This window comes from Actinoplanes cyaneus (genome assembly GCF_016862095.1).
Lineage (GTDB): Bacteria > Actinomycetota > Actinomycetes > Mycobacteriales > Micromonosporaceae > Actinoplanes > Actinoplanes cyaneus.
This window is the reverse complement of record NZ_BOMH01000019.1, coordinates 1-57,188: the sequence shown is the minus strand read 5'-3', so window position 1 is coordinate 57,188 and position 57,188 is coordinate 1. Positions and strand designations below refer to the sequence as shown.

At 71.4% G+C, this 57,188-nt stretch carries 52 protein-coding genes (1 of these 52 running past the window's edge); 36 read left to right on the top strand and 16 right to left on the bottom strand.

The window, feature by feature from the left end; translation table 11 throughout:
- On the top strand, positions 1-179 hold the 3' end of the coding sequence (locus tag Acy02nite_RS13970; RefSeq protein WP_203740766.1) for a response regulator. The gene continues 472 nt to the left of window position 1, outside the view; only the last 179 of its 651 coding nucleotides appear in the window; the start codon falls outside the window, past its left edge; it ends in the stop codon at positions 177-179.
- A gap of 30 nt (positions 180-209) precedes the next feature.
- Here Acy02nite_RS13970 and Acy02nite_RS13965 read toward each other — a convergent pair whose 3' ends face one another.
- Positions 210-479 (bottom strand): hypothetical protein, encoded by a 270-nt coding sequence (locus Acy02nite_RS13965; protein WP_203740643.1) that lies wholly within the window; start codon positions 477-479, stop codon positions 210-212.
- 168 nt (positions 480-647) lie between these two features.
- Between Acy02nite_RS13965 and Acy02nite_RS13960 the strand changes: the two genes are divergently transcribed.
- Positions 648-2,216, top strand: a complete 1,569-nt coding sequence (locus Acy02nite_RS13960; RefSeq protein ID WP_239174762.1) for an APC family permease — start codon at positions 648-650, stop codon at positions 2,214-2,216.
- A gap of 26 nt (positions 2,217-2,242) precedes the next feature.
- Here the strand turns inward: Acy02nite_RS13960 and Acy02nite_RS13955 are convergent, their stop codons facing one another.
- Positions 2,243-3,460 (bottom strand): dipeptidase, encoded by a 1,218-nt coding sequence (locus Acy02nite_RS13955; RefSeq protein ID WP_203740641.1) that lies wholly within the window; start codon positions 3,458-3,460, stop codon positions 2,243-2,245.
- Positions 3,461-3,645: 185 nt separating this feature from the next.
- Between Acy02nite_RS13955 and Acy02nite_RS13950 the strand changes: the two genes are divergently transcribed.
- Positions 3,646-4,692: a glycoside hydrolase family 26 protein gene (locus Acy02nite_RS13950; protein WP_203740639.1), complete on the top strand. Its 1,047-nt coding sequence runs from the start codon at positions 3,646-3,648 to the stop codon at positions 4,690-4,692.
- A 348-nt stretch (positions 4,693-5,040) separates the two neighbouring features.
- Here the strand turns inward: Acy02nite_RS13950 and Acy02nite_RS13945 are convergent, their stop codons facing one another.
- The 3 genes from Acy02nite_RS13945 to Acy02nite_RS13935 all read right to left on the bottom strand — a co-directional run bounded on the left by Acy02nite_RS13945 (position 5,041) and on the right by Acy02nite_RS13935 (position 11,115).
- Entirely contained in the window at positions 5,041-7,746 is a 2,706-nt protein-coding gene (locus Acy02nite_RS13945) for a DUF7824 domain-containing protein (RefSeq protein WP_203740637.1), read from the bottom strand.
- Complete coding sequence (locus Acy02nite_RS13940) at positions 7,743-9,083, bottom strand: SWIM zinc finger family protein (protein WP_203740635.1); 1,341 nt, start codon at positions 9,081-9,083, stop codon at positions 7,743-7,745. The genes Acy02nite_RS13945 and Acy02nite_RS13940 overlap by 4 nt, the downstream gene beginning before the upstream one ends.
- Positions 9,084-9,189: 106 nt before the next feature.
- Positions 9,190-11,115, bottom strand: coding sequence for a glycosyltransferase family 39 protein (locus tag Acy02nite_RS13935; RefSeq protein ID WP_203740633.1), 1,926 nt, complete (start codon positions 11,113-11,115; stop codon positions 9,190-9,192).
- Between the two features lie 138 nt (positions 11,116-11,253).
- Between Acy02nite_RS13935 and pgi the strand changes: the two genes are divergently transcribed.
- On the top strand, positions 11,254-12,882 hold the full coding sequence (gene pgi, locus Acy02nite_RS13930; RefSeq protein WP_203740631.1) for a glucose-6-phosphate isomerase: 1,629 nt from the start codon (positions 11,254-11,256) through the stop codon (positions 12,880-12,882).
- A 65-nt stretch (positions 12,883-12,947) separates the two neighbouring features.
- Positions 12,948-13,700, top strand: coding sequence for a class I SAM-dependent methyltransferase (locus Acy02nite_RS13925; RefSeq protein WP_239174775.1), 753 nt, complete (start codon positions 12,948-12,950; stop codon positions 13,698-13,700).
- Position 13,701: 1 nt separating this feature from the next.
- On the opposite strand, the gene Acy02nite_RS13920 is transcribed toward Acy02nite_RS13925, so the two are convergent.
- A complete protein-coding gene (locus Acy02nite_RS13920) occupies positions 13,702-17,160 on the bottom strand; it encodes an aminoglycoside phosphotransferase family protein (RefSeq protein ID WP_203740627.1) in 3,459 nt (1,152 codons plus the stop codon).
- A gap of 159 nt (positions 17,161-17,319) precedes the next feature.
- On the opposite strand from Acy02nite_RS13920, the gene Acy02nite_RS13915 reads away from it, so the two are divergent.
- From Acy02nite_RS13915 to Acy02nite_RS13900, 4 genes are all read left to right on the top strand, one after another.
- Positions 17,320-18,366, top strand: a complete 1,047-nt coding sequence (locus Acy02nite_RS13915; protein ID WP_203740764.1) for a winged helix DNA-binding domain-containing protein — start codon at positions 17,320-17,322, stop codon at positions 18,364-18,366.
- An 87-nt stretch (positions 18,367-18,453) separates the two neighbouring features.
- Positions 18,454-19,749, top strand: coding sequence for a carbohydrate-binding protein (locus Acy02nite_RS13910; RefSeq protein ID WP_203740625.1), 1,296 nt, complete (start codon positions 18,454-18,456; stop codon positions 19,747-19,749).
- Between the two features lie 109 nt (positions 19,750-19,858).
- A complete protein-coding gene (locus Acy02nite_RS13905) occupies positions 19,859-20,860 on the top strand; it encodes a hypothetical protein (RefSeq protein ID WP_203740623.1) in 1,002 nt (333 codons plus the stop codon).
- A gap of 176 nt (positions 20,861-21,036) precedes the next feature.
- Entirely contained in the window at positions 21,037-22,278 is a 1,242-nt protein-coding gene (locus Acy02nite_RS13900; protein WP_203740621.1) for a dienelactone hydrolase family protein, read from the top strand.
- Here Acy02nite_RS13900 and Acy02nite_RS13895 read toward each other — a convergent pair.
- Both Acy02nite_RS13895 and Acy02nite_RS13890 read right to left on the bottom strand, forming a co-directional pair.
- Positions 22,266-22,823 (bottom strand): dihydrofolate reductase family protein, encoded by a 558-nt coding sequence (locus tag Acy02nite_RS13895; RefSeq protein ID WP_203740619.1) that lies wholly within the window; start codon positions 22,821-22,823, stop codon positions 22,266-22,268. The two genes, Acy02nite_RS13900 and Acy02nite_RS13895, sit on opposite strands and share 13 nt — an antisense overlap.
- Before the next feature lie 112 nt (positions 22,824-22,935).
- The gene (locus Acy02nite_RS13890) at positions 22,936-23,481 is read right to left on the bottom strand and encodes a TetR/AcrR family transcriptional regulator (RefSeq protein ID WP_203740617.1); all 546 of its coding nucleotides are present in this window, start codon (positions 23,479-23,481) and stop codon (positions 22,936-22,938) included.
- Positions 23,482-23,571: 90 nt separating this feature from the next.
- Here Acy02nite_RS13890 and Acy02nite_RS13885 point away from each other — a divergent pair, with 90 nt between their 5' ends.
- The 6 genes from Acy02nite_RS13885 (at position 23,572) to Acy02nite_RS13860 (ending at position 29,850) form a co-directional block, all read left to right on the top strand.
- Positions 23,572-24,585: an aldo/keto reductase gene (locus tag Acy02nite_RS13885; RefSeq protein ID WP_203740615.1), complete on the top strand. Its 1,014-nt coding sequence runs from the start codon at positions 23,572-23,574 to the stop codon at positions 24,583-24,585.
- A gap of 127 nt (positions 24,586-24,712) precedes the next feature.
- A complete protein-coding gene (locus Acy02nite_RS13880; protein WP_203740613.1) occupies positions 24,713-26,599 on the top strand; it encodes a serine/threonine-protein kinase in 1,887 nt (628 codons plus the stop codon).
- A gap of 143 nt (positions 26,600-26,742) precedes the next feature.
- On the top strand, positions 26,743-27,867 hold the full coding sequence (locus tag Acy02nite_RS13875) for an LLM class flavin-dependent oxidoreductase (RefSeq protein WP_203740611.1): 1,125 nt from the start codon (positions 26,743-26,745) through the stop codon (positions 27,865-27,867).
- Positions 27,864-28,478: an FMN reductase gene (locus Acy02nite_RS13870; RefSeq protein WP_203740609.1), complete on the top strand. Its 615-nt coding sequence runs from the start codon at positions 27,864-27,866 to the stop codon at positions 28,476-28,478. Before Acy02nite_RS13875 ends, Acy02nite_RS13870 begins: the two co-directional genes overlap by 4 nt.
- Positions 28,479-28,798: 320 nt before the next feature.
- Entirely contained in the window at positions 28,799-28,987 is a 189-nt protein-coding gene (locus Acy02nite_RS13865; RefSeq protein WP_203740607.1) for a hypothetical protein, read from the top strand.
- 233 nt (positions 28,988-29,220) lie between these two features.
- The gene (locus Acy02nite_RS13860) at positions 29,221-29,850 is read left to right on the top strand and encodes a putative glycolipid-binding domain-containing protein (protein WP_203740605.1); all 630 of its coding nucleotides are present in this window, start codon (positions 29,221-29,223) and stop codon (positions 29,848-29,850) included.
- A 45-nt stretch (positions 29,851-29,895) separates the two neighbouring features.
- Here the strand turns inward: Acy02nite_RS13860 and Acy02nite_RS13855 are convergent, their stop codons facing one another.
- From Acy02nite_RS13855 to Acy02nite_RS13845, 3 genes are read right to left on the bottom strand one after another with little or no spacing between them, the layout of a single operon-like run.
- A complete protein-coding gene (locus Acy02nite_RS13855) occupies positions 29,896-30,327 on the bottom strand; it encodes a cupin domain-containing protein (protein WP_203740603.1) in 432 nt (143 codons plus the stop codon).
- 32 nt (positions 30,328-30,359) lie between these two features.
- Entirely contained in the window at positions 30,360-30,944 is a 585-nt protein-coding gene (locus tag Acy02nite_RS13850; protein WP_239174758.1) for a TetR/AcrR family transcriptional regulator, read from the bottom strand.
- Positions 30,941-31,270, bottom strand: a complete 330-nt coding sequence (locus Acy02nite_RS13845) for a DMT family transporter (protein WP_203740601.1) — start codon at positions 31,268-31,270, stop codon at positions 30,941-30,943. Before Acy02nite_RS13845 ends, Acy02nite_RS13850 begins: the two co-directional genes overlap by 4 nt.
- 133 nt (positions 31,271-31,403) lie before the next feature.
- On the opposite strand from Acy02nite_RS13845, the gene Acy02nite_RS13840 reads away from it, so the two are divergent.
- The gene (locus Acy02nite_RS13840) at positions 31,404-32,465 is read left to right on the top strand and encodes a threonine aldolase family protein (protein ID WP_239174755.1); all 1,062 of its coding nucleotides are present in this window, start codon (positions 31,404-31,406) and stop codon (positions 32,463-32,465) included.
- 52 nt (positions 32,466-32,517) lie between these two features.
- Positions 32,518-32,919: an HPF/RaiA family ribosome-associated protein gene (locus tag Acy02nite_RS13835; RefSeq protein WP_203740599.1), complete on the top strand. Its 402-nt coding sequence runs from the start codon at positions 32,518-32,520 to the stop codon at positions 32,917-32,919.
- Here the strand turns inward: Acy02nite_RS13835 and Acy02nite_RS46500 are convergent.
- The gene (locus tag Acy02nite_RS46500) at positions 32,916-33,194 is read right to left on the bottom strand and encodes a GNAT family N-acetyltransferase (RefSeq protein WP_239174753.1); all 279 of its coding nucleotides are present in this window, start codon (positions 33,192-33,194) and stop codon (positions 32,916-32,918) included. The two genes, Acy02nite_RS13835 and Acy02nite_RS46500, sit on opposite strands and share 4 nt — an antisense overlap.
- A 75-nt stretch (positions 33,195-33,269) precedes the next feature.
- On the bottom strand, positions 33,270-33,512 hold the full coding sequence (locus Acy02nite_RS46495; RefSeq protein WP_239174751.1) for a hypothetical protein: 243 nt from the start codon (positions 33,510-33,512) through the stop codon (positions 33,270-33,272).
- A 200-nt stretch (positions 33,513-33,712) separates the two neighbouring features.
- Here Acy02nite_RS46495 and Acy02nite_RS13825 point away from each other — a divergent pair, with 200 nt between their 5' ends.
- Positions 33,713-34,267, top strand: a complete 555-nt coding sequence (locus Acy02nite_RS13825; RefSeq protein ID WP_203740597.1) for a cysteine hydrolase family protein — start codon at positions 33,713-33,715, stop codon at positions 34,265-34,267.
- A gap of 192 nt (positions 34,268-34,459) precedes the next feature.
- Positions 34,460-34,972, top strand: coding sequence for a class I SAM-dependent methyltransferase (locus Acy02nite_RS13820; protein WP_203740758.1), 513 nt, complete (start codon positions 34,460-34,462; stop codon positions 34,970-34,972).
- A gap of 467 nt (positions 34,973-35,439) precedes the next feature.
- On the opposite strand, the gene Acy02nite_RS13815 is transcribed toward Acy02nite_RS13820, so the two are convergent.
- Positions 35,440-36,291 carry a hypothetical protein gene (locus Acy02nite_RS13815; protein WP_203740596.1) on the bottom strand — a complete coding sequence of 284 codons (852 nt, stop codon included), beginning with the start codon at positions 36,289-36,291 and terminating at the stop codon, positions 35,440-35,442.
- 906 nt (positions 36,292-37,197) lie between these two features.
- On the opposite strand from Acy02nite_RS13815, the gene Acy02nite_RS13810 reads away from it, so the two are divergent.
- From Acy02nite_RS13810 to Acy02nite_RS13770, 9 genes are all read left to right on the top strand, one after another.
- On the top strand, positions 37,198-38,880 hold the full coding sequence (locus tag Acy02nite_RS13810) for an ABC transporter substrate-binding protein (RefSeq protein ID WP_203740594.1): 1,683 nt from the start codon (positions 37,198-37,200) through the stop codon (positions 38,878-38,880).
- Between the two features lie 13 nt (positions 38,881-38,893).
- Positions 38,894-39,883, top strand: coding sequence for an ABC transporter permease (locus Acy02nite_RS13805; RefSeq protein WP_203740592.1), 990 nt, complete (start codon positions 38,894-38,896; stop codon positions 39,881-39,883).
- Between the two features lie 85 nt (positions 39,884-39,968).
- Positions 39,969-40,853, top strand: a complete 885-nt coding sequence (locus Acy02nite_RS13800; RefSeq protein ID WP_239174749.1) for an ABC transporter permease — start codon at positions 39,969-39,971, stop codon at positions 40,851-40,853.
- Positions 40,850-41,719, top strand: coding sequence for an ABC transporter ATP-binding protein (locus Acy02nite_RS13795; RefSeq protein WP_203740588.1), 870 nt, complete (start codon positions 40,850-40,852; stop codon positions 41,717-41,719). The genes Acy02nite_RS13800 and Acy02nite_RS13795 overlap by 4 nt, the downstream gene beginning before the upstream one ends.
- A gap of 88 nt (positions 41,720-41,807) precedes the next feature.
- Positions 41,808-42,623, top strand: coding sequence for an ABC transporter ATP-binding protein (locus Acy02nite_RS13790; protein ID WP_203740586.1), 816 nt, complete (start codon positions 41,808-41,810; stop codon positions 42,621-42,623).
- 331 nt (positions 42,624-42,954) lie between these two features.
- Entirely contained in the window at positions 42,955-43,230 is a 276-nt protein-coding gene (locus Acy02nite_RS13785; RefSeq protein ID WP_203740584.1) for a hypothetical protein, read from the top strand.
- A gap of 28 nt (positions 43,231-43,258) precedes the next feature.
- Complete coding sequence (locus Acy02nite_RS13780) at positions 43,259-44,506, top strand: alpha/beta fold hydrolase (RefSeq protein WP_203740582.1); 1,248 nt, start codon at positions 43,259-43,261, stop codon at positions 44,504-44,506.
- A gap of 357 nt (positions 44,507-44,863) precedes the next feature.
- Positions 44,864-45,079 carry a DUF3072 domain-containing protein gene (locus Acy02nite_RS13775; RefSeq protein ID WP_203740580.1) on the top strand — a complete coding sequence of 72 codons (216 nt, stop codon included), beginning with the start codon at positions 44,864-44,866 and terminating at the stop codon, positions 45,077-45,079.
- A 131-nt stretch (positions 45,080-45,210) separates the two neighbouring features.
- A complete protein-coding gene (locus Acy02nite_RS13770) occupies positions 45,211-46,047 on the top strand; it encodes an FAD binding domain-containing protein (RefSeq protein WP_203740578.1) in 837 nt (278 codons plus the stop codon).
- On the opposite strand, the gene Acy02nite_RS13765 is transcribed toward Acy02nite_RS13770, so the two are convergent.
- Complete coding sequence (locus tag Acy02nite_RS13765) at positions 45,997-47,226, bottom strand: ROK family transcriptional regulator (RefSeq protein ID WP_203740576.1); 1,230 nt, start codon at positions 47,224-47,226, stop codon at positions 45,997-45,999. The two genes, Acy02nite_RS13770 and Acy02nite_RS13765, sit on opposite strands and share 51 nt — an antisense overlap.
- Positions 47,223-49,382: an alpha-galactosidase gene (locus tag Acy02nite_RS13760; protein WP_203740574.1), complete on the bottom strand. Its 2,160-nt coding sequence runs from the start codon at positions 49,380-49,382 to the stop codon at positions 47,223-47,225. Before Acy02nite_RS13760 ends, Acy02nite_RS13765 begins: the two co-directional genes overlap by 4 nt.
- Before the next feature lie 94 nt (positions 49,383-49,476).
- Between Acy02nite_RS13760 and Acy02nite_RS13755 the strand changes: the two genes are divergently transcribed.
- The 8 genes from Acy02nite_RS13755 to Acy02nite_RS13720 all read left to right on the top strand — a co-directional run bounded on the left by Acy02nite_RS13755 (position 49,477) and on the right by Acy02nite_RS13720 (position 57,131).
- Positions 49,477-51,927 carry a glycoside hydrolase family 2 protein gene (locus Acy02nite_RS13755; RefSeq protein WP_203740572.1) on the top strand — a complete coding sequence of 817 codons (2,451 nt, stop codon included), beginning with the start codon at positions 49,477-49,479 and terminating at the stop codon, positions 51,925-51,927.
- A 5-nt stretch (positions 51,928-51,932) separates the two neighbouring features.
- Positions 51,933-52,766 (top strand): LacI family DNA-binding transcriptional regulator, encoded by an 834-nt coding sequence (locus tag Acy02nite_RS13750; RefSeq protein ID WP_203740570.1) that lies wholly within the window; start codon positions 51,933-51,935, stop codon positions 52,764-52,766.
- A 111-nt stretch (positions 52,767-52,877) separates the two neighbouring features.
- Positions 52,878-53,201, top strand: a complete 324-nt coding sequence (locus Acy02nite_RS13745; protein WP_203740568.1) for a hypothetical protein — start codon at positions 52,878-52,880, stop codon at positions 53,199-53,201.
- A 23-nt stretch (positions 53,202-53,224) separates the two neighbouring features.
- A complete protein-coding gene (locus Acy02nite_RS13740; RefSeq protein ID WP_203740566.1) occupies positions 53,225-53,899 on the top strand; it encodes a hypothetical protein in 675 nt (224 codons plus the stop codon).
- Between the two features lie 122 nt (positions 53,900-54,021).
- Positions 54,022-54,540, top strand: a complete 519-nt coding sequence (locus tag Acy02nite_RS13735) for a hypothetical protein (RefSeq protein ID WP_203740564.1) — start codon at positions 54,022-54,024, stop codon at positions 54,538-54,540.
- A gap of 76 nt (positions 54,541-54,616) precedes the next feature.
- Entirely contained in the window at positions 54,617-55,183 is a 567-nt protein-coding gene (locus tag Acy02nite_RS13730) for a histidine phosphatase family protein (RefSeq protein WP_203740562.1), read from the top strand.
- 288 nt (positions 55,184-55,471) lie between these two features.
- Entirely contained in the window at positions 55,472-56,449 is a 978-nt protein-coding gene (locus tag Acy02nite_RS13725; protein WP_203740560.1) for a LacI family DNA-binding transcriptional regulator, read from the top strand.
- A gap of 220 nt (positions 56,450-56,669) precedes the next feature.
- Positions 56,670-57,131 carry a hypothetical protein gene (locus Acy02nite_RS13720; RefSeq protein WP_239174747.1) on the top strand — a complete coding sequence of 154 codons (462 nt, stop codon included), beginning with the start codon at positions 56,670-56,672 and terminating at the stop codon, positions 57,129-57,131.
- Positions 57,132-57,188: the final 57 nt, after the last annotated feature.

The following is a 57,188-nucleotide window of genomic DNA, read 5'->3' as shown; positions in this document are numbered from 1 at the left end:
CCCGGGAGCTGGACGTGGCGCTCGCCGTCGCGCAGGGCAAGTCGAACGCGGAGATCGCCACCGACCTGTTCATGTCGATCGCCACGGTGAAAGCGCACGTCTCCCGGCTGCTCACCAAGCTCGGGCTGAACAACCGCGTGCAGATCGCCCTGCTCGTCCACGACGCGGGGATGGCCTGACGCGGGCCGGCCGGTTGTCGGCCGGCCGGGTCATTCGAAGAGGCCGTGGTCCTTCCGGCCGCCCTCGGCACGGGCGCGTGCCCGCCGGCGGAACTGGATCACCACGAGATCGCCCAGCGCGACGACGGCCCACACCGCCAGCAGCCAGGCCGGCACGGTCCAGCCGGCGCGGAACAGCACTGCCGACAGGACGGCGCACACCACCATGCCGAACGCGGCGAGGACCAGGCGGAGGTTGAGCGGACTGTAGGGCTCCTCCACGGTGCCGCGGCGGCCGTGTGGTTGCGGGCCGATGGGCATGACCGCAAACCTACCCGTGCGGGCCGGGACGGAAACAAGCCGCCCCAAGATCAGTTAACTTCGATATCTTCGGCGTCTGGCACTGATCCGCTGTGGACAGGAGGCGCCGTGTCGCAAGCGGGGCTTACCGAGCAGAATTCGCACAAACTCGGCACATGGTCCGTGTTCGTGATCGCGGTCTCCGCGATGACACCGCTCACCGTGGTCGCCGGGGCTCTCCCGCTGGGCTACGGGGAGGTGAGAGAGAAGGGCATCCCGGTCGCGTACGTGCTGGTCGCCATAGTCTTGGCGATCTTCACGGTCGGCCTCACCGCGATGGCCCGGCACGTGCCGAACAGCGGGGCCTTCTATGCATACGCCGCGAAGGGCCTGTCCCGGCCGGCCGGGGTCGGCACCGCCTTCGTCGCGCTGCTGGCCTACAACGCGATGCAGATCGGCCTCTACGGCGCGTTCGGCGTGGCCGCCCACAACGCCGCGGCGATCTTCGGGCTGAAGATGTCCTGGATCGTGTGGGCGCTGCTCGGCTGGGCCCTGGTCAGCTTCCTGGGCCTGCGGCAGATCGATTTCAACGCCCGTATCCTGACCGTCCTGGTCTGCGCTGAAGTGCTGATCGTGCTGATTTTCGACGCTGTCATGCTCGGTCACCCGGCCGGCGGGTCGGTCACCGCCGACACGCTCAACCCCGGGCTGATCGCCAGCGCGGGCGGCGTGTCCCTGCTGGTCGGCGCGGTCGCCGGCATGGTCGGCTTCGAGTCCCCGCTGGTCTACGCGGCCGAGGCGCGCGACCCCCGGCGCACGGTGGCCCGGGCGATCTTCATGACGCTCGGCGTCGCCGCGATCGTCTACGGCGGCTCCGCCTGGGCGATGTCCGTCGTCGCCGGGCCGGACCGGATCATCGACGTCGCCGCGCAGTACCTCAACGACCTGTTCTTCGTCCTGCCCGATCCGTACCTGCCGGGCGCGCTCGTCGACCTCGGCCGGATCTTCTTCGCGACCAGTCTGTTCGCCGCGATGCTCGCCTTCCACCACACCGTCGCGCGGTACGCGCTGACCGTCGCCCGTGAGGGCGTGCTCCCGCCGGCGCTGGCCCGCACCCGCGACGACGTGCCGGTCGCCGCCTCGAGCGCCCAGTCCGCGCTGGCCCTGGTCGTGCTGCTGATCTTCGCGGCGCTGGTGCTGAACCCGACGACGGATCTCTTCTTCTTCGGCACGGTCTCCGGCGGCCTCGGCGTCCTCGTGCTGATGGCGATCGCGTCGCTCGCGGTGGTCCGCTTCTTCCGCCGGGACGCGCACGGCGAGACGACGTGGCGCCGCACGGTCGCCCCGTGGATCGCCGCGGTCTTCCTGATCCTGATGCTGCTGCTCTCGGTGGTCTTCTTCGGCGACCTGCTCGACTCGGACAACCTGGTCAAGGTCTACCTGCCGCCGGTCGCGTTCCTTGCCGTCTACCTGCTCGGCGTCCGGTGGGGCCGCCGTCTGCGCCGCGACCGGCCGCCGGTCTACGCCGCGATCGGCACCGGCCTCCCGCCGGAGAACCCGACAACCACCCCGGAAGACCCCGATACGGTACGTCGTGAGCCGCGCGCCACCGCACCGCATCCGCGCGACGCCGAGCACCCCTCCGGCCCCGCCACGCCCGTGGCCCCGGAAACCGAAACCGCGGCTCCTGCCGACGGCGCGACCCCCACGCCGGAGGCGGCCGGGCCGGAGACCGGGAAGCCGCCGACCGGTACCTGATGATTCGTCACTTATGCGAATTCTGATCAGGCGGTGAGTGACGTCTCGTCGGCCGGCACCGGCGAGTCACCAGCGGTCGCGCGACGGGCCGACGGCCACAGCGGCTCCGTCGCGTGCTGCTCGGTCTCGCGCATCACCCGCAGCACGTTGCGGTGCGCGAGTTTCCGGAGGTCATCGTCCGACCAGCCGCGCCCCGACAGCTCGGCCAGCAGGTTCGGGTAACCCGCCACGTCGCCGAGCCCGACCGGCAGCTCCGACGCCCCGTCGAAGTCCGCCCCCAGCCCGACGTGGTCCACCCCGGCCACCGCGCGGACGTGCTCGACGTGGTCGGCGACGTCCGCCACTGTCGCGTCCGGGCGCGGGTTCGCCGCCAGCCACGGCCGGAACGCCGGCTCGGACGCCTGGTCGGCGAGCCGGGCCGCCGGCGGCGAGCTCTCCCCGGCACGCGGCGCGCGCGGCCAGTCGTACCCGATCGGCGGCAGCCCGAGCCGCTCCCACTCGGCCTCGGCGGCGTGGTACCAGTCCAGCGCGGCCGCCGACACGAAGTAGGCGACGAACGGGATCTGCACCACCCCGCCGTTCGCCGGGACCCGCTCCAGCACGTCGTCGGGCACGTTGCGCTGGTGATCGGTGACCGCTCGCGCCCCGGAATGGCTGAAGACGACCGGCGCGGCGGCCTCGTCGAGCGCGGCGTGCATCGTCCCGGTCGCCACGTGCGACAGGTCGACGAGCACGCCGATGCGCTGCATCTCCCGTACCATCGCAAGCCCTTCGGCCGTCAGGCCACCGGCCGCCGGCGGCGCGGCGGCCGAGTCGGCCCAGGCCGTGTGATGGTTGTGGGTGAGCGTCACATAGCGGACCCCCAGCCGCGCGAACGCCCGCAGCACCCCGGGGGAGCGCGCCAGGCAGTGGCCGCCCTCGATGCCGATCAGCGAGGCGATCCGGCCGGCGGCGACGATCCGCTCGACGTCGTCAGCGGTGAAAGCGGCCTCCAGCGCCTGCGGGTACTCGGCGAGCAGCCGGTACACGACGTCGATCTGCTCCATGGTGTGCGTGACCGCCTCCGGCTCGGCGAGCGAGGACGGCACGTAGACGGACCAGAACTGGGCGCCGACGTTGCCGGCGCGCAGCCGCGGCAGGTCGGTGTGCAGCCCCGGCTGCTCCCGGTCGAATCCGGCGACGCTCGACCCGTGCGACTCGCGCAGCCGCATGGCCACGTCGTTGTGCCCGTCAAAGATCCACATCCGTCCTGGCTACTCCCGGTGCGGCGCGGAAGCAAGCGAGACACCCCGGCCGGTGTGCCCGGCGCCCCAATTCGGCCGCAACCGGCCCGCACCGGCACGGGCACTCGGCGCGCACCCGTCGCCCTGGAATCTCTTTCACATGCCCGGCGGACAACGCCGCCGGACAGACCGGGGGGTATTTGATTTTGAAGTCGACGCTGCGCAAGACCGTACTGACGCTCACCGCCCTCGCTGCCGGTTTCGCCGGCGCGGTGACGGGGACGCCGGCACAGGCCGCTACGCAGGCTGCCGACACGGGGTGCAAGACCGGCGCCAAGCTGGTCCCGACCTGTGGCGTTCTCTGGGGCGGTGCGGCTGGTGGTTTCACCAGCGCGCCTCGTGACCAGGCGCTGAAGACGTGGGAGAACGCGAGCGGCCGGACCGCCGCCATCTTCCACCAGTACCACAAGGGCAACGAGCCGTTTCCGACCAAGGCCGAGATCGCGATGACCCAGGACTCGGCGCGCCCGCGGGTGCTGCTGGAGAACTGGAAGATCGCGTACGGCACGACCTGGGCGGCCGTCGCCAAGGGCCAGCAGGACAAGCGGATCGACGCCTTCGCGGCGCGGGCCAAGGCGTACGGCAAGCAGTTCTTCCTGGCCCTGAACCACGAGCCGGAGAACGACGTCGTCGCGCGCGCCGGCTCGGGCATGGAGGCCAAGGACTTCGCGGCGATGTACCGCCACACGATCCTGCGCCTGCGCGCCCAGGGCGTGTCGAACGTGATCAACGTCGTCGCGTACATGGGCAACGAGAAGTGGATGGCGCAGTCCTGGTGGAAGGACCTGTACCCCGGTGACGACGTCGTCGACTGGGTCGGCCTGGACTCCTACGTCTCCGTGGAGAAGGGCTACTACCACTACGGCAACTTCGCCTCGCTGCTGGACCGCAAGGCCAAGGGCGGCACGCTCGGCTGGTACGACTGGGCGACCACCAAGCACGCCGGCAAGCCCGTCATGGTCGCCGAGTGGGGCGCCTACCACCGCGTCGGCCGCACCACCGACAAGTCGGCCGCCTACAACAGCGTCCTCAACGAGCTGAAGAAGCGCCCGGCGATCAAGGCGATCGTGCACTTCGACACCAAGCACGACGACGAGGGCGACCGCGACATCAGCATCGACAGCTCCAAGTCCTCGCTCGCCGCGTTCCGCAAGCTGGCCGCCAACCCGATCTTCGACGTGAAGCTCGGCTGATCTTCCACCCTCCCCCTGAGGAAACGCCGTCCGGGTCCCCCACCCGGGCGGCGTTTCCGCATTTCCGCCCATTCCCGCGTACGTACGCCGCCCGCTCCACCCGCCGTAAGCACCGCCCGACAACAGCCGTGAGTACCAGCCGGACCGTGTGAGCTGGTGCTCACGGCTGTATCGGCGGCCGACAACAGCCGTGAGCACCAGCCGAGCCGTGCGTGCTCCTCGGTCTGCCGCCCAGCCTGAGGTGGGGCCGGGCCGGTCGGCAGACCCCGCCGGTCGGCGACGCGTGCCGGCGTGCATCCCGGAACCGGCGCGCATCCCGGAACGAGCGCGCCCCAGCGACGGTGAGGGTCAGTGCCCCAGGACGGTCTGCAGCCGCCTCGCCTCCTTGACCAGCCTGCTCGAACCGTCGCGTGCGGCGATCTCGGCCAGCCCCGCGATCCGGGAGTCCGCCCGGACCGCCCGCGCCACCTGCGTGGACAGCTCCAGCAGATCGGGCAGGCCACGCGGCGCCGCCGGCAGCAGACCCGGCAGGGCCGCGGCCAGCACCTCCCACAGCGCGACCGAAGCCCCGGCGCGGTGCACGTCGGTCAGGGCCGGGACGACCCGGGACAGTTTGAGGACACCGTCCGCCCCGAGGTCGGTCAGCGCCGCGCCGACCGCCGCCGCGAACGGCTCCGGACGCCCGGCCAGCGTGAGGAACGCGTCGCCGGCGGCGATCCGGTTCTCCTGGTGGCGGGCGCCGAGCCCGTACGCGACACCGTAGGCGAGCGCCGGCCCGACCGGCCCTGAGCACTCGGCGAGCAGCGGCAGCACCTCGGCGCCGGCCCGCTGCTCCTGGTCGGCCATCGCGGCCAGCTCGGGCAGAACCCAGGCGGCCGCCGCCTCCCGATGGTGCGGCAGGACCATGGTGAGCACGTCACCGGACTCGTGGAAGGTGTCCGGATAAGCCTCCGGGTGCGCGGCCGGGGCGAGCGTGAGCAGCTGGCGCTCCAGGCGCAGGCCACCGTCGCGGGCCGGGCTCATGGCCGCCACCACCCGGCGCACGTCCCGCGCCCAGTGGTCCCGGCGCCCGGTGTCCGGGGTCTGCTCGAAGCGCCGGGTCACCGGGTCCGGCAGGCCGCCGCGGGTCAGCCAGGCGGCGAACTGCCGCCCGGCCGGGGAGGTCAGCGCGGTGGCCCCGGCTACGACCCCGGGATCGGTCCGGCGGGGCAGCCGCAGCAGCGCCTGCTCGAAGTCGACCGGCCACGGCTGCCAGCCTTCCGCCTCGGCCCGGCGCAGCCGCTCCAGCAGCACGGACGGGTCCACGCTGCCGGTCACGTGCGTCGGCGTCGCCATGATCAGCGGCACCATCGTGCGGGTCAGCTGGGTCGCCAGCTCGGCGACACGCAGCCCGAGCACACCGTCCGGCGTGGCGGAGAGCGCCGAGTCGTGACCGCCGCGCCGGCCGTCCTGCCAGGCGGTGCGCACCGAGGTGACCAGCCGCCCCCACAACCCGCCGGATCTGCCGGGGTCGATCACGGAGTGGATCGCGACGCCCAGGTGCAGCAGCGGCTCGGTCCGGTTCCAGGAGCTTTCCGCGAAGTGGCCCGGGTAACGGTCGAGCACCGGCTGCAACGCCGCCCGCAGCGTCGCCGAGCCCTCGGTGGCGTAGAGCGTGACCAGCCCGGCCAGCACCCGCTCCCAGTGGATCGCCGACCTCTCGTGGACGAGGACGACCAGCTCTTCCGCCAGCTCCGCGGCGGTGGTGATCGGCGGCGGCATCGCGGCCGGCGGGGCGGCCGGCGGCAGCTCCGGCACCTCGTCGCCGGTCACCGGCGCGGCCACGCCGAACAGCCCGGCGGCTCGGGCCGGCAGGTCACCGGCGAGCACCGCGGACGCGTCGGCGAGCCGGGCGACGGTGCCCGGGTCCAGCGCGGCGATCTGCTTGCCGATCAGGACGAGCGCGCGCTCCTGCACGTCCAGCGCGGGGTGGCCGAACGCGGCGGCGACCGTCTCCAGCACCTCGCCGGCCCGGGCGGGCTCCCGGCGGGCCACCCGCTCCAGCCAGGTGAGCTGAGCCTTGACCAGCGTCTTCTCCTTACGGACCAGGGTCGGCCCGCTGGTGTCGAGCAGCGTCTCCAGCTCCAGGCGGCCGGCGTCGTCGACGGTGCGCAACGCTTTCTGCGCGAGGGTCGCGACCGCGCCGGGCGCCTCGGGCAGCAACCGCGCGTAGTCCAGCGCATGGCTGGACAACTCGTCGACGGTCGGCTCCAGCGCGTCGTGCAGCAGCGCGAACGGACGCAGCTCGTTCGGCTTACCGCCCCGCAACAGCCGGTCGACTGTCAGGTCGACATAGGTCTTGCGTTCGAGAATGCCCTCGCCGATCAGGTACGCGATGATCCCCGGAAGTCGCGGCTCGTTGCTCCAGGAGCCGGTCGTCTCGTTCCAGGAGCCGCCGGACATGTCCGCGCCGAGGCCGGCGAACTCGAAGAGACCGGGTAACAGCACGTCGCGGTGCGGATCGTCGCGCAGCCGCATGCTCAGCGGCGGCGGGGCGCTGCGGTCCCGGCGGTGAGTCCGGACCGACACGAGGTGGGCGTGCCAGGCACGGACCACGTTCTCGGTGATCGGGGGCTCGGCGTCACCGGCCTGCAGCAGCGCGGAGATCACCGGCCACAGATTCCCGTCGGCGTCCCGCGCCGGGAGCCGCTCGGCGATCCGCCGGCCCAGCTCCCCCTGCCACGGGATCTGACGGAACCGGGCGACCTCGGTCAGCCGCGGCGCGCCGATCGTGGCCCAGGTCCGCATGTTGCCGCGGGTCAGCAGGGCCGCGGCCCGGGCCGCGGTCGGCATGCACCCGATCACGGCCAGTGCGTATCCCGGGTTCGGATTGGCGTAGCCGGGGGCGCTCTCGGAACGCCACCAGGCGTCACGATCGGACTTCCTGATGCCGGCCTCGACGTCCCCGGCGATCGCGAGGCGTTCCTGCTCCGGCGCGCGGATCAGCAGCGTGAGGAGGCCGGCCGGGTCACCGCGCAGGGCCCGATCCTGCAGCATCTCCCAGGTGAGAGTCATGCCGTGGCCTCGGCCTTCGCGATCGTCTCGGCGGTCTCGCCGGCGCGGGCCATCCGGACCGCGAGGACGTGCTTGCACGGGCCGCGGCCACCGCGGTGTTTCGCCCACCACGGGCAGGTGCAGGACTGCGACTCGTTGCGCACGTGGTACGTCTCGTCGGCGCTGACCACCACCGACACCTCGCCGCCGACGGTCACGCCGCCGGCCAGGACCAGCGCGCGCGCCCCGGCCAGGCGGGGGTTCATCTTCTCGACGGCGTCCGCGGCGTAGGGCAGGGTCCGGTGGAAGTAGCCCGCCTCGGCCACGTCGTAACCCACCCGCCCGGCCGTGCCGAGCTGGGTCAGCGCGTCACGGACCCGGGCGGAATCCAGCCCGGAGGCGGTGGCCAGCGAGTCCACATCGATCGTCGGATCCCACGAGAGCAGGGCGCTGACCAGGTCGGCGTCGTCGGCCACCTCGTCGCTCGCCAGCGACTCCAGGACCGCGCCCTCGCCGGAGAAGCCACGATGGGGCTCCGGCGACAGGGTCAGCGACAACCGCAGGGCCGGCATCGCCAGCTCCCAGGTGCTCGCCACCGGCTGACTGCCGGCGGCCACGGCGGGGCCGTAGACGCGCAGGCCCGTCGCGTACCGCAAGAAGGGTTTGAGGGCCGCCAGCCGCCCGGCGCCGGGAAGGCAGACCGCGCCCGGCGCCGGCCTGGACGTGAAGCGCAGCGAACGACCGGCCGGGACCGCCCAGAGCACCGACTTGTCGGTGGCCGGCAATCGATTGAACAGCGCCCGAGCCTCGGCGACGCCGATCTCGGCGCGCGGGTCGAAGCGGGCGGTCAGCACCTGCGCCTCGGCGAAACCGCGCAGCCAGCGGGACGGCAGCGGCACCTTCCTCTCCACCAGCGGCCCGTCGAACGTCGTGACGGTCAGGTCGTCGGGGCCGACCGCCACGTGCATCGGATCGGAGCGGCCGACTCTGGTCAGCGCGCGCTGCAGGGGCAGGTTGACGTCCACGTTCGTGGTGCCGTGGGCGACGATCTCACCGTCCAGCCCGCCGGGGAGCACGTCGAGCCGCGCATAGACCCCGCAGCAGCCGGAGAACGACTCGAACCGCAGCCGGTCGGAGCCGGCAGTGACCACCGGGTCCAGGCTGGCCGGCGGGAGGGGACGGAAATACCGCGTGCGGGCGACCTCGGCCACGGCCAGCAGGCCGGTCGCCGCGGCGCCGGGCGAGGTCAGGAAACCGCTGAAGAAACGGGGATGAGCGGCCGGGCCGCCGGAGGTCTGCAAGGTCAGGCCGTCGTCCAGAGTCGACGAACCGAGGTACGAGTAAGCCGCGGTAACCATGCGCGGAAACCTAGAACAGGGGTACGACAGTTTCCCGCGCCGCCGCCGCACGGGCCCCGCGACCAGCGAGTCGCGGGGCCCGTGCGGCGCGGGGAACGGCTGCTGTCTACTTCGCCGTCAGGTCGTAGACCGTCGTGCCGCCGACCGTGGTGGCCGTGTAGTTCTGCGAGACCCACGTGGCGATCTGCGACGATTCGGTCGTGCCGCCGCCCGCGCCGCCACCGCCGCCCATGCCCCCGCCGGAGATGTAGTAGTGGATCCGGCCCGCCGCCACGTACGCCTGGAACTGCGCGAGCGTGGGGGAGGGGTCGCTGCCGTTCCAGCCGCCCAGGGCGATCACCGAGGTGCCGGAGGCGAGTTCCAGATCGGCCGCCGAGGTGGCCCCGCTGACCGCCGCGGACCACGTGGTCGTGCTGGCCTCGAGCAGCGCGTTCAGCTCGCTGTTGCTGCTGCCTGCCCCACGACCCATCGCGCCTCCGTTGCCGGCGCGCCCGCCATCGGTGGAGGACGACGATGGGGTGTTCGCCGGTGGTGCGTCGCCCGTCGGGGCGCTCCCACGATCGCCGCCGCCGTCCGTACGGGAGAAGCCTCCCGGACCTCCACCCATGCCGGACGTGCCGGACGGCCCTGAGCTGGGAATGGAGCCCGTGTGGGCGACCGTGACCGTCGCGGTCGCGTAGGCCGCGGTGCCCAGGCCGGCCGAGAGCAGGCCGGCGGCGATCCCGACGACCGCGATTCTGCGCAGCTGTGCGGCCGGAGCGACCAGGGCGAGCGCCGCGATGATGCCGGCGGCGAGCGCGGCCCACCGCAGTGCCGGCATCCAGTCGGTGCGGCCCAGCAGCACCCAGCCCCAGCCGGCAGTGGCCAGGATCATGCCGGCGAGCACGATCCGTGCCCACGCCTGCGCCCGGTAGAGCCAGAGCACGCGGGTCCCGATGCCGACGAGCGCGGCGATCGACGGCGCCAGGGCGATCGTGTAGTACGGGTGGATGGTGCCGCTCATGTAGGAGAACGTCACGCCGGTGACCAGCAGCCAGCCGCCCCACAGCAGCATCCCGGCGCGGGCCCGGTCGGTCCGTGGCGCGGTCCAGGTCACCGCGAGCACCGCCACCAGGGCGATCAGCGCGGCCGGCAGCAGCCAGGAGATCTCGGTGCCCATCGACTCGCCGAAGAGCCGTCCGATGCCCGTCGCCCCGCCGAAGCCGGTGTTGCCGCCGCCCCCGCCGCCCCCTCCGCCGCCGTTGCCGGAGCCGCCCAGGATCCGGCCCAGGCCGTTGTAGCCCAGCGCCAGCTCCCACAGCGTGTTGTTCGTCGAGCCGGCGATGTAGGGACGGGACGACGCCGGCCAGAGTGACACCAGCGCGATGAACCAGCCGGCCGAGACGACCAGCGCCAGCCCGGCGAGCAGCAGATGCCTGATCCGCCCGCCGAGCGTCGTGGGCGCCGCGACCAGGTAGACCAGCGCCATCGCCGGCAGCACCAGGAACGCCTGCATCATCTTGGTCAGGAAGCCGAAGCCGAGCAGCACCCCCGTCCAGACGAGCCAGGTGGCGCTCGCCCGCTCGGTGGCGCGGACCGTCGTGTACGCCGCCGCGGTCATCAGCAGCACCAGCAGCGCGTCCGGGTTGTCGTAGCGGAACATCAGCACCGCCACCGGGGTCAGCGCCAGCGAGGCGCCGGCGATCAGCCCGGCGACGTGCCCGAACCAGCGGGTGACGGCCAGATACAGCAGCCACACACTGGCCACGCCCATCAGGGCCTGCGGCGCCAGGATCGCCCAGCTGTTCACCCCGAAGATGCGCGCGGACAGGCCCATCACCCACATCGCGGCGGGCGGCTTGTCGACGGTGATCGCGTTCCCGGCGTCGAGCGAGCCGAACAACCACGCCTTCCAGCTCTGCGCGCCGGCCTGCGCCGCGGCGGCGTAGAAGCTGTTCCCCCAGCCGGACGCGCTGAGATCCCAGAGGTACAGAACCGCGGTTGCCAGCAAAAGCGTGACCAAGGGGACACGCTGGCGGGTGGTGGTCGTCATGGGACTAACCTCGTGTGCGTGGCTACGGCGGCTCTGTGATCCATCTGTGGGTCGCCTATGAGCCCCAGTTCGCCGCGTCTGGCAGCGGTCCGTGCCACGATGGGCGAAGTGTCGAAGGTCCGGTCCGGAGTGGGAGAGATGAGCGAACACGTTTCCGACAGCGCCGAGTGGCAGGCACTTCAGGGCCACGCGGAGAAGTTCTCGGCGGTCCACCTGCGTGACCTGTTCGACAGTGAGCCGCAGCGTGGCGAGCGCTACGCCGCCGAGGTCGCCGATCTGTATGTCGACTACAGCAAGAACCTGATCACCGACGAGGTGCTGAGCGCGCTGTTCGCGCTGGCCGGCCGGGCGAAGCTGAGCGAGCGGATCGCCGCGATGTTCGCCGGTGAGCACATCAACGTCACGGAGGACCGCGCCGTCCTGCACACCGCGCTGCGCCTGCCGCGCGACGCGTCGCTGGTCGTCGACGGTCAGGACGTGGTCGCCGACGTGCACGAGGTGCTCGACCGGATGGGCGCGTTCGCCGACAAGGTGCGCTCGGGCGAGTGGGTCGGGCACACCGGCCAGCGGATCAAGACGATCGTGAACATCGGCATCGGCGGTTCCGACCTGGGCCCGGTCATGGCCTACGAGGCGCTGAAGGACTACTCCCAGCGCGACATCGAGGCGCGGTTCGTCTCGAACATCGACCCCACCGATCTGTACGAGAAGACGCGTGACCTCGACCCGGCCACGACGCTGTTCATCATCGTGTCCAAGACGTTCACCACGCAGGAGACGCTGACCAACGCCCGCGAGGCGCGCACGTGGCTGCTGGCGACGCTGAACGACGACGCCGCGGTCGCCAAGCACTTCGTGGCGGTCAGCACGAACGCCGCCAAGGTGGCCGAGTTCGGCATCGACACCGACAACATGTTCGGCTTCTGGGACTGGGTGGGCGGGCGTTACTCGCTGCCGTCCGCGGTCGGCCTGTCCGTGCTGATCGCGATCGGCAAGGAGCAGTTCGCCGACATGCTCGCCGGCTACCGCAAGATCGACGAGCATTTCCGCAGTACGCCGATCGAGCGCAACGTCCCGGCCCTGCTCGGCCTGCTCAACGTGTGGTATGACACGTTCCTCGGCGCGCAGTCGCACGCCGTCCTGCCGTACGCGCAGTACCTGCACCGCTTCGCCGCCTACCTCCAGCAGCTCACCATGGAGAGCAACGGCAAGTCCGTGCGCCTCGACGGCGCCCCGGTGAGCTTCCAAACCGGCGAAGTCTTCTGGGGCGAGCCCGGCACCAACGGCCAGCACGCGTTCTACCAGCTGATCCACCAGGGCACGAAGCTGATCCCGGCCGACTTCATCGGGTTCAGCCGGCCGAACCACGACATCGGCGAGATGCACGACCTGTTCATGTCGAACTTCCTGGCGCAGACCGGGGCGCTCGCGTTCGGCAAGACGGTCGAGCAGGTCGAGGCGGAGGGCACCAAGCCCGCTGTCGTGCCGCACCGGGTGATGCAGGGCAACCACCCGACGACCACGATCCTCGCCGACAAGCTGACGCCGCACACGTTCGGGCAGCTGGTGGCGCTCTACGAGCACATCACGTTCACCCAGGGCGTGATCTGGGAGATCAACTCGTTCGACCAGTGGGGTGTCGAGCTCGGCAAGGCCATGGCCAACCAGGTCGCGCCGAAGCTGACCTCGGCCGAGGCGCCGGCCGACGACGCCGACTCGTCGACCAACACGCTGATCAAGAGGTACCGGGCCGCGCGCGGCCGCTGATCGACCGAAGTCGCGGTGCCGTGGCGGTCGCGCCATGGCACCGCGACTTTCCGGAGTGGGGAGTGATGGAACCCATCCTGTTCAAGGGTCCCCTCGCACACGGATACGAGCGGGGGCGCCGGCTTCCCGACGACGCGGTGGACTCGTGGATGCGGGCTGCCCGGCGCAATGTGCCTCCCGGCCACGCCGAGCCGGTCCTCGACCTGGGCGCCGGCACCGGGCGTTTCTCGGCGGCGCTGGCCCTCACATTCGGCGTTCCGGTGACAGCGGTGGAGCCCTCCGCCGACATGCGTGCCGTGATACCCCGCCCGGTTGACGCGCGGGTGCACCTCGTGGGTGGCCGCGCCGAGGCGATTCCGTGTCGTGACGGTCTTTTCCAGGCGGTCTGGGCCTCTCAGGTCGCTCACCACATCGTCGACTTCGACGCGTGCGCGGCCGAACTTCGCCGGGTCCTCCGGCCGGGCGGCCGCGTGCTCCTGCGCGGCGGCTTCCACGACGAGGACCGGCCGCCGCCCCTGCATCACTGGTTCCCGGGCCTGCGCCGGTTGGCCGGCGAGGGATCGTCGGCGCTGGCCGCGCTCAGCGACGCGCTCGACCGGGTGGGCCTGCGCGAGCAGTGCCACGAGGTGATTCCGCAGGTTTCCGCGGCAAGCCTCGCCGACTTGTTGAGTCAGGTGGAGCTTCGTGCGCGGAGCCCGCTGCGCCGGCTCAGCGACCAGGAGTTCGCCGACGGGCTGGGCCGGCTCCGCGCCGCGGTCGCGGCGGAGAACGAGCCGCGGCCGGTCGTGGACCAGGTGGACCTCGTCGTCTTCGGGTGACTCAGCCACCCAGGGCTCGGCGTACTGCGGCGGGATCCGCGTGCCGGAAGTCTCCCCAGACCGCGTACGCGGCGTCCAGCTTGCCGACCAGTTTCGCGATCGCGTCGTCGACCCACTCCGGGCTGTATGCGCCGGAGGCCACCGCCTGCGCATATCGCACGGTGTCGACGATCGCCGACTTCACTCGTTCGTGCGCCAGGTAGGTGCCCAGGTCCTCCTGCCAAGTCGGGTTCGCCGGACCGAGGACCCCCGCCCAGAGCGCGGTCAGGCGCGCCTCCTCGGCCGACAGGTAACCCATCTTGTGCAGGTGACTAGCCAGGTCGTATACGGGATCGCCCCAGAGCGCCAGCTCCCAGTCGATGAAACGGCAGCCGGTGGGGGAGACAATGACGTTCTTGCGGTGGACGTCGCAGTGAAGGAGGGTGAACCCCCGTCCGGTGAGCGTTGGTACACCAGACGTCAACTGGTCCAGCGGATCCTCGGGGAATCCGAACTCACGGAACAGTTGCCGATAGACGTCGTGGTGACGCACGTGGACCCGCCGGGTCACCTCGATGAGTCGATCGAAGAAGCCGGGGCAGTCACCATCCTGCGGCCAGCCGTCCGGCAGCGGGGGCATCACCTCCCGGGGCACAGCGCTCAGCTCGCCGAACAGCCGGACGACATCATCGAGAACGCCCGGCGGGACCGGTCGACCACGGGGCGCTGCCCGATCGAGGAGGTCGCCCTCGATGAATTCGTGGATCTGGAACGCCGGCCGTTCCGTACGGAAATGGAGTAGGGGCGCGCCGGAAACCCGGTCGTGGATGCCGGCCAGCACGTCGGCCTCGTGCCAAATCCGCAAGTCCATGTCATCGGCGCCGTGCAGCGGAATCCGCACCAGACGACGCCCGGCCGGCACCGCGACGCCTACGTTGCGGTTGTAGTAGCCGGACTCGCCACCGCGTTCGAGCGCCATGCGGTACAGCACGTCCGGCGGGACCTCCCCGGCGCCGAGCAGCCCAGTTCCGACAGCCGCGATCCGCTCCTCGAGCCGTTCCCAGCGGTCGTCCGCGCGGAGGGCCGAACGTGCCTGCCGGGCGGCCTCGGAAACGATCGGCGACGGGCGGTCGATCCAGTCGAGCAGAAACTCCGCGACCAGCACGAGCGTCGGATAGACCTCAACGGCCCGCAATTCCTGCACGGCTGTCGTCGCGGCGCCGGCGGCATCCGTGAACCGGCCCTCGCGGGCGAACACGAAGGCGCGAACCAGCTCGGCGCGTGCCCGTCCGGACCGGTAGCCGCTGCTCTCCAGATATCCGCCGGCCTCGTCCAGTGCCTGATGTGCGGCGCCGAGGTCGCCGATTCGCAAGCAGGCGATGGCGGTCGCCGTGCTGATCTTGCCGAGCTCGTGCACCGCGCCGAGGACACGCTGCAGGCGGGTCGCCTCCACGGCCGTCACCCGAGCCGCGGCCGGGTCGGCGTGGGCGAGGATCTCGGTACGATTGGTGGCGACGTCGGCAACACCCACGTCGGAGCCCGCCAGCCGGTAGTGCTCGTGCGCCCGGGCGATGTGCTCGGCTGCCGGGCCGTAGTCGAAGTCGAACTGATAGGTCAGGGCCAGCAGCCGGGCCAGATGGCCGTGCAACTCGTGGTCCTCGGCTGGAGTCCGTCGCTGGAGCTCCGTGACGAGCCCGATGGCTTTCGCCGCCCTGCCCTGACACATGTGCAGGTCAGCAGCCCAGAGACCGGCCGTGCTCGCCGCCTGGCCAGTGGCGTCCCGCCAGACCGACTCGTAGATCCCGAGCGCCCGTGCGGTGTTGCCGAGGATGCGATCGGCTTGGGCGGCCGCCACCGCCAGCCGGGCGTTGATCTCTGTGTCATATTGTTCCGGGATCTCGCCGGTCGCCTGGCCCGCGGTCGCCGCGTCACCCCGGAGCAGCGCGATCTCAGCCGACAGGAGCCGGACCAATGCGTTCAGCTGCTCGGAATCCGTGTCCTCCGCGGTCGCGAGGTGTTCCTGGATGTCCGTGCGCAGGCCGTCCGCCTCCGACTGGACCCCTCGGGCGAGGATCCGGTCGGCATAACGCAGCAGGTCGATTGCGGCGAGTGAACCGGCCCGCATGCCGTGAAAAGCGGCTTCCCGGAGCGCCGCGGCAGTCTCGGCCGAGGAGGAAGCGGCCACCGCCCGATCGTCCCACACCTGGTGGAGCAGACGGTGCAGGTCGCGAGTCACCGCGGGGTCGAGTCGCCGGCGCAGGGCGTGCACCATCAGCTGGTGCAACTGGTGGCGCTCGCCGGTCGCCGACACGAAGGAGTAGTCGGTCAGGGACTGCCACATCAGGCGGTGCCCTGGCAGCCCGTACTCCTCGGCGATCCGCCGGAAGATCTTCTCGTCGAACACCCGGGCCACGTTGATCAGCTCCAGGAGCCGGACATGCGCCGGGTCGACGTGAGCGCAGAACCTCTCCAGGATGGTGTCGGTGGAGACCGGCACCGACTCCGGCGTGGCGCCGACCGGATCACCCGAGTCGATGGCCAGGTGCAGGTAGAAGGGCACGCCCGCGCTGGCCTGTGCAATCACGCGACGGGCCGTCACGTCGGCGACACCCGAGTCCTCGAGCAGCGTCATCCGGTGCTGCATCGGGAGGTCCTCGATGTGTTCGCGGTGGATGCGCCAACCCCAGTCCGGATGATGGCGGTGCCACTGCAACGGTTCACGGGCCGCCACCACGACCACGCCGTGCCGCAGCTGACCGAGCAGGTCGCGGAGCCAGCCGTCGCGCGCGGTCACGTTGCCCAGCCGCTCGGCGCCGCCTGCCAGCGCCTCGTACGCGTCGATGAACAGCAGGAAGGGCGCACGGGCACGACCGCCCTGAGCCAGCTCGGTCGCGAACAGGTAGGTGACCGCGTCGGCGAGTTCGGTGAGGGTGAGCGTGTCGAGCTCACGGATCGCCTCGTCGGTCCTCATCCACCGCCACTTCTTCACTCGGCGGGTCGCCCACTCGACCAGCCGCATGCTCGCCCCGAAGACCGGGACCCCGCTTGCCTGGTCCAGCACCTCGGTCAAGATGGCGCTGTGCTCGACCAGCGCCAAGCCGTCCTTGGAGATACGCAGGTTGGGGTGCAGCCGTTGCCACCAGACCGCGTAGGCGATGTCGAAGCGCGGGAAGTCGATGCCGGCGGCGCCGAACTGAGCGCGGAGCGTGGCGAGCGCGTTCTCCTGCTGACCCAGGGACGGGATTTGCAGATCGAGTGTCGCCTGGGGATGAGCCCCGGTCGCCCGGTTCCCGAACTCGGTCAGCAACCGGGACTTGCCGATCCCGCCGACTCCGGTGATGGTGAGCACCGGCGCCGGGACCGCAGTCGCCGGATCGGCCGCTCCGACCTGATCGAGGATCGCCTGGAAAGCGCCGAGGGCCTGTTCCCGATCGACGAAAGGCCGGCGGCTCGCGCCGGGCCGATACCTAGGCTGAAGCAAGAATCGTCTCCCCCGTGAGGAGACACATCCTATCTGGACGGTGCCTTCCGAGCGGTTCCCTAAGATTGACAGGAGTGATCGTGATGGAAGAGCCTGTTTTTGTCGGGCCCTCCTCCTAGGCTCACTGCCGTGGACGTCAACACGGCACTGAGCCTTCGCATGACCGGCCTGCTGCTCGGCGGGGTCACCAAGGGGTCGACCCTGGAGATCACCGAGTGGTTCGGCGCCATGCAGGCGCAGGATCTCAACAGCGTGCTCTGGTCGCTCGGCTCCCGCCTGCCCGGCCGCACCCTGCCGGAGGTCGTGGCCGACACCGAGCGGCGCGACGTCGTGCGCACGTGGCCGATGCGGGGCACGGTGCACCTGATCCCGTCCGCCGACGCGCATTGGATGCTCGAGCTCACCGGCGTCCGCGCGCTGGCCGGCGCGGCGAAACGCCGGGAGTTCCTCGGCCTCTCCGAGGCGGATGCGGACAGGGCCGCCGAGATCCTCGGCGCCACCCTGACGGGCGGCGGCCGCCTGACGCGATCGGCCTGCGTGGCCGCTCTCAACGAGGGCGGCGTCCAGGTCAGCGGCCAATTGGGCTACCACCTCCTGTGGTACGCGAGTCAGCGCGGCGTGACGGCCATCGCCCCGAACGAGGGGTCCGAGCAGACGTTCGTGCTTCTCGACGAGTGGGCGCCGAGCCGCAACACGCCGTCCCGGGAGGAGGCGCTGGGCATCCTCGCGCACCGCTACTTCCGTGGTCACGGCCCCACGACGGCAAAGGACTTCGCCGGCTGGACGATGCTCCCGATGAAGGACGCGCGCGCCGGGATCGCGGCGGCCGGCCTGGCGAAGGTCGACGTCGACGGCACCGAGATGTGGGCGGACCCGGCCGTTCTGGACGCGGGCCCGGTGCGCGGCTGGCACGCGCTGCCCGGCTTCGACGAGTACATGCTGGGTTACAAGGACCGCTCGATGATGGCCACGCCGGAGATGTTGAAAAGCATCGTCCCGGGCGGCAACGGCATCTTCAAGTCCACGCTGGTGCAGGACGGGAAGGTCCGCGCGATCTGGAAGCGCACGCTCGGCCGCAAGGCGGTGTCGATCGTGGTCTCGCCGCTGACGGATTTCACCGCCGGGGACTGGGTGGCCGCCGAGGAGGCGCTGCAGCCGTACGGGGCCTTTGTCGGACTTCCCGTCACTGTTAAGAGACTTGCTTAAAGGACTGTTAAGAACCCTTGATATTTGTGAACGTGAAAGCCACGATGTGGTGGCACAGGTCACGTTCGCGGCTGTCGAGGAGTTGCCATGGGTGTTCGCCGCCAAGTGTTAGCGCTGGTCGCCGGGGTGGGGATGGCGCTCGGGTCGATCGTGGCGTTCTCCGCGACCGGGCAGGCCGCCGTCACCTGCTCCTCGACGGTCTGGGCGGAAGGGGTCACCTACACCGCCGGGCAGCAGGTGACCTATCAGTCCAAGCTGTACCAGGCCCTCGTCACCCACACGGCCTATGTGGGGACCGGCTGGAACCCGGCCGCCACCCCGACGTTGTGGAAGGATCTCGGCGCGTGCAGCGGTGGCAGTACGCCGACGCCCTCCACGACATCTGCTTCGCCGACGGCTTCCCCGTCCACGTCGCCGACGGTTCCTCCTGTCGGTTGCGCCACGCGGGGCCGCCCGGCCGGCAAGGTGCTCCAGGGTTACTGGGAGAACTGGGACGGCGCCTCCAACGGCGTACACCCGGGCATGGGCTGGATCCCGATCAACGACAGCCGGATCACGCAGCACGGCTACAACGTGCTGATGGCCGCGTTCCCGGTGATCCGCTCGGACGGCACCGTGCTGTGGGAGAACGGCATGGACGCCGGCGTCAAGGTGCCCACCCCTGCCGAGATCTGCGCGGCCAAGTCGCAGGGCGCCACGGTCCTCATGTCGATCGGTGGCGCGGCGGCCGGCATCGACCTGAGCTCCAGCGCCGTCGCCGACAGGTTCGTGTCGACGATCGTGCCGATCCTCAAGGCGAACAACTTCGACGGCATCGACATCGACATCGAGACCGGGCTCTCCGGCAGCGGCAACATCGCCACACTCTCCGCCTCGCAGGCCAACCTGATCCGGATCATCGACGGGGTGCTCGCCGCGATGCCGTCGAACTTCGGGCTGACCATGGCGCCGGAGACGGCGTACGTGACCGGTGGCAGTGTGACCTACGGCTCGATCTGGGGCTCGTACCTGCCGATCATCAAGAAGTACCTGGACAACGGCCGGTTGTGGTGGCTGAACATGCAGTACTACAACGGCTCGATGTACGGCTGCTCCGGCGACTCCTACCCGGCCGGCACCGTGCAGGGCTTCACCGTCCAGACGCAGTGCCTGAACAACGGGCTGACGATCCAGGGCACCACGATCAGGATCCCGTACGACAAGCAGGTCCCCGGCCTGCCCGCCCAGTCCGGAGCCGGTGGCGGCTACCTGACGCCGTCGCTGGTCAGCCAGGCGTACAACAGCGTCCCCGGCATCAAGGGCCTGATGACCTGGTCGATCAACTGGGACGGCTCGAAGAGCTGGACCTTCGGCAACAATGTGAAGTCCCTCCAGGGCCGCTGACCGAAGGTTCACCACTTCGATTTTGATCTTCGCGGTCCGGAATCGAAGATGTACGGGGCGGCACCGAGGGTGCCGCCCCGTCGTCATCTTGCCGCGAAGTGGAATTGCGATGCTCTCTGCACTGGATCGTGCCCTCGCCCGCCTCCAGGACGAAGGCCTGCGCGGTCTGGCCAACCGTTACCTCAGTGTCTCCACCGACATCTGCGAAGGTGATCCGGCCGCACTCACGCTGCGTGAAGCGGCTCTCCGGGGTGACTGGCCGGCTGTCCGGGCCTTCCTGGCCGGCGTCGCCGACTCCAACGCCCGCTACTTCTACCTTCGGGTGGTCGCCCGGGCCAAGGGTGCCGAGAGGTGGCTCGACCAGGTCGTCCGGGCGAACCCGGCGGACACCCTGGCACTGCTCGTGTACGGTCACCGGCTGATCGCCTGGGCCTGGGAGGCGCGGGGCAGTGGCGCGGCATTCACCGTTTCGGACATGTATGCCCGGGTCTTCCGTACGCGGCTCGGTGAGGCGGAGGCGTACCTCGGCGAGGTGGTCAGCCGGAACCCCGGCGACGCCGACGCCTGGGCCGGGTTGATCACCTGCAACCGGGGCCTGCAGCGCGGCCTCGACGAGGCCTGGCGCCGGTTCAACGGATCGCGGGCAGCCGACGCGAACCACTGGGGCGCGCACGCCGCGATGCTGCAGCAACTCTGCGGCAAATGGGGCGGCGACGACCAGATGATGCACCGGTTCGCCGTCGAGTCCGCGGCCGCGGCGGCGGAGGGCAGCCCGGTCACGTGCCTCGTCCCGGAGGCGCACATCGAGATCTGGGTGGGCGGTGCCGGGCAGAAGTACATCCGCCGGCCGGAGGTGATCGAAGAGATCCGCAAGGCCGCCGCCTGGGGCCCGAACAGTCCCGCCTACCGGCCGTTTGCCGGCGACGCGGTCGTGCACAACCTGTTCGCCCGCGCGTTCATGAACGCCAAGCTGCCGTCCGAGGCGGCGCCGCACTTCGCCGCGGCCGGCAGCCGGGTCGTCGAGCTGGTCTGGGCCGACGCCGGCTATCTCTGGCCCGCTTCTCTCATCCATCTCTCCTACCTCGGCGAGCGCGCCAGGGCCCGGCGCTGACCAGTCCTCCCACGCCCGGCCGGGCTGTCCGACTCGGCCGGGCGCGCCGGGGCGCGTCGATGAGAGTCACGCCCGGCTGAGCGTCCGACCCAGTCGGCCGCGCGACACTGAGTCGGCGTTGACATGCGGGAAAGGGCTTTCTAGCGTCAACCTCATCGATCGATGAGGAGGAATTGATGAAGAGGCGTGCCCTGATCTCTCTTCCCGCCGCGACCCTCGCCACGAGCCTGCCCGAAGCGCCCGCCGCGTCCGAAGCCACCACCGGCACCGCAGCCGCAGGCGCGCCCGAAGCCGCCGCGGCGGCCACAACGGCCGAGGCGGCGGCCGGGTTCGAGAGCCCGGCTGTCATCGACGGCAACCTGCCGGTCTTCTACGAGCGCCTCAAGGACGAGCTCACCTTCCCCCTGGCCTGGCCGGACAGCCGCGAGAAGGACTTCCGCTCCTGGAAGCGCCGCGCCCGGGCGCAGGTCGAGGAACTGCTCTGGCAGCCCGCGGACCGCACCCCGTTTGACGTCGAGGTCGTCGACGAGCAGCCGGGGGAGGGTTATCGCCGCCGGCAAGTGATCTTCAACGTCACCAGGCACAGCCGGGTCCGGGCCACCATGCTCGTGCCCGACGGCCGCGGTCCGTTCCCGGCGGCGCTGCTGCTGCACGATCACGGCGCGAAGTTCGACATCGGCAAGGAGAAGGTGATCGAACCCTGGTACGACGAGACGCGCCGAGCCTCCGCGCAGGCGTGGTCGGTCAAGTACTTCAGCGGCCGGTTCATCGGTGACGTGCTGGCCCGGCGCGGTTACGCCGTCCTCGCCGTCGACGCGCTCGGCTGGGGTGACCGCGGTGGCGTCACCTACGACGGCCAGCAGGCCCTGGCGAGCAATCTGTACAACCTCGGCTCGTCACCGGCCGGCCTGATGGCGCGGGAGGACGTGCGCGCCGCCGCGATGCTGGCCGGCCTGCCCGAGGTCGACGGTCGCCGGGTCGCTGCCGTCGGTTTCTCCATGGGCGGCTTCCGGGCGTGGCAGGTCGCCGCCCTCTCCGACCACATCGCCGCGACCGTCTCGGCCTGCTGGATGACCGGCCTCAAGGAGATGATGGTGCCCGGCAACAACACACTGCGGGGCCAGTCGGCCTTCTTCATGCTGCACCCCGGGCTGTTCCGGTTCCTCGACCTCCCGGACGTGGCCACGATCGCCGCCCCGCGCCCGATGTTCGTGTTCGACGGCGAGCTGGATCCGCTCTTCACCGCGGCGGGGCGCGAGACGGCGTACCGGAAGATGGCTTCGGTCTGGAAGGCGCAGCATGCTCGGGAGCGCCTGCGCACGCAGGTGTGGCCCGGCCTCGGCCACGTCTTCGTCGACCGGATGCAGGAGGTGGCGTTCGACTGGCTCGACCGCTGGCTGCGCCCTTACGCCGCGTGATAGCGCAGGTAGATCACCCCGTTCGCGAAGCGCTGCTGCTCGGCGAGCTTGAGATCGAGCCGTACGCCGGAGGGAAGGAACCTGGTCCCACCGCCCACCGCGACCGGCGAGATGAACAGCTGCACCTCGTCGACCAGGCCGGCGCGGAACGCGTGCGCCGCGAGGTGCGGGCCGCCGATGCTCAGATCGCGATCGGCGGTGTCCTTCATGGCCTGCACCGCCTTGGGGTCGAAGGTGCGCTCGACCCTGGTCCGGGCGGTGGTCGCGGCCTCCAGCGTGGTCGAGTAGACGATCTTCTCGGCCGCCTGCCACAACTGGGCGTAGTCGAGAGCGACGGGTGAGGCGTCCGGCAGCGTGTGCGCGTCCTCCCAGAAGCGCATCACCTCGTAGAGCCTGCGCCCGTAGAGGTAGGTGCCGACCGGCCGCTCCAGATCGTTGACGAACGAGTGCACCTCCTCGTCCGGCGCGCTCCAGTCGAAGTTGCCCTGCTCGTCGTTGACGTACCCGTCCAGCGACATGATGCCCGTGCAGATCAGCCGTGCCACAACGTCTCCTTCGGCCTCGCGGAGCCACCGGTTCCATCCTGTCCCGGTTCGGGCCGGGAGGCACGCAACCGGCCGCCGAGTCGTTGCGCCGGCCTTTCCGCCGCCCGGGTGATCAACCCGCGCCGGCTCGCAGCCCGGTGACGATGACCTCCAGCGCGATCGGGGGGAAGTCGCCGGTCTCCGCGGCCAGGCTCGCACCCCGCAGCAGCGCCAGGACCTCGGGCAACGCCACATCCCCGCGTACGGCCCCGACGGCCTGCGCCCGGGTGAGCAGCCCGGTGATTGCAGCGCGCATGGCGGCGATCTGCCGGCCCTGCCCGTCCTTGACGTCGATCCCGGCGTCCCGCAGCCCGTCGGTGTACGCCTTCTTGGCCGCGGCGTCCGCGACGATCCGCCCGAAGAACGTGAAGAACGCGGTCGCCGGGTCGGCCTCGGCGCGCAACCGTTCCGCCTCGGCCAGCAGCGCGTCCACCCGGGCCTCGACGATCGCTTGCCAGAGCGCCTCCTTGGTGGCGAAGTGCCGGTAGACGGTGCCGACGCCGACCCCGGCCCGGGCGGCGATCGCGTCCATCCTGGCCGTCAGCCCCTGTTCGGCGAGCACCGCCTCGGCCGCGGCGAGCACCTTGGCCCGGTTGCGCAGCGCATCTGAACGTGGCACGACGTCCTCCCTCGACCGCCGAGCAAGCGGAATCGAGATTCCGTATAGTGGAAACGGAACCTGGATTCCGATCCTATCGGGGGAGTCACCATGACCTACCGCACGCTCGGCCACTCCGGACTGCGCGTCTCCCGCGCCGCGCTCGGCACGATGAACTTCGGGCTCGACCCGCAGGCGCCCACCCCGGAGGCCGAGGCGCACCGGATCGTCGGCGCCTTCCTCGACGCCGGGCACAACCTGATCGACACCGCCGACGTCTACCGAGGTGGGAGCAGCGAGGAAGTCGTCGGCCGGGCCATCGCGCACCGCCGGGCGGAGGTCGTGCTCGCGACCAAGGCCGGCGGCCCCCGAGGCGCCGGGCCCAACGATCGCGGACTGTCGCGCGCCCATCTGACCCGTGCCCTCGACGCGAGCCTGCGCCGCCTGGGCACCGACTACATCGACCTCTACCAGTGCCACCTGCCCGACCCGGACACCCCCGCCGAGGAAACGATGGCGGTCCTCGGCGAGTTCGTCCGCGCGGGGAAGGTCCGGTACGCGGGCTGCTCCAACTACACCGCCGCGGGCATTGTCGGCGCGCAGTGGGCGGCCGAGCGCCTCGGTGTCCCCGCGTTCGTGAGCCTGCAGGCCGGGTACTCGCTGATCGCCCGGTCGATCGAGGCCGAGATCCTGCCGGTCTGCCGCTCGCACGGGCTCGGCGTGCTCGCGTACAGCCCGCTCGGCAGCGGTGTTCTCACCGGACGCTACCGCCGGGGTGCCGCGCCCGAGGCCGGCAGCAGGCTCGCCGAGTGGGCCGCCATGCCCGGCACGATGGCGCGCTCCTGGGTGGCCGGGCTGCTCGCGGACCGGCACTTCGACATCGCCGACGAGGTGGCCGCGGCTGCCGCCGCGCTCGGCACGACCAGCGCGGCGGTCGCCCTGGCCTGGATCGCGGAACGCGACGACATCACCGCTGTGGTGCTCGGCCCGCGCTCGGCCGCCCATCTCGCCGGCGCGCTCGACGGACTCCATCGGCGGTTGCCGGCCGGGATCCGGGCCCGGCTGGACGACGTCAGCGCCGCGACGGTGCTGCCCGCTGTGACCGGGCAGCCGCGGGCGGCGTAAAAGATTTTCGATCTCCGGTGAACCGGATTACCCGATCCGCGGTATCCAGCAGATGATAGGAACGTGGCAGTCGATCGACCGTAGTTGATCTCCCCGTTCGAGGGCAGAGGCGAGAGAAGGTGCGCAGATGGCCGGTCAGGAAGCGCTCGGCCGTGAGTACCTGCTCCACGAGCAGATCGGCAGTGGATCGCTCGCCGTCGTCCGGCGGGCCAGCCGTCGCTCCGGCGGGCCCGCGCTCGCGGCGAAGCTCATGCGGCCCGAGCTCGCCGGTGACCGGCGGGTCCGCACCCTGTTCCTGCGCGAGGAGACCGCGCTGCGGGCCGTCGACCACCCCGGCGTGGTGCGCTTCCACGACCTGGTCGTCGAGGGTGGCACGCTCGCCCTGCTCATGGACTTCGTCGACGGGCCGGATCTGCGCCGCCACCTCGCCGACAGCGGTGGCCGGCTGAGCCCCGCCGAGACGGCGACGATCGTGGCGCAGGTGGCGGACGCGCTCGACGCGGCCCACGCCCGCGGGGTGGTCCACCTGGACCTCAAACCCGAGAACCTGCTTCTCGTACGCGACAGCAACCCGCCCGAGGTGCGGGTGACCGACTTCGGTGTGGCGGCACTGCTGATGGACGCCGATCGAGGGGCGGCCGGGGGCACCCCCGGGTACACCGCCCCGGAGATCTGGCAGGGCGCTCCGCCCACCGCCGCGGCGGACGTCTACTCCCTCGGCGTCCTGCTCGTCGAGCTGGTCACCGGTGACCTCCAGGGCGATCCGGAGACGCTCCCGGCCGAGCTGGCCGGGCCGGCGCGCTCCTGCCTGACCCCGGATCCCGTCCAGCGCCCGACGGCCCGCCGGGTCGCCGCGTACCTGCACGGCCTCGTCGCCTCCGGCGTTCTCGGCGAGCTCCGGCCGGCCGACCCGAGCCGGCTCGGAACGGTCCGCAGGCCGGACACCACCGGCAGCCCCTGGGCCGGCGCGTTCTCCGCCGCCCAGTCGCCGTCCGGCGCGTTCCCGGCCGCGGAGCCGTCGGTGGCCGAAGCCCCGCTCGCCGCTGATCACCTGGGCCACTGGGCCGGCCGGCTCGCCGGCGCACCGGCGCCCACCGGCTGGCTGGCCGGAGCCCCTGCCCCTGTTGGTCAAGCCGCCGACTCGCCGGCCCCGGCCGACCCGCTCGCCGGGCCGCAGGCCAACCCGTTCGGAGGTGCGCAGGCCGGCCCGTACCGAGGGCCGCAGGCTGAGCTGTTCGGCGGGCCGCCGGCTGAAGGGGCTCGCCAGGCGATGCCGCCGGCGCCGCAGTCGCCCGGCAAGGTGAAGCGCAGCAGCCGCGCGCCGCTGGTCGCCCTCGGTGTGGTCGTCGCGATCGCCGCCGCGCTGATCGGCGTGAACCTCGCCACCGCGGCCGACCGGCGGGACGACGGCCGGAAAGCCCCGGTCGCCGGAGCCACCGTCACCCCGTCGTCGGCCGGCGCCGCGGGCCTGGGCGCGCCCCTGCCGCCGACCGAGCCGGTCCGCACCGGCGCGAGCGCCACCGCCGCTCCCGCGCCGGTGCGGATCACGCTGGCCGGCCACGTCGCGGACGACGCGGGCACGCTGGCGATCTCGATCCGGGATCAGCAGGCGATCGCGTACATCTGTGACGGGAACAAGGTCGAGGCGTGGCTGAAGGGCACCGCCAAGGACGGCAAGCTCGACCTGACCGGCAAGGGCGGCGCCAAGGTCGTCGGCACGTTCGACACCGCGAGCGCCCGCGGCAAGGTGACCGTGATCGGTAAGACCCACGACTTCGTCCTCGGGACCGTGAAGAAGCCGTCCGGGCTCTACCGCGCCTCCGCCAAGGTCCGCGACGCGCAGGTCAAAGGCTCGTGGATCGTGCTCCCCGACGGCCGCCAGGTCGGGGTGCTGCTGACCGGCGAGCAGGCCGGCCCCGCCCCGCAGCTGGACGTCACCAATCGCACGACCACCGTCGACGGCACGTCCGTCCCGGTGTCCGCCATCGACGTCGACAGCGGCGAGGGCTTCTGACCTTGCTGAACAGCGAACGTGGCTCGGTGTGACCCCCGCCGCAGCCGAAGTTGTTTGAATCTGAAATAGTTTCTCCGTCAACAACGTTGTGCGGGGTAGTCCGGGACGTCAGAGCCCCGGCCGGAGGGTTTCAGGAGCGGGTCATGCAATTCGGCATCTTCAGCGTCAGCGACATCACGACCGACCCCACCACCGGGAAGACCCCGACCGAGGCCCAGCGCATCAAGGACATCGTCACCATCGCGAAGCACGCGGAGGAGGTCGGTCTCGACGTCTTCGCGCTCGGTGAGCACCACAACGAGCCGTTCTTCTCGTCCTCGCCGACGACGACGCTGGCGTACATCGCCGCGCAGACCACCACGCTGCAGCTCAGCACCGCCACCACGCTGATCACCACGAACGACCCGGTGAAGATCGCCGAGGACTTCGCGATGCTGCAGCACCTGGCGGACGGGCGGGTCGACCTCACGCTCGGCCGCGGCAACACCGGCCCGGTCTACCCGTGGTTCGGCAAGGACATCCGCGCCGGCATCCCGCTGGCGATCGAGAACTACGCGCTGCTCCACAAGCTGTGGCGCGAGCACACCGTCGACTGGGAGGGCAAGTTCCGCACGCCGCTGCAGTCGTTCACCTCAACGCCGCGCCCGCTCGACGACGTCCCGCCGTTCGTCTGGCACGGCTCGATCCGCTCGCCGCAGATCGCCGAGCAGGCCGCGTTCTACGGTGACGGGTTCTTCGCCAACCACATCTTCTGGCCGGCGTCGCACACCCAGCGCATGGTCGGGCTCTACCGCGAGCGTTTCGAGCACTACGGGCACGGCTCCGCGGACCAGGCGTACGTCGGTCTCGGCGGCCAGGTCTTCATGCGCAAGAACAGCCAGGACGCGGTCAAGGAGTTCCGGCCGTACTTCGACAACGCCCCGGTCTACGGCCACGGCCCGTCGCTGGAGGACTTCACCCGCGAGACGCCGCTGACCGTCGGCAGCCCGCAGCAGGTCATCGAGCGGACCCTGAAGTTCCGGGAGTACGTCGGCGACTACCAGCGCCAGCTGTTCCTGATGGACCACGCCGGCCTGCCGGTGAAGACGGTGCTGGAGCAGCTCGACCTGCTCGGCTCGGAGGTCGTGCCGGTGCTCCGCAAGGAGTTCGCGGCCCTCAAGCCGGCCCACGTGCCGGACGCGCCGACCCACGCGTCGCTGCTCGCCGCGAAGCTGGCCGCCGCCACTGAGATCGAGATCGGGATCGAGAAGGAAGAGGTCCAGGCATGAAGCAGCGCAAGCTCGTCGTGATCAGCGCGGGCCTGAGCCAGCCGTCGTCCACCCGCCTGCTCGCGGACCAGTTGTCCGCGGCGGCGGGGCGGGCCGCCGCCCAACTCGGCGTCACCGCCGAGGTTCAGGTCGTCGAGCTGCGCGACCTGGCCCACGAGGTCGTCGACCACATGCTGACCGGCTTCGCGCCGGCCGCGCTGAAGAGCGCGCAGGACGCGGTGGCCGCCGCCGATGCCCTGATCGTGGTGACGCCGGTGTTCAGCGCGAGCTATTCCGGGCTGTTCAAGTCGTTCTTCGACGTGCTGGAGCAGGACGCGCTGGCCGACAAGCCGGTTCTGCTCGCGGCGACGGCCGGCACGGCCCGGCATTCGCTGGTGCTGGAGCACGCGTTGCGGCCGCTCTTCGCCTACCTGCACGCCGTTCCGGTTCCGACGTCGGTCTTCGCGGCGAGCGACGACTGGGGCGCCAACTCGGTCGAGGGTCCGCTGCGCGGCCGGATCGAGCGCGCCGCGACCGAGCTGGCCCGGGAGATGGAGCGCCGCGAGCCGGCGACGCCGGTGGACCCGTTCGCGCTCACCGAGTCGTTCGAGGACATGATGAAGTCGCTGTAACCCCGTTCTCCCGCGGCGGTCCGGCTCCGAGCCGGGCCGCCGTCTGTCGTTCAAGGGCCTGACCGATTCAGGGGTACGGCCATTGCCGCGCCACGATTGGCACACGGTGCGCATCGACGGGGCTACGGTTCGTTGTCAATCGTGGTGGGGTGGCCACTTCCCCGTCGGCTCCTCCCGTTGCCGCGGTTCCGGCGGTCCGGCGGCATCTGATCGTCCTGCCGCGAGGCCGCCCGGTCCCGTCGGTGAGCCGGCGTCACCTGATCGCGATCCCTCGTGCCCGTCCCGCCGCACGCCCGGCCGGCGCGGGTGCGGTTGCCGACGTGCTGATGACCATTCCGGGTCCGGGGGCCGGCGTGCGGATGACGATTCCGCTCGCCGTGGGGGAGCGGCCGCGGCGCGACTCCCACGCGGTGCTCGCCGTGGTTCTCTCGCTGACCGCGCTGGCCGTTCTGTGCTGCGGCGCGATGGTCACGTTGATGCAGCTGGCAGGCGTCGACGGTCGGCGTTGAGTGCTCACGCCGTACGGCGGAAATCGGCTCTTGATCTTGATGGCACCCCCTGATGACCGGGGCCCACCGGGCGGTCGTATGGTGTGCGACACACCGACGGTGGGCACGATCCGGGCCGTCGGTCTCGTTTGCGCGGAACGGTCTCGAAGGCGAACGCCCGGAGGACGGATTCGCCGACGCGAACGCTTGCACGGTGCAAACATGAGGAACCGGACAGCGGCAATGGAGGCGCGATGACGACGACCGGTGCGCGGGGAGCGGCCTTGGCGGAACGGCCTCGCGCCGACCTGCCCGTGACCCCGATGGTGTGGCAGCGGACCGACCGGGTCGGCACCGAGCTGGTGTTCCCGCGAGGGTCGCGGCCCAGCGGCTCGGCGATCGTCGCCGGCTCGCGGGCGTACACGCTGACCTGGAACGCCGAGATCGCCCCCGGCTCCGACGTGACGTCGCTGCACGTCCGTTCCCAGGGCGACGGCTGGATCCGGGAGCTGCGGATCCATCGTGCCGAGACCGGCTGGAGCTGCCGCGCGGAGCATTCCGGTGACGCGGGCGACCTGGCGTTCGCGGGCACCGAGCAGCTCGACGCGATCGATCCGGCGGCGGTGCTGCTGCTGGCCGACTCCCCGATCTTCATCGCCTGGGCGGTGCGCAAGCTCGGCCTGACCGTGAAGTCCGGCCCGGTCACCGTCCCGGTCGTCCGGGTGCAGGTGCCGTCGCTGGCCGTGGTGCCCGGGAGCGTGACCTATCACCTGGTCAGCCCGCAGCGCCTGCGGATCACCGGGGACCGCCCGGCCGCGACGTTCGAGCTGGACGAGGCCGGCATGGTCGTCTACCAGGCCGGGCAGCTGCGTCTCGCGCGCTGATCCCGGCGCTTCCCACGGCTGCCCCGTGGGGGCGCCGGGCGGCCGTCAGAGCAGGCGGAAGTCCGCGTACTCGAAACCGGGCGACACGACACAACTGACCAGCACCGGCTCGTCGCCGGCCGGGGCGGCGGACTGCCAGCAACCGGCCGGCACGACCAGTTGCGGCTGCTGCCCATTGGCGACGTCGGGCCCGAGGAGCAGGGGTTCCTCGGCGCCCGGCCGCTCGGCGCTGCCGCCGAGGGTCAGCGTCAACGGCCCACCGGAGTGCCAGAACCACAGCTCGGCCGAGCGCACCACGTGCCACGCGGACTTCTCACCCGGGTGCAGCAGGAAGTAGATGGCGGTCGCGGTGGCGCGCTCACCGTCGTACCCCTCGGGGCGGAAAGCGGTCGAAGACCGCCAGGTCTCCCGGAACCAGCCGCCTTCCGGGTGGGGGAGCAGGTCCAGTCGCTCGGCCAGCGGCGGTCGGTCACTCATGGGTGCAGGCTACCCGTGGGAGGGCCGCTCGCTCAGCCGGCGTTGGTGAGGAGGCGGCGGATGGCCGCGGTCAGGCCGGGCGCGTCGAGCTCGGACTCCATCACCAGCGCGCGCAGGATGATCCCGTCGAGCAGCGCGCAGATGTCGCGGGCCGCGTCCGCCCCGGCCGCGGGGGCGAGGATCTCCGGCAGCCCGTCCATCCAGGTCTCCGCGATCGGCCGGAGCGCGGCGTCGCGGGCGGCGGCCACACACAACTCGTACTCGATCCGGACCTGCCGCCGATCGGCCAGATACTCCCTGGTCAGCTCGGTGAGCTCGGCCGCGAGGTCGGGTGCCGCGGCGAGCCGCTGCGCCCAGTCGTCAAGGTCGGCGCGCAGCTGGTCGGTCGCGTGCCGCAGCCCGGCGGCGATCAGGTCGTCGAGGGTGGGGAAGTAGTACGTGGTGGCGCCGAGGGGCAGGCCGGCCCGGGCGGCGACGGCCCGGTGCGTGGTCCGCCCGACACCGGCCTCCGCGATGACCTCCATGGTGGCCACGGCGAGCGCGGCCCGTCGCGCCTGCGGATCCCGGGCCCGCTGGGTGCGCCGCTCGGGGGTCCTGGCCGAGGGTGCCCCGGTCAATGCGATTCCGCGCCGGTCAGGTTCAGCATCACGACTCCCGCGATGATCAGGAAGATGCCGCCCACTTTAGCGAGGGTCACCGGCTCGTCGAGGAAGAGCGCCCCGATCACCACGATCGCCGCGGTCCCGACCCCGGACCAGATCGCATAGGCGATCCCGACCTGGATGCCGCCCTTGATCGCGTGGGACAGGGCGATGAACGAGATCGCGTAGCCCGCGAGGACGGCGAGGGTGGGCCACAGCCGGCTGAACCCGTCGGTGGCCTTCATCATGCTGGTCGCGAAGAGCTCACACCCGATGGCGAGCGCGAGGAGGACGTAGGGCACCGCTATGCACCTCAACTGAGCAGCTCAACTTGTACGTTTGTACAAGTACGATCGTACAAGAAAGGCGTTCGCGGGCAAAGTCTGAGATCATGCGGCCGTGGCTGACGATATGTGGGCGCGGCGGATCGCTGCGATGCGTGACAGTGACCGGCTCCTCTCCGGGGCCCGCCCGGCCACCGTGCGGGAGAAACTCGCCGAGCTGAGCGCCGCCGCCCCCGTGGACCTGATGCCGGACTTCTACGGCGACGGGCCGGTCAGGCAGCTCGAGGAACGGGTCGCCGGTCTGCTCGGCGCGGAGGCCGCGGTGTTCTTCCCGACCGGGACGATGGCTCAGCAGGTCGCGATCCGCTACGGCGCCGAGGTCACCGGCCGCACCGCCGTCGCGCTGCATCAGCTCGGGCATCAGGAGATGCACGAACATCGCGCGTACGCCGACCTGACCGGCCTGCGCGCCGTCCACCCGACCGGCGCCCCGCGCAACCCGACGGCCGCCGAGCTGACCACCCTCGCCGAGCCGGTCGGCACCGTCGTGTTCGAGCTGCCGATGCGCGACGCCGGTTTCGTCCTGCCGACCTGGGCGGAGCTCAGTGACGCGTGCACGGCGGCGCGCGGGCTCGGCGCCCGGGTCCACTTCGACGGGGCCCGGATCTGGGAGTCGGCGCCGTACCTCGGCCGGGATCTTCCGGAGATCGCCGGGCTGGCCGATTCGACGTACGTCTCGTTCTACAAATCCCTGGGTGGCCTCAGCGGCGCGGCACTGACCGGGTCCGCCGCCTTCGTCGCGTACGCCCGCACCTGGCGGCACCGCTACGGTGGCCAGCTGTTCCAGCAGTGGCCCGCCGCGCTGACCGCGCTGACCGGGCTGGAGCGCGAGCTGCCGCGGATCCCGGACTACGTGCGCCACGCCAAGGTGATCGCCGGCGCGTTCGCCGAACTGCCGGGCGCGCAGGTGTTCCCGCGGCCGCCGCACACCAACCAGTTCCGCGTCTGGCTGCCGTACCCCGCCGCGCGCCTGAACGAGGCGGTGCTCGCGATGGCCCGCGACGAGAAGGTCTGGTTCGCCGGCGGCTGGCAGGACACCGCGGTGCCGGGGCAGGCGATGGCGGAGGTGTCGGTGCTCGCGCCGGCCCTGGAATGGACCGCGCGGGATGTGATCGAAATCGGACTGAGGCTCTCGGACCGGGTTCAGATGTGATCGGTGGGGTAGTGGAGGGTCGTCCAACTTTCACCGGATGCAGGAGGTTCCGATGAGCGCAGTCGCCAATCCGGCCACCGTCGACGAGTGTCTGCGGGTGGGCGCCGGCTTCTCCCAGGGCGACCTGAACTGGATCGCCGAGCAGTTCAGCCCGCTCGACGCCCGGCTCGCCGCGTTCCAGGCCGACACCACCGCGCTGTACATCTCGGTGAAGGACCGGGAGAGCCCCGGTCAGAAGGTCACGCTGGAGGCCACTGTCGGCGGCCGGGAGAAACTGGTCGTCACGTCCTCCGAGGAGGATCTGCACGCGGCGATCATGGATGTCCGCGACGACCTGAAGCGCCGCCTCAACGACGCGAAGACCAAGCACGAGCCGCGGCACAACCGTCACCTGCGCGACGTCCCGCAGCCGCTCTCCGACGAGGAGCTGCGCTCAGACGCCGAGCTCGCCTAGGCAGGGCCGAGCTTGCCCAGGTAGGTCAGAGGCCCCGGGTCGGGGACCGGCAGCACCGTGAAGCCGAGCCGATCGTAGAAACCGCGAGCTCGCACATTCGCGGTGACCATGCCGACATGCACCCCGGCCTGGGCCTTCGCCAGAAAGACCTCGATCAGCCTGCGGCCAAGACCCTTTCCCTGGTACGGCGGCAGCAGGTCGATGTTCAGATGCGCGGGATAGCCCGCCAGCTCGGGGACGATCATCCGCTCCGGCCGGTAGTGCAGCGCGACCATGTCCTGCTCAGGCGTGCGCGGCGGGGGCGGCGGCACCGGGTACTTCCCGTCGAGCAGCGGGATCCACTCCTCGCGTTAACGCCTCACGAAGGTCGCCGTGTCGGCCGTGCCGACCACATAGCCGACAGCGCTGCCGCCGTCGTCCACGACGAACGCCAGCTCCGGCTCCAGCTGGGCGTAGGGGCCGGCGAACAGGTCACCCATCAGCTCGTCCGTCGAGAACTGCCCACGGGCGTCCCCGCCGCGGTCGGCGGTGCGGACGCAGATGTCGTAGAGGGCGGCGCGATCGGCCACCCGGTAGGGGCGAATCTCGGGCACGCCCGCACGCTAGACCGTGGAAGCGCTTCCACCAAGTGCCGCTGCGGTGGCGGTTGACAGCCCCGGCCGGTGGGACATCGTCAGAATCGGTCACCGCGCCCTTTGGTGGGCACCTCCGCGGCGCCGGATGCTCCAGCAGTTCCCCGAAATGTCAGGGGGTCGTTCTAGGGTTGGTGGCGAACTCGACCTCGGGAGATCTCATGACCACCTTGACCGATCGGCCCGGCACCGCCCTGCTCGTCATCGACGTGCAGAACGGTGTGATGGCCGGCGCGCACGACCGCGACGCCGTGATCGCCAACATCGCCACCCTGGTCGGCAAGGCCCGCGCCGGGAGCGTGCCGGTGATCTGGGTGCAGCACTCGTCGGAGGAGCTGCCGCTCGGCAGCCCGCAGTGGGAGTTCGTGGCCGAGCTGCCGTTCGGGCCCGGCGAGCCGGTCGTCCACAAGACGTTCGGGGACTCGTTCGAGGCCACCGACCTGGAGGAGCGTCTCGCCGAGCGGGGCGTCGGCCGCCTGGTGGTGGCGGGCGCGCAGTCCGACGCGTGCATCCGCTCCACGATCCACGGCGGGTTCACCCGGGGCTATGACGTGACGCTGATCAGCGACGCCCACACCACCGAGGATCTGACGGAGTGGGGCGCGCCCACGCCCGACAAGGTGATCTCCCACCTGAACCTGTACTGGAGCTGGCAGGACGCTCCCGGCCGCACCGCCGCCACCACGCCGACCGAGGAGGTCGCCTTCACGGCGTAGCCCGCTGCCGCGGCGGCCGTTCTCGGCTGCTGTCGTGCGCGGCGTGGGTCTGTGCCGCCCGGGCGGTTCCCGGCCGCGACCGAGTTGACCTTCGCGGCGTAGGGTTTGGTTGTGACGGTACAAAACGGGTGGCTGCGCAAGCTCGCCGAGGACCCGGGGCACTCGCAGTGGTACATCAAGCGCTTCCGGGACATGGCCGCCTCCGGCGCCGACCTGGTGGGTGAGGCCCGCCTGGTCGACACGCTGGTCCCGCGCGGCGCGCGCATCCTGGACGCGGGCTGCGGCCCCGGCCGCGTCGGCGGGCACCTCGCCACGCTCGGTCACGACGTCACCGGCGTCGACCTGGACCCTGAGCTGATCGCCGCCGCCGTGGCCGACCACCCCGGCCCGCGGTGGCTGGTCGGCGACCTGTCCACGCTGTCCCTGCCCGGCCCGCCGTTCGACGCGATCGTCTGCGCGGGCAACGTGATGACGTTCGCCGCCCCGGATTCCCGCGTCGACATCCTCCGTGGCTTCGCCGCCCAACTGGCCCCCACCGGCCGGGCGGCCATCGGCTTCGGCGCCGGCCGGGGCTACCCGTTCGACGAGTTCCTGTCCGACGTCACGACGGCCGGCCTCACCCAGGACCTGCTCCTGAGCACGTGGGACCTGCGCCCGTTCACCCCGGACGCCGACTTCCTGGTCGCTCTCCTCCGCCACCCCTGACCGCCCGAAACGGCTCCCGCAGTCCCCGCCGCTCACCCACTCCGGCTGGTCCTCAGGGCTGTTTCCCGGCGCTGATGCAACCGTGAGCGCCAGCCGGCTGATCGTGGCTGGCCCTCACGGTTGTTTCCCGGCGCCGATGCAACCCTGAGCGCCAGCCTGCTGATCGCGGCTTTCCCCCAGGGTTGTTTCGCGGGGTTGATGTAACCGTGAGGGCCAGCTGGCTGATTGCGGCTGGTGCTCAGGGTTGTTTCGCGGGGCTGATGCAACCGTGAGCGCCAGCCGGGGACTCGCGTCGCGAGCGGGCCGTGAGCACGGCGGGCGTCGCGACACCAAGAAGCGGCGGCGGCGTCGGCTTCGGGCAGCGGCGTCGGCTTCGGGCAGCGGCGGCGTCGGCTTTGGGTGGGGGCTTCGGGCGGGCGGGTCGCCAGGGGTGGGTCGTCAAGGGCGGGTCGCCAGGGTGGGCGGGGTCAGTGGAGGTGCCAGGCTCGCTGGCGGGTGCGGTCGACCGCAATCTGGTAGGAGAGTTCGAAGCGGTGCGTCGGGTTGGCGTGGTACCAGCGGAGCGCCTGCAGGACCAGGGCCGGGTCGACGGCCAGCCACGGCACCTGGATCGTCATCTGCTCCGAGGCGCGGGACAGGGTGCGGGGCTTCGGGGGCCGGGACAGGGCGCGGGGCTTCGAGAGCCGGGACAGGGTGTGGCGGGTGCGGGTCTCCGGGGACGGGCCGGCCGGGATGCCGATGACCGGGATGTGGGCGTGTTCCCCGGCGGCGATCGCGTGGATGGCTTCCCATGGCGTGAACTGCTGGGTCCAGATCCCGTGGTGGTAGACGCCGTCCGGGGTCAGGGCGAGCCGGCCCGGCGCACGGCGGAGCAGGACGACCAGCGTTGTGCCGGTGAGCAGCGCGCCGGCGGCCAGCGGCGGGGCGCTGGTGATCAGGGCGAGCTGGGCGATCGTGAGCAGGGTGAGGAACCCGGCATACCAGTAGTAGAGCCGCCCGGAGTAGCCGAAGGTCAGCCCGGGGCTCCCGTCGTCGATCCCGGCGATGCGCATCCGGTCGCCGGTGTTGTACGGGTGGACCCACAGGCGCAGGAGCAGCCCGAAGAGGTGGCCGAGGATGAGCACGGCGACGCCGCAGGCCAGCGCGGCGGTGGCATCGCGGAGGATCAGCGACCACACCCCGGCGGCCAGGATCAGGACGGAGAGCAGGCCGGTTCCGACGGCCGCGTGCACCAGCCGGGGTGACGGTTCGTAGTTCCGCCAGGGTGACGGGTCGGCGGAGACCGGGGTGGTGCGCGGCAGGTCGAAGTAGAGAGTCATCGTTTCTTCCAGGGGCGGTAGCGGGAGCGGGACTGGTTGCGCGCGGTGCGGAACGCGCCGTGGAGCCGGTTGCCCCTGCGTCGGCGATGGTCGGCGAGACCGCGCGGGGGTGCGCCCGCCGGCCGCAGCGACCGGCGGGGCGTGTTGGCGCGCGAGTTCATCGGGCGCGCCGGATCCGCCGGGCGAGCGGTGCGGCCGGTCCACCGGCGGCCGACAGTGTCGCGCGACCCGAGCCGGTCAGGGGCGGTGTCACGCGGCCCGAGCCGGTCATCGGCGGCGTCGCGCGGCCCGAGCCGGTCGCGCCGCACGGCTGAACCGGCTTGGTCCCGGCGACACGACGTGCCGCATCGTTCACTCGGCGTAGTTGATCCGTGATCGTACGGAGAAGGTCGAGATCGATTCGTGGACGATCGCTCATCAGGTCTTCCTCATCCCGTCCCCCGGGTTTGGTGCCCTGTAGTACGAGTATCGAGGATGATGAGTTCAAACGGAGAGTAGTCAACGCGGCCGCTCTCCCGCACTCCCCGTCACTCCGGACAAACGGCACGATCCGCGCGGTCATGGAAGCGCTCCCAACTCGTGGATCCGGCGAGTCCGCGCTCATGGAATCCGCCGTGGAGATTCACGCCGAGGCCACCACGCCCCAATGCCGACGAGCGTCGCTGTGGCCTGCGCCGATGCGGAGATCCCGAGGCTGATCGCAGTGACCGTCGCCGATGAGCTGGTCATCCGGGGCCTCCGTGTTTCCGGGTGTGCCGGGAAATGACGCACCGAGCGACGACTCGACATCCGCTCTTGACATTGCAAACTTAAGCCACTTAATAATGGCCCCGTCAATAGGTGAACCTCGCGCTTGGGCTGGGCATGCGCGGGTTGCCCCGACGTCTGAGATCGAGGGATTCACATATGTTGAAATTGACGAGAGTCGCGGTGGCCGCGGCCGCGGCGTTGACGCTGGCGGCTGCCGGGTGTTCCGGTGACGGGGGCAAACCGGCCGGCGGCGGTAACGCCGGCAACAGCTCCATCACCATCTTCAACGGCTCGACCGGCACGATCGTCGAGCAGTGGAACCCGTTCCTGCCGAACTTCCTGCAGCCCACCGAGGGCCTCATCTACGAGGCGCTCTACTGGTACAACTTCGCCTCCGACGCGGACCCGCAGCCGATGCTGGGTACGGCGTACTCCTGGGACACCGCCGGGAAGGTCCTGACCATCACCACCCGGGACGGGGTGAAGTGGTCGGACGGCCAGCCGTTCACCGCCAAGGACGTGGCGTACACCTTCGACCTGCTCCGCCGGACGCCGGCGTTGAACGCGACCGGTCTCAAGCTCGCCTCGTCGGTGGCGAAGGACGACAAGACCGCGGTGCTGACCTTCGAGAAGCCGTCGTTCACCGACGAGGCGTCGGTTCTCGGCAACACCCCGATCGTCCCGCAGCACGTGTGGGAGAAGATCACCGACCCGACGAAGTCGATCAATCCGAACCCGGTCGGCACCGGCCCGTACAAGCTGAAGACGTTCGCCGCGCAGAGCTACGTCATGGAGAAGAACGCCAACTACTGGCAGCCCGGCAAGCCGCAGATCCAGAACGTCCGCTACATCGCGCTGGCCACCGCCGACGCCGCGACCGCCGCGCTGACCGGCGGCCAGGTCGACTGGATGAGCAGCTTCCTGCCGGGTCTGGATCAACTGCTGAAGAACCAGAAGAACCTGACGTACGTCAACACGCCCGCGCTCACCACGTCGATCTTCACCTGCGCCGGCGCCGAGCTCGGCTGCAAGGGCCCGCAGACCGACCCGGCCGTACGCCAGGCCCTCTACTACGCGCTCAACCGTGACCAGCTGAACAAGCTCGCCGGTGGTGGCTTCGCGTCGACCGCCTCGCCGACGATGCTGCTGCCCGAGCGGGACAAGGACTGGATCGCCGACCAGGCGAACCTGACCGTCCCGGGCACCGCTGACGTCGCCAAGGCCAATCAGATCCTGGACGCGGCCGGCTGGGTCAAGGGCAGCGACGGCATCCGTGCCAAGGGCGGGGAGAAGCTGTCGCTGACGATCCAGACGGTGACCGGCTGGAGCGACTACATCTCGCTGAACGACGCGATGACCCAGGAGTTCAAGGAGGTCGGCGTCGAACTCAAGCCGACCCAGCTGTCCTGGCAGGAGTGGAACACGAATCAGGTGCAGGGCAAGTACCAGCTGTCGCTGGACTCGATCGGCCTGGGCGCGTCGACCAACCCGTACGCCACCTACCTGCGGTACACCTCGACCACGACGGCGAAGGCCGGCACGGCGGCCGGGCTCAGCGGCAACTACGCGCGGTACGCCAACGACAAGGTGGACGCGGCGGTCGCGGCCGCGGCGGCGACGAACGACGAGGCGGCGCAGAAGCAGCAGTACGCGATCATCCAGCAGGAGATCGTCAAGGACCTGCCGTACATCCCGATCTACGTCAACTCGCTGCTCACCGAGTTCAGCACGGCCAACGCCACCGGCTGGCCGACCAACGACAACAAGTACGCCCTGCCGGCCACCTGGAAGAACTGGGACAACGGCATCGTGCTGAGCACCATCAAGCCGGCGAAGTAGACGGGGACGGGCCGTGCGTCATCTGCTCCGTAAGCTGGGGTTCTACCTGGTCGCCCTCTGGGCGGCGCTGACGGTGAACTTCTTCGTCCCGCGCCTCATGCCCGGCGACCCGGTCGAGATCCTGCTCTCGAAGCTGGGTCAGCACGGCCCGGTCACCCCGGAGATGCGGGCGTCGGTCGAGGCCCTTCTCGGCACGAACAGCGGCGAGTCGCTGTGGTCGCAGTACGTCGACTACCTGGGCAACCTGGCCCGCGGGGACCTGGGCACCTCGGTGGTGTTCTACCCCGCGTCGGTCGGCTCGATCATCGAGCAGACCCTGCCCTGGACGATCGGCCTGATCGGTCTCGCCACGATCATCTCGTTCCTGGCCGGCGTCGGTCTCGGCACCGTCGCCGGCTGGAAACGGGGTTCCTGGCTGGACAATCTGATCCCGGTCACCACGATGTTCCAGTCCGTGCCGTACTTCTGGCTGGCCCTGATCCTGCTCTTCGCGTTCGGCAGCATCTGGCCGCTCTTCCCGCTCAACGGCGGTTACGACGTCTACAACGTCACGCCCGGCTGGAACGGCCCGTTCCTCGGATCGGTGCTCTACTACGGCGCGCTGCCGGCGATCACCATCGTGCTCTCCAGCGTCGGCGGCTGGATGCTCGGGATGCGCAACATGATGGTGTCCACGCTGAGTGAGGACTACATGGTCACCGCCGAGGCCAAGGGCCTGCGCCCGGGCCGGATCATGCGGCGCTACGCGGCCCGCAACGCGGTCCTGCCGTCGGTCTCCGGCTTCGCGATCTCGCTGGGCTTCGTCGTGGCCGGCTCGATCGTCACCGAGGCGGTCTTCTCCTACCCGGGCATCGGCTCCGCGCTGCTGCAGTCGGTCGGCGGCAACGACTACGCCCTCATGCAGGGCATCTTCCTGGTCATCACGCTGTCCGTGCTCGGCGCGAACCTGCTGGTCGACCTCCTCTACTCGGTCATCGACCCGCGCACCCGCGCCCGAGCCTGAGAGGGCAGCGATCATGACCATGACCACGGAACTGTCCGAGACGGCCATCGAAGACAATGCCCGAAAGCCGATTAAGGTACGGCGATTGGCGCGCAACCCGAAGCTCCTCGCCGGTCTGATCATCGGCGGCGCGATCGTGCTCTTCGGCCTGCTCGGTCCCCTCGTCTGCCAGGACCCGAGACTGGTGAACGACATCGGCCTGACCGGTCCCAGCGCCGAGCACTGGCTCGGCACCACGCAGACCGGCCAGGACGTCCTCGCCCAGCTCGCCCACGGCACCCGCGGCTCCCTCGCCGTCGGCGCGATCGTCGGCGTCCTGACGCTGCTGCTCTCCGCGTTCTTCGGCGTCGTCGGGGCGTACGCCGGTGGCTGGGTCGACGAGATGTTCTCCCTGTTCACCAACATCATGCTGGTCATCCCCGGCCTGCCGCTGGTGATCGTGATCTCCAGTTACGTCCCGGACAAGAGCATCTGGCTGGTCTCGGTGGTCCTGGCGATCACGAGCTGGGCCGGTTCCGCCCGGGTGCTGCGCGGCTACACGCTCAGCCTGCGCAGCCGCGACTACGTGCTCGCCTCGCGGGTGGCCGGCGAGAAACGGTGGCGGATCCTGTCCGTGGAGATCCTGCCGAACCTGATCCCGCTGCTCGCCTCGCAGGTCGTCTTCGCGGTGATCTTCGCGATCCTCGGCGAGGCCGGCCTCTCCTACCTGGGGCTGGGCGCGAGCGGCTCGTTCACCTGGGGAACCATGCTCTACTACGCGCAGAACGGCCTGGCGCTGCGACTCGGGGCATGGTGGTGGTTCGTCCCGCCGGGCCTGATGCTGGCCCTGTTCGGCGCCGCGCTCTCGCTGATCAACTTCTCGATCGACGAGATCATCAACCCCAAGCTGCGCAACCAGACCCGGGCCGCCCGCAAGGGGTGGCGGATGTCCCGGGAGCAGCTCTCCAAGGCCAAGGAGGCGACGCTGTGACGGTCCTGTCGATCGAGAACTTCAGCGTGGACTACCTGGTCGACCCGGTCGTGCACGCGGTCAAGAACGTCTCGCTCGAACTCCGGCGCGGCGAGGTGCTGGGCCTGGCGGGCGAGAGCGGATGCGGGAAGAGCACCCTGGCGTACGGGATCATCCGCCTGTTGAAACCCCCGGCGGCGATCACCTCCGGACGGGCGGTGTTCCACTCCCGCGAGGGTCTGGAGATCGACTGGAACGCGCTGGACGCGGAGGAACTGCGGGCGAACCGGTGGGAGAAGATCTCGATGGTCTTCCAGGGCGCGATGAACTCGCTCAACCCGGTGATCTCGATCCGCGACCAGTTCGAGGACGTCTTCCTCACCCACCGGCCGGAGATGTCGCGCAAGGACCGCCGCGCCCGCTGCGCCGAGCTGCTGGAACGCGTCGGCGTCGACCCTCGCCGGCTCACCTCGTACCCGCACGAGCTCTCCGGCGGCATGCGGCAGCGCGTCATGATCGCGATGGCGATGGCCCTGGAGCCGCAGGTCATGATCATGGACGAGCCGACCACGGCGCTCGACGTCGTGGTCCAGCGGGAGATCCTGCGGGAGATCACCCGGCTGCGCGACGAGCTGGGCTTCGCGGTCGTCTTCATCACCCACGACCTGCCGCTGCTGCTGGAGATCAGCGACCGGATCGCGGTGATGCGCAGCGGCGAGATCGTCGAGCTGGGCGACGCGGCCGAGCTCTACACCAACCCCAGACACGAGTACACCAAGCAGCTGCTCGCGTCGTTCCCGAGCCTGACCGGCGACCGCGGCTCGTTCGTCCGCGGCGCGATGGACGACCGGCTCCTGGCCCTGGACGCGGTCGAAGTGACGTCGTGACCGCCTGCACCGAGCGGCAGCCACCCGCTGCCGGCCCGCGGGCTCGCAGGCGAGGGCCAGAAGGACGCGACAAAGGAGGTACAGCGTCATGACGACCTTGGAGGTACGGGGTCTGGGCAAGGACTACCGGCTGCGGGAGGGGTGGCACAGCAGCACGCTGCGCGCGGTGGACGACGTCAGCTTCACGCTCGACCACGGGAAGACCATCGCGCTCGTGGGCCAGAGCGGCAGCGGCAAGTCGACAGTGGCCAAGCTGCTGCTCCAGCTGGAGCGCCCGACGCGCGGGGAGATCCGGCTCGACGGCGAACCGGTCGCACGTCGCGGCGCCGGGCTGGCGGCCTATCGCCGTACCGTCCAGATGGTCTTCCAGGACCCTTTTGCGTCCCTGAATCCCTATCACACGATCGGTCACCACCTGGCCCGGCCGATCCGGCTGCACCATCCCGGGATGAGCGACGCCGACGTCCAGAAACGTGTCCTGGAGCTGCTGGAACGGGTGCGCCTGACCCCGGCCGGGAACGTCGCGCGCCGGCGCCCGCACGAGCTCTCCGGCGGTCAGCGGCAGCGCGTCGCGATCGCCCGTGCGCTGGCCCCCGAGCCCGGCGTGCTGATCGCCGACGAGCCGGTGTCGATGCTCGACGTGTCGATCCGCCTCGGCGTGCTCAACCTGCTCGCCACCCTGCAACGCGAGGAGGATCTGGGCGTCCTCTACATCACCCACGACCTGGCCACCGCGCGCCACTTCTCCGACGAGATCCTGGTGATGTACAAGGGCTCGATCGTCGAACGCGGCCCCGCCGACGACGTCATTCTCCGGCCGCAACACGAGTACACGAGAACGCTGGCCGAGGCGGCCCCCAACCCGGAACGCCGCATCGGTCAGCTCCGCTCGACCCCGCAATGACCGCCTGCTGAGCCGCCCCGCACCCGAAGCGCCGTCCCGCGCCGCCCGCCGAGCGGGCCCGCACCCGAAGCGCCGCCCCCGCGACGCCCGTTGAGCCGGCCCGCACCCGGACGGCCGCCCCGCGAGGCCCGCCGGGGTGAGACCTCGCCGTGCGACTCGCGGTTCTGGCTGGTGCTCTTCGTGGTCATGAGACACGAACAACCACGAAGAGCACCAGCCAGAACCCGGCGGCGGGCAGCGGACTCGACCCGGGAGAGTGTCTGCCGGGGTGCGGGCTGGACTTTGCCGGATACCGTTGGGTCCAACGTTTCGCCAGGTGGGGAGAGTTGCGGTGGGCTTCTTCAAACGGACCGTGCTGTCGATGATCGCGTCGAATCTGGAGCGCCGGGCACACCACAGCCGGAACCCGATCGTGCACCACATGCTGCGCGAGGTGAACCACAGGCTGGCCCGCCAGGGCGGTTACCCGCGCAGCACCTACGGCCACCCCGGCTATCACCCCGGCCCCGGTTACCACCCCGGCCCGGCTTATCACCACGGCCCGGCGCATCATGGGCACTACCGTCATCACGGGCATTACCGGCACCACGGTCACTACCGGTACTGACCTACCCTCCGGTGACTACCTTGGGCGCGTGATCGCGACTCAGGGACTCCGATTCATCGACCACACCGTGACCGTGCCGCTGGATCACCGGCGGCCGGACGAGCGGACCATCGAGGTGTTCGCGCGGGAGGTGGTCGCCGCCGAGCGGGCCGGCGACGACCTGCCCTGGCTGCTCTATCTGCAGGGCGGGCCGGGCGGCAAGGCGCCGCGGCCGCTGGGCGCGGACGGGTGGCTCGGGCACGCGCTGAAGACTCATCGGGTGCTGCTGCTCGACCAGCGGGGGACCGGGCGCAGCACGCCGCTGACCGGGAAGACCGTCGCGGGGATGACGGACGCGGCGCTCGCCTCGTACCTCAGGATGTTCCGGGCCGACAGCATCGTGGCGGACGCCGAGATCCTGCGGGCGCGGGTCGCGGGCGGCGCCCGCTGGGACACTCTGGGCCAGAGCTACGGCGGGTTCATCACCCTGACCTATCTGTCGGTGGCGCCGCAGGCGCTGCGGAGGTGCTGCATCACCGGCGGGCTGCCGGGGCTGGATGTCAGGGCGGACGACATCTACGCACTGACGTACCCGGCTGTCGCGGCCCGCAACGCCGAGTTCTACCGCGAGTTCCCGCAGGACGCCCCGGTCGTGCGCCGGATCGCCGCGTTCCTCGACGCCGGGGACGTGCGGCTGCCCGACGGCGACCGGCTGACGTCCAGGCGGCTGCGACTGCTCGGGAACATGTTCGGCGCGAGCACCGGCCTCGCCCAGTTGCACTGGATCCTCGACGAGGCGTGGCACGGCTCGTCGCTGTCGGACACGTTCCTGCACGAGGTGCTGCGGCACACCGCGTTCGTCGACGTGCCGCTCTTCGCGCTGCAGGAGTGCACTTTCGGTCAGGGCCGGGCGTCGGCGTGGGCCGCGCAGCGAGCCTCGGAGCGGTACCCGGAGTTCGCGCCCGACGCGGATCCGCTGCTGTTCACCGGCGAGATGATGTACCCCTGGATGTTCTCCGAGATCGCGGCGCTGCGGCCGTTCGCCGGGGCCGCCGAGATCCTGGCCGCGGCCGACGACTGGCCGCCGCTCTACGACCTGGACCGCCTGGCCGCCAACGACGTGCCGATCGCCGCCCTGGTCTACGCCGACGACATGTACGTGCCGGCCCCGCTGTCGCTGCGCACCGCCGAGCGGGTCGGCAACCTGCGCACCTGGGTCTCCACCGACCACCACCACGACGGCCTGCGGGTGGACGGCGCGGCCATCCTCGAACGCCTGATGCGGTTGGCGGCGTGAAGGTTCAGCCGCGCGATCCGGAGCTCAGGTATGGGGATTCGTCCCGAGGTGCGGCCGGTCCCCGGTGACAGGTGACCCGGGGGTTCTCGGAAGCGAGCTCGCCGACCGGGTTGTCGTCGTAGAGCCACACGTGCAGGTCGTACGGCATGGGCGGCCGGCCGGGCGGGACGGAGTGGCCGGCCATCGGCCCGTCGAACGGGTGGCCGAGCAGTTCCGGCCGGTCACCGCCGGCGGTGCCGGGGAACCTCTGCCGGCGCGGCGCGAACCGGCGGCCGTCACCGGATGGGCTGACCGGGTGGGTGTGGCCGGCGGCCCGGTGGGTAATAGCACGCCCGTTCGAGTGACGAGGAGAGCGACATGACCGACAAGACCAACAGCACGCCGGCCGACGGCAACCGGGTGAAGGACCCGGAGGACTGGACGACCGGCGACGAGCCGGCGACCGGGGCGCAGGAGTCCTACCTGCACACCCTCGCGACCGAGGCGCACGAGGATGTCCCGGACGGGCTGACCAAGGCCGAGGCGTCCCAGCGGATCGACGACCTGCAGGAGAAGACCGGCCGCGGCCGGTGACGGTCACTCGAAGGGGTTCGGGTCTGGCCCTCGCGCTGCCGGTGCCGGAGAATGTGTCCACTCCGGCCGGTTCAGTCGCGCAGCCGTCCGGGATTTCGGGCTGGAGACGAGCTGATCCGGGAGGACTGCCCATGAGGCCCGGGACCTTCGAGTGCATCACCGCGGACAGCGTCGAGGAGGTGCTGTCCGCGCTGGCGGACGGTGACACCGCGGTGCTGGCCGGTGGCCAGAGCCTGGCCCCGGAGTCGACACCGCGGGTCGTCGACATCAACCGGGTGCCCGGGCTCGACCTGCTCGCCGAGCAGGACGGTGTGCTGCGGGTCGGGCCGCTGGTCCGGCACCGGGTGTTCGAGTCGAATGCCGTCGGCGGGCCGATGGGCGACCTGATGCGCCTGGTGGTGTGTCACATCGGGCATCCACCGGTCCGCGCCCGGGGCACGATGCTGGGCAGTCTCGCCTACGCGCACCCGGCGGCGGAGTGGCCGGTCGTGGCCGTGATGCTCGGCGCCCGGTTCGTGCTGGCGGGGCCGCGCGGGTCGCGGACGGTGCCGGCCGAGGCGTTCTTCACCGGGGCGTTCACCACCCTGCGGCGGCCCGACGAGCTGCTGGTCGAGGTGTGCTTCCCGGCTCTGCGGGCCGGGACGGGCGTGGGTTACGCCGAGGACCGGCGCACCACGGTCTTTCCGCAGGCGGCCGCGATGGCCACCGTGACGGCGACCGGCGGCGTGGTCGAGGCGGCCTCGATCGGCCTGGTGAACGCCGCGCCCTGCCCGGTCCGGGCGCGCGCCGCCGAACGGGTGCTGCTCGGCCGGCCGCTGTCGGATTCCACGATCGCCGAGGCCACCGCCGTGATCGAGGTGGCGGCGTTCCGGACGCTGGTCCGGCGGGCGCTCAGCCAGGCGCGGACCCGGATGCGGTCAGGCGCGCAGGTGGGACTGCAGGACGAGCGCGGCGGCGCCGGTCGCTGAGGCCGTGGCGGCGGCCAGCGAGACGGTGACCGTGACGTTGCGGTGCCAGGTGCGGGCATCCGCGGCGGCGAGCCGGCGCGTGATCGCCGGGCCGTAGATCGCCGAGGCCGCCGCGAAGCCGGGGCCGGTCAGCACGACCAGGTCGATGTCCAGCAGGTTCACCACCGACTCGGCGGCCGCGGCCACGTAGCGGGCGGAGGACTCCAGCAGGGCACGGCAGTGCGGGGCACCGGCCCGGGCGGCGCGCGCGACCGCGCCGAAGTCGGACGTGACGCTGCGCAGCGGCTGGGTGAGGTCGAGACCGGCCTCGGCGGCGGCGACCCGGTCGTCGCGGGCGGCCGTCACGACCATCCGCGGGCCGGCCAGCACCTCCAGGCAGCCGCGGCTGCCGCACCAGCACTCCGGGCCGAAGACCTCCAGGCAGAGGTGCCCGAACTCGCCGGCGCTGGCGTGGCTGCCGCGCATCGCCCGGCCCTCGACGACGATGCCGGCGCCGATCCCGCCGCCCATGTAGAGCGCGGCGAACGCCTGGTCCGGGCCGACGCGGGCCACCCAGTACTCGCCGACGGCGGCGGCGGTCGCGTCGTTCTCCACCAGCACCGGCCAGCCGGTCGCCTCGGAGAGCCGGCTGCCCAGCTCGTCACCGCGCAGGCCGCGCAGGTGCGGGAGGGTCTCGTCGGCGGGCAGGCCGCCGCTGTGCGGGCCGGGCCAGACGATGCCGACGCCGAGGCAGCGGGCCGGGTCGACGCCGGAGCCGGCGAGCAGCGTGTCGATGTCGGCGGCGAGGGCGCGCAGGATCGCGTCCGGGTCGTCGCCGAGCGGCGCGGGCCGGGCCAGGCGGGAAATCACGCCACCGGTCTGGCCGGTCAGCACGTACGTCGTGGCGTCCTCGTCCAGGTGCACGCCCACCGACAGCCGCGCGTTCGGGTCGAGCTGCAGCAGCGTGCGGGGCTTGCCGCCGGTCGGGGTGCGGCCGGTCTCGACGACCAGGCCCTCCTCCAGCAGGCGGCGGACGGTCATCGACACCGCGGCCTCGGTCAGCCCCGTGATCTTGGCGAGCTCGACCCGGCTGAGCGGCTCGGAGGCGCGGATCGCGTCGAGGATGCTCTCCCGGGCGCCGGGACGACGTCCCCGGCCGGGCCGGCCCGCCGGCGCGGTCGCGCCGACCCCTTCTCTCACGCTTCCTCCACCGCCGCCGTGACGCGCACGAGAAGGACGCGATCCGGATAGAGCACCGGGAGACGGAGTCCGACGGTGCCGAGTGTGCGGCCGTTCAGGCGTACCCCCTGGGGCGTGCACCAGGGTAACGCAGCACCCCACGCCGCGGCGTTACCGTCGGCAACGTCACCCGGCGGCTGCGGGCGCACGTGATAGGTCCGGTCCTCCGCGAGCCCGGGCAGCCCGATGGTCCCCGGTGGGTAGGACGCGCTGGTCGACGTCGCCGTCAGCGCGAAGATCGCATCGGATCCGTCCCGCGACACCACGCCGGTCACCGAGTAGGCAGGATCGGTCACGTCGGCGTGAACCAGGGTGCCGTCGTGCAGCAGCCCGCGCAGCTCCTTGTACAGCGCGACCCACGCCGAGAGCTCGGAGATGTCCGACTCGGAAGCCCGCGTCAGATCCCACTCGATGCCGAGATGTCCGAAGAGGGCGGCGCCGGCGCGGGTGGCCAGCGGCAGCGACCGGCGAGTCGTGTGCGACTCGGGCGCGCCCACGTGCGACCCGATCAACTCCAGCGGGATCAGCAGACCGGTCCACCGCTGGATGGACACCCGCTCGTGCGCGTCGATGCAGTCGGACGCCCACACCCGGTCGGTGCGCTCCAGGATCTCCAGGTCGACCCGCCCGCCGCCGGACGAGCACGACTCGATCTCCACACCGGGGTGCCGCGCCCGCAGCTCGTCGAGCAGCCGGTACGCCGCCAGCGTCTGATCGTGCACCCCGGCCCGCCCGCTCCCCGGATGCCCGGCCTCGACGAGGTCCCGGTTGTGGTCCCACTTCAGGTACGCGATGTCGTGGTCGGTCAGCAGCGCGTCGAGCCGCCCGAGGATGTGATCGAAAGCGGACGGATTCGCGAGGTCCAGCACCTGCTGCCGCCGCGCCGGCCGGGGGAGCCGGTCACCGGCCGACATGATCCAGTCCGGATGTTCCCGGGCCAGCTCCGAGTCCGGGTTGATCATCTCGGGCTCGACCCAGAGCCCGAACTCCATGCCGAGCCCGCGGACCACGCTGATCAGCGGTTCGAGCCCGTCCGGCCAGACCTCCGGGGAGACGAACCAGTCGCCGAGCCCCGAGGTGTCGTCGCGGCGGGAGCCGAACCAGCCGTCGTCGAGCACGAAACGTTCGGCGCCGATCGTGGCGGCGGCCTTCGCCAGCTCGGTCAACCGGGCAAGATCGTGGTCGAAGTAGACGGCCTCCCACGTGTTGACCACGACCGGGCGCGGCGTCGACGGGTGGTTCGGGCGGCTCCGGAGGTACTGGTGGAAGCGGGACGAGACGCCGTCCAGCCCGGTCGTGCTGTGCACGGCGTACACCCAGGGGGTCCGATAGGTCTCGCCCTCGGCGAGCCCGGCCTCGCCGGGCAGCAGCAACTCGCCGCCGGCCAGCGCCGACCAGCCGTGATAGGTGCGCTCGGCGATCGAGCGCGCGCCGCCGGAGAACGCGGTGTGCAGTGCCCACACCTCGCCGCTCCGGTTGCCGAAACCGGTGGTGCCGGCGCAGAGCACGAACGCCGAGTCGTACCCGGTCCGCCCGGTGCGGTTCTCCCGGACGCGCAGGCCGTGCGTGAACGCGGTCCGTTGCGGCTGGCGCTCGCGCAGGTGGTGACCGGTGAAGTCGAGCAGCTCGGCGGCCCGGTCGGGCACCGGCAGGAACAGCGTGAGGTGCTCCAGCCAATAGGTGCCGGGTGCGGTGCCGGTCAGCGCGGCGCGGCCACGAAGGACCCCGGCGGGGTGCAACTCCAGGTCGATGCTCACCTCCAGGCCCGCTTCGGCGTCGAGAGCTCTCACCTGTACGGCGTCAGGAGCGCGCCCGTCCGCGGGAGGACGGTGATCTATCGCGGTCACCTGGAACGCCGTCGACCAGGCGCTCCCGTCCCGGTGGCCGGCGAGTCCCGGCGTCCCGAGCCAGCCCGACGACTGCTCCGGGAGCAGCGACGGCCGGACCGTCCCGTCCACGGAGAACCCGATCGGTTGCGGCGCGACGGCGGTCAGCAGCTCCGCGGACGCCTTGTCGAGCGCCGCCCCCCAGTGCGCCACGGACGGCAGGCCCGGGCCCCGGCAGTCGAGCACGAAACTCACCCCGGCGGCGCTCAGGTGCAGCAGTTCCGGCCCCATCGGTGACTCCCTACCAGCGTTGACGGACTTCGTTCAGTTGCTTAAGAATGCTATCTGCCCCGCGTGCGGCGGCACTACGACAGGAGCCGTGTCAATGATCAGAGCCGATGTTCACGAGGGTTGGACCGTGCGTGCCGCCGGTGGCCCGGTGCCCGCCGGGATCGCCGACGAGCCGGTGCCCGCGTCCGTGCCGGGCACGGTGCACACCGACCTGCTGGACGCCGAGCTGATCCCGGACCCGTACCTGGGCGAGAACGAGGCGGACCTGGTCTGGTTCCACCGAGCGGCCTGGCTCTACTCCACGACCGTGACCGTGGCGCCGGCCGCCGACGACGAGCGGGTCGACCTGGTCTTCGAGGGGCTGGACACGATCGCGGCGATCGAGTTCGGCGGCGTCGAGCTGGGCCGGACCGCGAACATGCACCGCAGCTACCGGTTCGACGTGCGGGACCGGCTGCGGGACGGGGCGATCCCGCTGTCGGTGCGGTTCGACTCGGCGCTCGATTACGCGGAGGACCTGCAGAAGGTGCTCGGGGAGCGTCCCCGGCCCTATCCGCACCCGTTCAACGCCATACGCAAGATGGCCTGTTCCTTCGGTTGGGATTGGGGTCCTGACCTGCAGACCGCCGGGATCTGGAAGCCGGTGCGCCTGGAGCGGTGGAGGGTGGCGCGGCTCGCGTCGGTGCGGCCGCTGGCCACGCTGGACCCGGACGGGACCGGCCGGCTCGTCGTGCACGTCGACGTGGAGCACGCGAGGCTCGGCGCCGATCGCGAGGTCGTCGCCGAGGTCCGGCTCGGCGAGCACGTCTCGCAGATCCGGCTCCGGGAGGGCGAGACCTCGGGCATGACCGAGATCCTGGTTCCGGACGCGCCGGCGTGGTGGCCGATCGGCTACGGTGCCCAGCCCCTGGTGGACGTCGGGGTGACCCTTCGTGACGACGACGAGGAGCTGGACGCCTTCCACACCCGGGTCGGCTTCCGGACGATCACGCTCGACGAGACACCGGACGAGATCGGGAGCGCTTTCACGCTCGTCGTCAACGGCCGGCCGATCTTCGTCCGCGGCCTGAACTGGATCCCCGAGGACCACCTGCTCACCCGGCTGAACCGGGACGTCTACGCGGCCGCGATCCAGCGCGCCGCCGACGCCAACACCAACCTGCTGCGGGTCTGGGGCGGCGGCATCTACGAGAGCGACGACTTCTACGACCTCTGCGACGAGCGCGGCATCCTGGTCTGGCAGGACTTCCCGCTGGCGTGCGCGGCCTACGCCGAGGAGGAGCCGCTGCGCTCGGAGTTCCTCGCCGAGGCGCGGGAGAACATCGGCCGGCTCACCCCGCACCCGTCGCTCGCGGTGTGGAACGGCGGCAACGAGAACATCTGGGGTCACGAGGACTGGGACTGGAAACCGCAGCTCAACGGGCAGACGTGGGGCGCCGGTTACTACTACGAGCTGTTCCCGGCGCTGCTCGCCGAGCTGGACCCGACCCGGCCCTATCACCCCGGCAGCCCGTCCAGCCCCGGCCACGACCCCGAGGTGATCCACCCGAACGACGACCGGTACGGCACCCGGCACGAGTGGGAGGCGTGGAACCGGCAGGACTACACCTACCACGCGAACTTCGTGCCGCGGTTCTGCTCCGAGTTCGGCTGGCAGGCGCCGGCGACCTGGTCGACGCTGCGGGAATCGCTCGCGCCGGAGGACTTCGACCAGGAGTCGCCGGCGTTCCTGCTCCATCAGAAGGCCGAGGGCGGCAACGACAAGCTGAACGCCGGGATCGCGCATCACCTGCCGGCGCCGTCCGGCTTCGAGGACTGGCACTGGGCGGCGCAGCTGAATCAGGCGCGGGCCACGGCGTACGCGATCGGGCATCTCCGGGGTCATGCGCCGCGGACCATGGGCAGCATCCTGTGGCAGCTCAACGACTGCTGGCCGGTGACGTCATGGGCGGTGGTGGACGGCGCGGGGCGGCTCAAGCCCGCCTGGTACGCGCTGCGCCGGTCCTACGCGCCGCGGCTGCTCCACTTCCGGGACGACTCCCTCGTGGTGGTCAACGACAGCCCGGAGGCCTGGCGCGGCACGGCGCGGCTGAGGCGGGCCGGCTTCTCCGGCGAGGTGGCCGCGGAGCAATCCGTCGATGTCGAGGTCGCCGCGCGATCGATATCGGTCATCGCTCTTGACGCGGAGCTCACCACGCCCGGCGACGCGACCCGGGAGGTGCTCGTCGCGGACCTCGACGGACTGCGGGCCACCCGCCTGTTCGCCGAGGACTTCGATCTCGCGTACGACCCCGCGCCCGTCACCGCTGACATCAGCCCCGCCGAGGGCGGATACTCCATCACCGTGACCGCCACCTCCTTCGCCCGTGACGTCGCCGTCCTCGCCGACAAGATCGACCCCGACGCGTACGTCGACGACATGCTCGTCGATCTGCTCCCCGGCGAGAGTCACACCTTCGGGGTCCGTACCACCTCGGCCGACAAGCGGGCGTTCGGCGGGCCGGCGGTGCTGCGCTCGGCGAACACGCTCGTGGCCGGGGCCTGATCGCGGTGGCCGGCTCCCTGATCGGGCTCGTGCTGACCGGCAGCGCCGCCCGGGTGGGGGTGGAGCCGTTCTTCATGGAGCTCATCGCGGGCATGGAGGAGGCGCTCGCCCCGGCCGGCGCGACCGTGCTGCTGCTGGTCGTGCCGGACCTCGACGCCGAGCTGGCCACCTACCGGCGCTGGGCGGACGACCACACCGTGGCGGCGGTCGTGGTGGTCAACCTGGTGCACGACGACGTGCGGCCCGGTCACGTGGCCGGGCTGGGGCTGCCCGCGGTGCTCGCGGGCCGGCACCCCGGGCCGTTCGCCAAGGTCGTCACCGACGACACGGGGGCGATGACCACCGCGATCGAGACGCTGAGCGGTCTCGGTCACCGCGTGGTCGGGCGGGTCAGCGGGCCGGCCGACCTGCTGCACACCGCGGAGCGGACCGCGGCGATCCGGGCGGCGGCCGGGCGGCGCGGCGTCACGGTCCGGATCGCCGAGGGCGACTACAGCGCGGAGGGCGGCGTCCGCGCCCTGCGGGAGCTGCTGGCGTCCGCGCCGGCGCCGACCGCGATCGTCTTCGACAACGACGTGATGGCGGTCGCCGCCGAGCAGGAGTTGCTGCGCGCGGGCGTCGGCGTGCCGGCCCAGGTGAGCCTGCTGGCCTGCGACGACTCGCCGCTCTGCGAGCTGGCGGTGCCGCCGCTCTCCGCGCTGAGCACCGACGTGCACGAGCACGGGCTGACGCTGGGCCGCGCGGTGCTCGGCGTGGTGCGTGGCGAGCCGGGCCGCGAGCACCCCGGCCCGTCGATCAGCATCCGGCATCGGGAGAGCACCGGCCCCGCGCCCTTTTGACCAGATCAACGTCATTTGCGGGTACGGGCGTGGCTCGCCACCGTTGGTATCCGCAGGTCACACGCATGGTGTCGGATTTTGGTCGAGCAGCGCTCAATATCATCGGCGATGATGGCCCCCACGTTGTCGTCGGGTACGGGGGTGCCGCAGGTGATGATCGTTCTTGTCGCGCTGATGGGCCTGGTGATCGCGCTCGGACTGGCGTTCTGGCCGTGGCCCGAGCGCGTGGCCCGGCGTGCCGCCCGCCACGCCGCCCGTCACGGGCCGCCGCCCCCGCCGCCCCGGCTTCCGGACACGCTCGAGGGCGTGCTGACGGCGCAACTGCTCGCCGACGAGATCTCCCGGCCGCAGTACGTGCGGGCGATGGAGCGGATCGCCGCCCGCGACGAGCGACGTCACCCCCTGTCGGTGCCCCGCGACGACCGCTCTGAGTAATCTGCGGCCCATGGGGAACCGCCGTGAGCGCTGACGACGACCCGACGCCGTCGCCGACACCGGCACCGGCGACGCCGCCACCGCCATCGACGGCGCCGGTGCCGCTATCTCCGGTGCCGTCGTCGTCGGTGCCCGCGCTGCCGTCGCCGGACTGGGAGCTCGCCGGGCGGCGGACGATCCGGTTCGCGGTCGCCTACGCGGTCGCCGCGGCGGCCGTCGTCCCGCTGTTCGCCTGGGCCACCCGGAAGCCGGTCGACGAGGTCACCGTCGCCGCGGCGACGGTGATCGCGAACCTGGTGATCTCGGCGCTGCTGCTCGGCGGCCTCCTGGGCCTGCTCGTCTGCGCGGTGGTGTGGCTGGTGCAGACCGCGAGGCTGGCGTACGGTTCGCCGCCCACCGGCCACCTCGGCTACTGGGGGTGCGCGGCGTTCGGCGTGCTCTTCGTGGCCGCCTACGTCCCGCCGCCCGGGCTGCGGCTCGCCGACGCGCTGCTGCTGGCCGCCGGCGAGCGCCTGCTCGGGGTCATTCTGCTGATCGCCGGGGTGGTGCACACCCGCCGGTGGATCAGGCGGCGGGCCGGCACCCCTGTCCCCGCGCGGGCCGGGGGATTCCCGTCGAGCCGGCCCACCGCCGAGGACTGGAGCACCGGCTGGGACCCGGAGGTCGAGCGCGACATCGAACGGCGCCGGGCCCGTTAGGGTGCCGTGCCGCTCGCGGGGGCACCCGCCGTACCAAATCGATCTCGGTCTTTGTCCTGTGCTCGTCGGTTTGCATGGGTGAGGTATAGACACAGTGCCCGCGCGGGTATGCAAGATTCGCCATGAGTGCCGAGGATGTGATCGAGATGCTGCTGTCCGTGCTGATCGCAGGACTGGTCGCCGCCCTGGCACTGAGCTTCTGGCCGGGCCGTCGTGGCGGGCCGTCGGGTCCCGCGACCGGGCCGGGGCCGGTCTCGGCGGTGCTGCTGCCGGCGCCGGACTCCACGACGCCGCCTGCGGCAGCTCCGCTCGCGGCCTCCGGGGCAGCGCCGCTCGCGGGCTCCACGACGCCGCCCGCGGCAGGCTCCGGGACAGCGCCGCCCGTGGGCTCCGGGACTATGCCGCCCGCGGCAGGCTCCGGGACAACGCCGCCCGCGGGCTCCAGGTCAGCGCCGCCCGTGAGCTCCGCGACAGCGTCGGCGCGCCGGGCCAACAGTGCCGAGGGGCTGCTCAGCTCCCGGTTGCTCGCGGGCGAGGTGACCACTGAGCAGTATCGGACAGCGATGGCGTGCCTGGCCGTGCGCGAGGAGGCCCGTGACCCGATGCGCCTGCCGGGTGAGATCGGGCCCACCGCAGACTGATGTGACCTGAGGCAACCTCCCTGCGCCCGTCCCGTCCGGGATGCGAGGGTGGAGGCCGGCGACGAGAGGGCGTGTGATGGCGGAGATCGTGCTGATCCGGCACGGACAGACGGAGTGGAGCGCCAACGGGCGGCACACGTCGTTCACCGATCTGGAACTGACCCCGGAAGGGGAGGCGCAGGCGCGTCGCGCGGGGGAGCGGCTCGGCGGGCGCACGTTCGCCGCGGTCATCTCCAGTCCGCGCAGGCGTGCGCTGCGCACGGCGGAGCTGGCCGGGCTCACCGTCACCGAGGTGACCGAGGACCTGGCCGAGTGGAACTACGGGGAGTACGAGGGGATCACCACCAAGCAGATCCGCGTCGACCGGCCGGACTGGTCGCTCTGGACGGACGGCTGCCCCGGCGGTGAGTCCCCGGAGCAGGTCGGCGAGCGGCTCGACCGGGTCCTCGCGCGGGCCCGCTCGGTCGGCGGCGACGTCGCGCTCGTCGCTCACGGGCACAGCCTGCGGGTGGCCGGAGCGCGCTGGATCGGCCTGCCGACGAGCGCCGGTGGCCTGCTCAAATTGGACACCGCGACGGTGTCGGTGCTGGGCTTCGAGCACGAGGTCGACCCGGTGCTCAGCGCCTGGAACGCCCCCTGCTGACCCTCTGCCGCGCAGAGTCCAGCGAGGCCGGGCGGTCCAGCGAGGCCGGGCAGGGTCCCATCGGGCGGGCGGCCTCATGAGGCAGGACGGTTGCCTCATGAGGCCGGCCCCACCCGGTCACAGGGTGGCTCGAAGGTCGCCCGGACGCGAGCGATTCGCAATTCTCCACCGGAGGCACGCTCCCAGTCCCCGGTCGTGGCGTTCCACACATGCCACCTCCGCGGATCCGGGGGCGAGCCCGAGCGTCACGGGACCTATGCTGACACGTGTAAGTAGTAAAGTCACCCCATGCCTGACCCCCGCCGGATCACCAGCGCCGATGTCGCCCGCCGGGCCGGGGTCTCCCGCGCCACCGTCAGCTATGTCCTGAACGCCACGCCCGGCCAGAGCATCTCCCCGGCCACCCGCGACCGCGTCCTGCAGGCCGCCGCCGGGCTCGGTTACGCGCCGTCGGCGGCCGCCCGCACCCTGCGTACCGGACGCTCCGACGTCGTGCTGTGCCTGATCCCGGACTGGCCGATCGGCAACGAGATGGGCAACACCCTCGGCAACCTCTCCACCGCCCTGGCCCGGGAGGGCCTGACGTTCCTCGCGCACCCCGGCAGCCGCGACGACCGGCCGATCGCCGAGGTCTGGAAGGCGATCACGCCGGCCGCGGTGCTGTCCTTCACCGACTTCTCCGACGACGAGACCGAGGCGATGCGGGCGGCCGGGGTCGCGCTGGTCGTCGCGCTGCTCGGCCGAGCCGGCCGGCACGGGCGCGAGCTCGAGGTCCCGCAGACGTTGATCGGCCGACGACAGGCCGACCACCTTTCCCGTACGGGGCATCAGCGCCTCGGATACGCCTACCCCGACGATCCGCGGCTGCAGATCTTCGCCGAGCCCCGCCTGGCCGGTGCCCGGGCACTCGCCGAGCCGGTGGTGCGGACCGTTCCGCTCGACGCGGCGCGCGCGGCCGAGGCCGTGGCCGGGTGGCGGGCGGACGGGGTGACCGGGATCTGCGCGTACAACGACGAAGTCGCCCTGGCGGTCCTCGCCGGCGCCCGCACGCTCGGGCTGACCACGCCCGCCGACCTGGCCGTGATCGGGGTGGACGACATCCCGGCCGCCCGGCTGGCGGTGCCGCCGCTCACCACGGTCACCACCGACCAGGGGCTGCTCGCGGCGCACCTGGCCACGACGATCGTGGCCGCCGTGGGCGGGCGGCCCGCGCCGTCCCTGTCGGCGGACGAGCTGATCCGCGTGGTTGTCCGGGAGTCCGGCTGATCCGCGTGGTGGTCCGGGAGTCCGACTGATCCGCGTGGTGGTCCGGGAGTCCGGCTGGACCGCGTGGTCATCCGGGAATCCGGCTGGTCCGTCCGTGACGACCCGTCGCGACGCGTGGTGATCGGCTGACAACGAACCCACAGGTGCGGCACACGGCCCTTCAAGGTCCGAGGCGAATCGTAAGGGGCATCACGAGGGACTCACCGAGGAGATGACCATCATGATCGAGCAGCTGACGCGCGAGGGCATGGCCGGCGGTTCCGCTCCAGCCCTTGATCCGGCTCCCTCCGGTGCGGCGCCGGCGCCGGCTGCCGATCCGGTCGTCGCCGTTCTCGGTCAGCAGAGCCGGGTCGGCGCGCTCCCGCAGTACCTGCCGTCCGGGTGGACCGTCCGGCCGGTCGCCGAGCTTGACGACGTCCGGCCCGGCGAGGTCGTGGTGCTCAGCGGGGCCAAGGCCGACGACGTGCGGCGGGCCCGGGCGGTGCTGCCACGGGCCAGCCGGGTGGTGGTGCTGATCGACGAGTGGGCCCCGGCGGAGCTGGTCGCCTCGGTCCTCACCGCGGGAGCGGACGTCTGCGTCCGCGGTGGACACCCGGCGATCCTGGCGGGCCACCTGGTCGCCTGCCGACGGCGCCAGTTGTCCGAGCGGTGGGCGAATCTGGACCTCGCCCACACCGCGTGAGCCGTCACTCTCGTCCCGCCACCCCACACGTCGCCACGCCACCCCACACGTCGCCAC

Coding starts and splice junctions, on each gene's coding strand:
- Acy02nite_RS13965 (WP_203740643.1), bottom strand. CDS start 479: ATGCCCATCGGCCCGCAACCACACGGCCGCCGCGGCACCGTGGAGGAG.
- Acy02nite_RS13955 (WP_203740641.1), bottom strand. CDS start 3,460: ATGTGGATCTTTGACGGGCACAACGACGTGGCCATGCGGCTGCGCGAG.
- Acy02nite_RS13945 (WP_203740637.1), bottom strand. CDS start 7,746: ATGACTCTCACCTGGGAGATGCTGCAGGATCGGGCCCTGCGCGGTGAC.
- Acy02nite_RS13940 (WP_203740635.1), bottom strand. CDS start 9,083: ATGGTTACCGCGGCTTACTCGTACCTCGGTTCGTCGACTCTGGACGAC.
- Acy02nite_RS13935 (WP_203740633.1), bottom strand. CDS start 11,115: ATGACGACCACCACCCGCCAGCGTGTCCCCTTGGTCACGCTTTTGCTG.
- pgi (WP_203740631.1), top strand. CDS start 11,254: ATGAGCGAACACGTTTCCGACAGCGCCGAGTGGCAGGCACTTCAGGGC.
- Acy02nite_RS13925 (WP_239174775.1), top strand. CDS start 12,948: ATGGAACCCATCCTGTTCAAGGGTCCCCTCGCACACGGATACGAGCGG.
- Acy02nite_RS13915 (WP_203740764.1), top strand. CDS start 17,320: ATGACCGGCCTGCTGCTCGGCGGGGTCACCAAGGGGTCGACCCTGGAG.
- Acy02nite_RS13910 (WP_203740625.1), top strand. CDS start 18,454: ATGGGTGTTCGCCGCCAAGTGTTAGCGCTGGTCGCCGGGGTGGGGATG.
- Acy02nite_RS13905 (WP_203740623.1), top strand. CDS start 19,859: ATGCTCTCTGCACTGGATCGTGCCCTCGCCCGCCTCCAGGACGAAGGC.
- Acy02nite_RS13900 (WP_203740621.1), top strand. CDS start 21,037: ATGAAGAGGCGTGCCCTGATCTCTCTTCCCGCCGCGACCCTCGCCACG.
- Acy02nite_RS13885 (WP_203740615.1), top strand. CDS start 23,572: ATGACCTACCGCACGCTCGGCCACTCCGGACTGCGCGTCTCCCGCGCC.
- Acy02nite_RS13880 (WP_203740613.1), top strand. CDS start 24,713: ATGGCCGGTCAGGAAGCGCTCGGCCGTGAGTACCTGCTCCACGAGCAG.
- Acy02nite_RS13875 (WP_203740611.1), top strand. CDS start 26,743: ATGCAATTCGGCATCTTCAGCGTCAGCGACATCACGACCGACCCCACC.
- Acy02nite_RS13870 (WP_203740609.1), top strand. CDS start 27,864: ATGAAGCAGCGCAAGCTCGTCGTGATCAGCGCGGGCCTGAGCCAGCCG.
- Acy02nite_RS13860 (WP_203740605.1), top strand. CDS start 29,221: ATGACGACGACCGGTGCGCGGGGAGCGGCCTTGGCGGAACGGCCTCGC.
- Acy02nite_RS13855 (WP_203740603.1), bottom strand. CDS start 30,327: ATGAGTGACCGACCGCCGCTGGCCGAGCGACTGGACCTGCTCCCCCAC.
- Acy02nite_RS13840 (WP_239174755.1), top strand. CDS start 31,404: ATGCGTGACAGTGACCGGCTCCTCTCCGGGGCCCGCCCGGCCACCGTG.
- Acy02nite_RS13835 (WP_203740599.1), top strand. CDS start 32,518: ATGAGCGCAGTCGCCAATCCGGCCACCGTCGACGAGTGTCTGCGGGTG.
- Acy02nite_RS46500 (WP_239174753.1), bottom strand. CDS start 33,194: ATGGTCGCGCTGCACTACCGGCCGGAGCGGATGATCGTCCCCGAGCTG.
- Acy02nite_RS13825 (WP_203740597.1), top strand. CDS start 33,713: ATGACCACCTTGACCGATCGGCCCGGCACCGCCCTGCTCGTCATCGAC.
- Acy02nite_RS13820 (WP_203740758.1), top strand. CDS start 34,460: ATGGCCGCCTCCGGCGCCGACCTGGTGGGTGAGGCCCGCCTGGTCGAC.
- Acy02nite_RS13815 (WP_203740596.1), bottom strand. CDS start 36,291: ATGACTCTCTACTTCGACCTGCCGCGCACCACCCCGGTCTCCGCCGAC.
- Acy02nite_RS13810 (WP_203740594.1), top strand. CDS start 37,198: ATGTTGAAATTGACGAGAGTCGCGGTGGCCGCGGCCGCGGCGTTGACG.
- Acy02nite_RS13790 (WP_203740586.1), top strand. CDS start 41,808: ATGACGACCTTGGAGGTACGGGGTCTGGGCAAGGACTACCGGCTGCGG.
- Acy02nite_RS13775 (WP_203740580.1), top strand. CDS start 44,864: ATGACCGACAAGACCAACAGCACGCCGGCCGACGGCAACCGGGTGAAG.
- Acy02nite_RS13770 (WP_203740578.1), top strand. CDS start 45,211: ATGAGGCCCGGGACCTTCGAGTGCATCACCGCGGACAGCGTCGAGGAG.
- Acy02nite_RS13760 (WP_203740574.1), bottom strand. CDS start 49,382: ATGGGGCCGGAACTGCTGCACCTGAGCGCCGCCGGGGTGAGTTTCGTG.
- Acy02nite_RS13755 (WP_203740572.1), top strand. CDS start 49,477: ATGATCAGAGCCGATGTTCACGAGGGTTGGACCGTGCGTGCCGCCGGT.
- Acy02nite_RS13745 (WP_203740568.1), top strand. CDS start 52,878: ATGGCCCCCACGTTGTCGTCGGGTACGGGGGTGCCGCAGGTGATGATC.
- Acy02nite_RS13735 (WP_203740564.1), top strand. CDS start 54,022: ATGAGTGCCGAGGATGTGATCGAGATGCTGCTGTCCGTGCTGATCGCA.
- Acy02nite_RS13730 (WP_203740562.1), top strand. CDS start 54,617: ATGGCGGAGATCGTGCTGATCCGGCACGGACAGACGGAGTGGAGCGCC.
- Acy02nite_RS13725 (WP_203740560.1), top strand. CDS start 55,472: ATGCCTGACCCCCGCCGGATCACCAGCGCCGATGTCGCCCGCCGGGCC.
- Acy02nite_RS13720 (WP_239174747.1), top strand. CDS start 56,670: ATGATCGAGCAGCTGACGCGCGAGGGCATGGCCGGCGGTTCCGCTCCA.